Origin of the sequence: Rhizobium acaciae, from assembly GCF_025941625.1 — a bacterium.
GTDB lineage: Bacteria > Pseudomonadota > Alphaproteobacteria > Rhizobiales > Rhizobiaceae > Rhizobium > Rhizobium acaciae.
The window spans coordinates 115343-171550 of record NZ_JAPCZO010000017.1; the positions used below are offsets into that span (position 1 = coordinate 115343).

57 protein-coding genes (2 of these 57 only partly in view) are annotated in these 56208 nt (G+C 60.9%); 25 read left to right on the plus strand and 32 right to left on the minus strand.

The genetic code is table 11. The features are described 5' to 3' along the window. The 7 genes in view from OLZ32_RS25580 to tsaD are tightly spaced (at most 51 nt apart) and all read right to left on the minus strand, a layout consistent with a single transcriptional unit that may run on beyond the window. On the minus strand, window positions 1-676 hold the 5' end (the start) of the coding sequence (locus OLZ32_RS25580; RefSeq protein WP_264423434.1) for a glycoside hydrolase family 3 protein. The gene continues 1004 nt to the left of window position 1, outside the view; 676 of the gene's 1680 nt are visible here — the first part of the coding sequence; it begins with the start codon at window positions 674-676; its stop codon lies beyond the left edge, outside the window. Between the two features lie 51 nt (window positions 677-727). After that, complete coding sequence (locus OLZ32_RS25585; RefSeq protein ID WP_017995409.1) at window positions 728-871, minus strand: hypothetical protein; 144 nt, start codon at window positions 869-871, stop codon at window positions 728-730. Window positions 872-889: 18 nt separating this feature from the next. Continuing rightward, the gene (locus OLZ32_RS25590; RefSeq protein WP_264396359.1) at window positions 890-1537 is read right to left on the minus strand and encodes a class I SAM-dependent methyltransferase; all 648 of its coding nucleotides are present in this window, start codon (window positions 1535-1537) and stop codon (window positions 890-892) included. Beyond that, window positions 1534-1965, minus strand: a complete 432-nt coding sequence (locus OLZ32_RS25595) for an EVE domain-containing protein (RefSeq protein ID WP_003543603.1) — start codon at window positions 1963-1965, stop codon at window positions 1534-1536. The genes OLZ32_RS25590 and OLZ32_RS25595 overlap by 4 nt, the downstream gene beginning before the upstream one ends. A 2-nt stretch (window positions 1966-1967) precedes the next feature. After that, window positions 1968-2261, minus strand: coding sequence for a YciI-like protein (locus OLZ32_RS25600; RefSeq protein ID WP_222403117.1), 294 nt, complete (start codon window positions 2259-2261; stop codon window positions 1968-1970). 9 nt (window positions 2262-2270) lie between these two features. Continuing rightward, the gene (locus OLZ32_RS25605) at window positions 2271-3254 is read right to left on the minus strand and encodes an NAD(P)H-dependent glycerol-3-phosphate dehydrogenase (RefSeq protein WP_264396361.1); all 984 of its coding nucleotides are present in this window, start codon (window positions 3252-3254) and stop codon (window positions 2271-2273) included. Then, on the minus strand, window positions 3251-4372 hold the full coding sequence (gene tsaD, locus OLZ32_RS25610; protein WP_264396362.1) for a tRNA (adenosine(37)-N6)-threonylcarbamoyltransferase complex transferase subunit TsaD: 1122 nt from the start codon (window positions 4370-4372) through the stop codon (window positions 3251-3253). Before tsaD ends, OLZ32_RS25605 begins: the two co-directional genes overlap by 4 nt. A 72-nt stretch (window positions 4373-4444) precedes the next feature. Here tsaD and hemC point away from each other — a divergent pair, with 72 nt between their 5' ends. The 6 genes from hemC to OLZ32_RS25640 all read left to right on the plus strand — a co-directional run bounded on the left by hemC (window position 4445) and on the right by OLZ32_RS25640 (window position 10298). Next, entirely contained in the window at window positions 4445-5374 is a 930-nt protein-coding gene (hemC, locus tag OLZ32_RS25615) for a hydroxymethylbilane synthase (RefSeq protein WP_264396363.1), read from the plus strand. Window positions 5375-5381: 7 nt separating this feature from the next. Beyond that, on the plus strand, window positions 5382-6089 hold the full coding sequence (locus OLZ32_RS25620; protein WP_264396364.1) for a uroporphyrinogen-III synthase: 708 nt from the start codon (window positions 5382-5384) through the stop codon (window positions 6087-6089). 68 nt (window positions 6090-6157) lie between these two features. Then, window positions 6158-7426 (plus strand): COG4223 family protein, encoded by a 1269-nt coding sequence (locus OLZ32_RS25625; protein WP_264423441.1) that lies wholly within the window; start codon window positions 6158-6160, stop codon window positions 7424-7426. Window positions 7427-7430: 4 nt separating this feature from the next. Continuing rightward, on the plus strand, window positions 7431-9053 hold the full coding sequence (locus tag OLZ32_RS25630; RefSeq protein WP_264396366.1) for a heme biosynthesis protein HemY: 1623 nt from the start codon (window positions 7431-7433) through the stop codon (window positions 9051-9053). A gap of 17 nt (window positions 9054-9070) precedes the next feature. Continuing rightward, a complete protein-coding gene (locus tag OLZ32_RS25635; protein WP_017989697.1) occupies window positions 9071-9556 on the plus strand; it encodes a tellurite resistance TerB family protein in 486 nt (161 codons plus the stop codon). Next, the gene (locus OLZ32_RS25640; protein WP_264423443.1) at window positions 9534-10298 is read left to right on the plus strand and encodes a glutamine amidotransferase; all 765 of its coding nucleotides are present in this window, start codon (window positions 9534-9536) and stop codon (window positions 10296-10298) included. The genes OLZ32_RS25635 and OLZ32_RS25640 overlap by 23 nt, the downstream gene beginning before the upstream one ends. A 6-nt stretch (window positions 10299-10304) precedes the next feature. Here OLZ32_RS25640 and OLZ32_RS25645 read toward each other — a convergent pair whose 3' ends face one another. Beyond that, window positions 10305-11555 (minus strand): MFS transporter, encoded by a 1251-nt coding sequence (locus tag OLZ32_RS25645; RefSeq protein WP_003543618.1) that lies wholly within the window; start codon window positions 11553-11555, stop codon window positions 10305-10307. Window positions 11556-11694: 139 nt separating this feature from the next. On the opposite strand from OLZ32_RS25645, the gene OLZ32_RS25650 reads away from it, so the two are divergent. Continuing rightward, window positions 11695-11985: a YggT family protein gene (locus tag OLZ32_RS25650; protein ID WP_003543619.1), complete on the plus strand. Its 291-nt coding sequence runs from the start codon at window positions 11695-11697 to the stop codon at window positions 11983-11985. Continuing rightward, the gene (locus tag OLZ32_RS25655; RefSeq protein ID WP_017989701.1) at window positions 11982-12293 is read left to right on the plus strand and encodes a DUF167 domain-containing protein; all 312 of its coding nucleotides are present in this window, start codon (window positions 11982-11984) and stop codon (window positions 12291-12293) included. The genes OLZ32_RS25650 and OLZ32_RS25655 overlap by 4 nt, the downstream gene beginning before the upstream one ends. Window positions 12294-12297: 4 nt before the next feature. Here OLZ32_RS25655 and ppa read toward each other — a convergent pair whose 3' ends face one another. The 4 genes from ppa to OLZ32_RS25675 form a co-directional block, all read right to left on the minus strand. After that, a complete protein-coding gene (ppa, locus tag OLZ32_RS25660; RefSeq protein WP_003543621.1) occupies window positions 12298-12834 on the minus strand; it encodes an inorganic diphosphatase in 537 nt (178 codons plus the stop codon). A 201-nt stretch (window positions 12835-13035) separates the two neighbouring features. Continuing rightward, on the minus strand, window positions 13036-13542 hold the full coding sequence (locus OLZ32_RS25665) for a GNAT family N-acetyltransferase (RefSeq protein WP_003543622.1): 507 nt from the start codon (window positions 13540-13542) through the stop codon (window positions 13036-13038). A gap of 247 nt (window positions 13543-13789) precedes the next feature. Beyond that, window positions 13790-15610 carry a translational GTPase TypA gene (gene typA / locus OLZ32_RS25670; protein WP_264423446.1) on the minus strand — a complete coding sequence of 607 codons (1821 nt, stop codon included), beginning with the start codon at window positions 15608-15610 and terminating at the stop codon, window positions 13790-13792. Window positions 15611-15767: 157 nt separating this feature from the next. After that, the gene (locus tag OLZ32_RS25675) at window positions 15768-17855 is read right to left on the minus strand and encodes a M3 family metallopeptidase (protein WP_264423448.1); all 2088 of its coding nucleotides are present in this window, start codon (window positions 17853-17855) and stop codon (window positions 15768-15770) included. Between the two features lie 229 nt (window positions 17856-18084). On the opposite strand from OLZ32_RS25675, the gene OLZ32_RS25680 reads away from it, so the two are divergent. Beyond that, on the plus strand, window positions 18085-18516 hold the full coding sequence (locus tag OLZ32_RS25680) for a hypothetical protein (protein ID WP_264423450.1): 432 nt from the start codon (window positions 18085-18087) through the stop codon (window positions 18514-18516). A 101-nt stretch (window positions 18517-18617) separates the two neighbouring features. On the opposite strand, the gene OLZ32_RS25685 is transcribed toward OLZ32_RS25680, so the two are convergent. The 5 genes from OLZ32_RS25685 to OLZ32_RS25705 all read right to left on the minus strand — a co-directional run bounded on the left by OLZ32_RS25685 (window position 18618) and on the right by OLZ32_RS25705 (window position 23377). Continuing rightward, on the minus strand, window positions 18618-19259 hold the full coding sequence (locus OLZ32_RS25685; protein ID WP_264423452.1) for a LysE family translocator: 642 nt from the start codon (window positions 19257-19259) through the stop codon (window positions 18618-18620). A 147-nt stretch (window positions 19260-19406) separates the two neighbouring features. After that, the gene (locus OLZ32_RS25690; protein WP_018243941.1) at window positions 19407-19706 is read right to left on the minus strand and encodes a putative quinol monooxygenase; all 300 of its coding nucleotides are present in this window, start codon (window positions 19704-19706) and stop codon (window positions 19407-19409) included. A gap of 115 nt (window positions 19707-19821) precedes the next feature. Next, entirely contained in the window at window positions 19822-20622 is an 801-nt protein-coding gene (locus tag OLZ32_RS25695; protein WP_018243942.1) for a type 1 glutamine amidotransferase domain-containing protein, read from the minus strand. Between the two features lie 227 nt (window positions 20623-20849). Beyond that, window positions 20850-21605, minus strand: a complete 756-nt coding sequence (locus OLZ32_RS25700; protein ID WP_264423457.1) for an alpha/beta fold hydrolase — start codon at window positions 21603-21605, stop codon at window positions 20850-20852. Window positions 21606-21826: 221 nt separating this feature from the next. Further along, entirely contained in the window at window positions 21827-23377 is a 1551-nt protein-coding gene (locus OLZ32_RS25705; RefSeq protein ID WP_264423459.1) for a helix-turn-helix transcriptional regulator, read from the minus strand. 470 nt (window positions 23378-23847) lie between these two features. Between OLZ32_RS25705 and OLZ32_RS25710 the strand changes: the two genes are divergently transcribed. Further along, the gene (locus tag OLZ32_RS25710; RefSeq protein WP_264423461.1) at window positions 23848-26700 is read left to right on the plus strand and encodes an ATP-binding protein; all 2853 of its coding nucleotides are present in this window, start codon (window positions 23848-23850) and stop codon (window positions 26698-26700) included. Here OLZ32_RS25710 and OLZ32_RS25715 read toward each other — a convergent pair. Beyond that, the gene (locus tag OLZ32_RS25715; protein WP_264423463.1) at window positions 26695-28491 is read right to left on the minus strand and encodes an FAD-dependent oxidoreductase; all 1797 of its coding nucleotides are present in this window, start codon (window positions 28489-28491) and stop codon (window positions 26695-26697) included. The two genes, OLZ32_RS25710 and OLZ32_RS25715, sit on opposite strands and share 6 nt — an antisense overlap. Then, a complete protein-coding gene (locus OLZ32_RS25720; RefSeq protein WP_077988090.1) occupies window positions 28418-28732 on the minus strand; it encodes a UBP-type zinc finger domain-containing protein in 315 nt (104 codons plus the stop codon). Before OLZ32_RS25720 ends, OLZ32_RS25715 begins: the two co-directional genes overlap by 74 nt. 638 nt (window positions 28733-29370) lie before the next feature. Here OLZ32_RS25720 and OLZ32_RS25725 point away from each other — a divergent pair. Both OLZ32_RS25725 and OLZ32_RS25730 read left to right on the plus strand, forming a co-directional pair. Further along, window positions 29371-30111 (plus strand): SDR family oxidoreductase, encoded by a 741-nt coding sequence (locus OLZ32_RS25725; protein WP_018243947.1) that lies wholly within the window; start codon window positions 29371-29373, stop codon window positions 30109-30111. Window positions 30112-30246: 135 nt separating this feature from the next. After that, window positions 30247-31617: an NAD-dependent succinate-semialdehyde dehydrogenase gene (locus tag OLZ32_RS25730; RefSeq protein ID WP_064649674.1), complete on the plus strand. Its 1371-nt coding sequence runs from the start codon at window positions 30247-30249 to the stop codon at window positions 31615-31617. A gap of 443 nt (window positions 31618-32060) precedes the next feature. On the opposite strand, the gene OLZ32_RS25735 is transcribed toward OLZ32_RS25730, so the two are convergent. Then, entirely contained in the window at window positions 32061-33284 is a 1224-nt protein-coding gene (locus OLZ32_RS25735; protein WP_011653876.1) for an argininosuccinate synthase, read from the minus strand. Window positions 33285-33461: 177 nt separating this feature from the next. On the opposite strand from OLZ32_RS25735, the gene OLZ32_RS25740 reads away from it, so the two are divergent. The 3 genes from OLZ32_RS25740 (at window position 33462) to OLZ32_RS25750 (ending at window position 35808) form a co-directional block, all read left to right on the plus strand. Then, window positions 33462-34313, plus strand: a complete 852-nt coding sequence (locus OLZ32_RS25740; protein ID WP_264423470.1) for an SDR family NAD(P)-dependent oxidoreductase — start codon at window positions 33462-33464, stop codon at window positions 34311-34313. 192 nt (window positions 34314-34505) lie between these two features. Next, window positions 34506-35147 (plus strand): LysE family translocator, encoded by a 642-nt coding sequence (locus tag OLZ32_RS25745; protein WP_264423472.1) that lies wholly within the window; start codon window positions 34506-34508, stop codon window positions 35145-35147. A gap of 295 nt (window positions 35148-35442) precedes the next feature. Then, window positions 35443-35808 (plus strand): hypothetical protein, encoded by a 366-nt coding sequence (locus OLZ32_RS25750; RefSeq protein WP_003543633.1) that lies wholly within the window; start codon window positions 35443-35445, stop codon window positions 35806-35808. Window positions 35809-35856: 48 nt separating this feature from the next. On the opposite strand, the gene OLZ32_RS25755 is transcribed toward OLZ32_RS25750, so the two are convergent. The 5 genes from OLZ32_RS25755 to OLZ32_RS25775 form a co-directional block, all read right to left on the minus strand. Beyond that, the gene (locus OLZ32_RS25755; RefSeq protein WP_017995430.1) at window positions 35857-36651 is read right to left on the minus strand and encodes an ABC transporter ATP-binding protein; all 795 of its coding nucleotides are present in this window, start codon (window positions 36649-36651) and stop codon (window positions 35857-35859) included. Next, entirely contained in the window at window positions 36648-37526 is an 879-nt protein-coding gene (locus OLZ32_RS25760; RefSeq protein ID WP_017989717.1) for an ABC transporter permease, read from the minus strand. Before OLZ32_RS25760 ends, OLZ32_RS25755 begins: the two co-directional genes overlap by 4 nt. A gap of 130 nt (window positions 37527-37656) precedes the next feature. After that, window positions 37657-38610 carry an ABC transporter substrate-binding protein gene (locus tag OLZ32_RS25765; protein ID WP_264423474.1) on the minus strand — a complete coding sequence of 318 codons (954 nt, stop codon included), beginning with the start codon at window positions 38608-38610 and terminating at the stop codon, window positions 37657-37659. 93 nt (window positions 38611-38703) lie between these two features. Continuing rightward, the gene (gene rlmN / locus OLZ32_RS25770) at window positions 38704-39933 is read right to left on the minus strand and encodes a 23S rRNA (adenine(2503)-C(2))-methyltransferase RlmN (RefSeq protein ID WP_264423476.1); all 1230 of its coding nucleotides are present in this window, start codon (window positions 39931-39933) and stop codon (window positions 38704-38706) included. A 246-nt stretch (window positions 39934-40179) separates the two neighbouring features. Next, on the minus strand, window positions 40180-40689 hold the full coding sequence (locus tag OLZ32_RS25775) for an invasion associated locus B family protein (protein WP_003543638.1): 510 nt from the start codon (window positions 40687-40689) through the stop codon (window positions 40180-40182). Between the two features lie 335 nt (window positions 40690-41024). On the opposite strand from OLZ32_RS25775, the gene OLZ32_RS25780 reads away from it, so the two are divergent. Further along, a complete protein-coding gene (locus OLZ32_RS25780; protein ID WP_003543640.1) occupies window positions 41025-41585 on the plus strand; it encodes a sigma-70 family RNA polymerase sigma factor in 561 nt (186 codons plus the stop codon). 86 nt (window positions 41586-41671) lie between these two features. Here OLZ32_RS25780 and OLZ32_RS25785 read toward each other — a convergent pair whose 3' ends face one another. Further along, window positions 41672-42064, minus strand: a complete 393-nt coding sequence (locus tag OLZ32_RS25785) for a YkvA family protein (RefSeq protein ID WP_003543641.1) — start codon at window positions 42062-42064, stop codon at window positions 41672-41674. A gap of 79 nt (window positions 42065-42143) precedes the next feature. Further along, complete coding sequence (locus tag OLZ32_RS25790) at window positions 42144-42449, minus strand: 4a-hydroxytetrahydrobiopterin dehydratase (RefSeq protein ID WP_003543642.1); 306 nt, start codon at window positions 42447-42449, stop codon at window positions 42144-42146. Between the two features lie 33 nt (window positions 42450-42482). Here OLZ32_RS25790 and OLZ32_RS25795 point away from each other — a divergent pair, with 33 nt between their 5' ends. Then, window positions 42483-42983: a low molecular weight protein-tyrosine-phosphatase gene (locus OLZ32_RS25795; RefSeq protein WP_003543643.1), complete on the plus strand. Its 501-nt coding sequence runs from the start codon at window positions 42483-42485 to the stop codon at window positions 42981-42983. Here the strand turns inward: OLZ32_RS25795 and thpR are convergent. Continuing rightward, window positions 42890-43483, minus strand: coding sequence for an RNA 2',3'-cyclic phosphodiesterase (gene thpR, locus OLZ32_RS25800; RefSeq protein WP_003543644.1), 594 nt, complete (start codon window positions 43481-43483; stop codon window positions 42890-42892). The two genes, OLZ32_RS25795 and thpR, sit on opposite strands and share 94 nt — an antisense overlap. Before the next feature lie 68 nt (window positions 43484-43551). Beyond that, window positions 43552-44196: an arylesterase gene (locus OLZ32_RS25805; protein WP_017989721.1), complete on the minus strand. Its 645-nt coding sequence runs from the start codon at window positions 44194-44196 to the stop codon at window positions 43552-43554. A 72-nt stretch (window positions 44197-44268) separates the two neighbouring features. Between OLZ32_RS25805 and OLZ32_RS25810 the strand changes: the two genes are divergently transcribed. The 4 genes from OLZ32_RS25810 to OLZ32_RS25825 all read left to right on the plus strand — a co-directional run bounded on the left by OLZ32_RS25810 (window position 44269) and on the right by OLZ32_RS25825 (window position 49093). Beyond that, complete coding sequence (locus OLZ32_RS25810) at window positions 44269-44976, plus strand: ABC transporter ATP-binding protein (RefSeq protein ID WP_003543646.1); 708 nt, start codon at window positions 44269-44271, stop codon at window positions 44974-44976. Further along, a complete protein-coding gene (locus OLZ32_RS25815; RefSeq protein WP_003543647.1) occupies window positions 44973-47516 on the plus strand; it encodes an ABC transporter permease in 2544 nt (847 codons plus the stop codon). The genes OLZ32_RS25810 and OLZ32_RS25815 overlap by 4 nt, the downstream gene beginning before the upstream one ends. A gap of 180 nt (window positions 47517-47696) precedes the next feature. Further along, entirely contained in the window at window positions 47697-48425 is a 729-nt protein-coding gene (locus tag OLZ32_RS25820) for a Bax inhibitor-1/YccA family protein (protein ID WP_003543648.1), read from the plus strand. Between the two features lie 110 nt (window positions 48426-48535). After that, window positions 48536-49093, plus strand: coding sequence for a GNAT family N-acetyltransferase (locus tag OLZ32_RS25825; RefSeq protein ID WP_003543649.1), 558 nt, complete (start codon window positions 48536-48538; stop codon window positions 49091-49093). Between the two features lie 86 nt (window positions 49094-49179). On the opposite strand, the gene OLZ32_RS25830 is transcribed toward OLZ32_RS25825, so the two are convergent. The 3 genes from OLZ32_RS25830 to acnA all read right to left on the minus strand — a co-directional run bounded on the left by OLZ32_RS25830 (window position 49180) and on the right by acnA (window position 53731). Further along, window positions 49180-49581, minus strand: coding sequence for a DUF2794 domain-containing protein (locus OLZ32_RS25830; RefSeq protein ID WP_017989725.1), 402 nt, complete (start codon window positions 49579-49581; stop codon window positions 49180-49182). 370 nt (window positions 49582-49951) lie between these two features. Beyond that, window positions 49952-50692: a DUF1223 domain-containing protein gene (locus OLZ32_RS25835; protein WP_003543652.1), complete on the minus strand. Its 741-nt coding sequence runs from the start codon at window positions 50690-50692 to the stop codon at window positions 49952-49954. 348 nt (window positions 50693-51040) lie between these two features. Beyond that, window positions 51041-53731: an aconitate hydratase AcnA gene (gene acnA / locus OLZ32_RS25840; protein ID WP_264423480.1), complete on the minus strand. Its 2691-nt coding sequence runs from the start codon at window positions 53729-53731 to the stop codon at window positions 51041-51043. A 262-nt stretch (window positions 53732-53993) separates the two neighbouring features. Here acnA and ccmA point away from each other — a divergent pair, with 262 nt between their 5' ends. The 4 genes in view from ccmA to ccmD are tightly spaced (at most 52 nt apart) and all read left to right on the plus strand, a layout consistent with a single transcriptional unit that may run on beyond the window. Beyond that, window positions 53994-54638: a heme ABC exporter ATP-binding protein CcmA gene (gene ccmA, locus OLZ32_RS25845; RefSeq protein ID WP_264423482.1), complete on the plus strand. Its 645-nt coding sequence runs from the start codon at window positions 53994-53996 to the stop codon at window positions 54636-54638. A 52-nt stretch (window positions 54639-54690) separates the two neighbouring features. Beyond that, the gene (ccmB, locus tag OLZ32_RS25850; RefSeq protein ID WP_264423483.1) at window positions 54691-55350 is read left to right on the plus strand and encodes a heme exporter protein CcmB; all 660 of its coding nucleotides are present in this window, start codon (window positions 54691-54693) and stop codon (window positions 55348-55350) included. A 48-nt stretch (window positions 55351-55398) separates the two neighbouring features. After that, window positions 55399-56160 (plus strand): heme ABC transporter permease, encoded by a 762-nt coding sequence (locus tag OLZ32_RS25855; protein ID WP_003543656.1) that lies wholly within the window; start codon window positions 55399-55401, stop codon window positions 56158-56160. 2 nt (window positions 56161-56162) lie between these two features. Beyond that, window positions 56163-56208, plus strand: partial view of a heme exporter protein CcmD gene (ccmD, locus tag OLZ32_RS25860; RefSeq protein ID WP_164048477.1) — the start only. It continues 134 nt past the right edge of the window; 46 of the gene's 180 nt are visible here — the first part of the coding sequence; the start codon lies at window positions 56163-56165; its stop codon lies off the right edge, out of view.

The window sequence follows — 56208 nt, forward strand, 5'->3', positions numbered from 1 at the left end:
TTCCATAGAGCCGACCGAAGGTTTCCTTCCACTCGTCCATGGAAAACGGATTGGTCGTCGTAACGAGGTGCTGATCGCGGTCGTCATATCCCTCGCCCGGCCAGTGCTTTGCGGTGGCGGCAACGCCATTTCGTTGGAGACCGTGAACATGGGCAACCGCGTGCCGCTCAATCTTGTTGACATCGGAGCCGTATGAGCGCGTACCGACAATCGGCGATCGGAACGCGTTATTTATATCGATGACTGGCGTGAAGGACCAGCGCACGCCCATCGCGCGGCCCTCGCGTGCCAGGATTTCCGAGCTTTTCTCGGTCGCCTGAACGTCATCGACGGCGGCAAGGCCAAGTTGGCCCAGCACCGGAGTGCCGAAAGCGAAGGAATGACGGCTGCCTTCAAGGTCTGCGCTGATGATGGGCGGGACTTTGCTCTTGGCCACGAGGTCAGAGATGACCCGCCGCTCGAGCTCGAGGTCAGCCGTGAAGAAGCGGGTTACGCCGCCCGGCCTTAGTGAAGCAATGCGCTTGAAATCCTCCTCATCCGTCCCGATCATGATCAAGGTGAAGAGTTGGCCGATCTTGTCATCGAGATCGAGCGAGGCATAGACATCGCGGATCCAGGATATCGCAGCGTCGTCGAGGTTGAACGGCGCTTTGCGAAGCTCGTCGTAGATCGTCATAAGTTCCCCCGTTGATCAACGCTCTGCGGATAGCCCGTGTGAATATGCACGCTATCCCGTCATAAGCCAGCGCGGTGATGTCAGGTTAAGTTCGTCGGGAACATTTTGGATATCGAGGGTCGGCTTGAGCAGTCGCTTGAGCAGCGGGCGGCGAAGCGACGGCCGCTTTAGTTCCCCCTGAATGGCCTGGGACATCAGGCTCTCATTTTTGATCTAGGAAGCGAAGCGCCACACCGTCGTCTTTTTGATTTCGCTGTCCTCCAGCGCCCGCGTTACCGGCACTTCATAAACCGCGCAGAATTCCAGCCGATCTCTCGGCAGGTAGCTGCGTCCGGGATCGCCGACCAGCACCCGCTTCCCGTCGGCCGCGAGCTTGGCGAACCAGGGAACGAGCGCATCGGCGAAAGCGCGGTCGTAGAAGACGTCGCCGGCAAGCACGATATCCGCATCGACGGCCTGCCCGATCAGATCGGCGCCGGTAAATCCGAGTGAAACGTGATTGGCCTCGGCATTCAGCCGGACTGCCGTCTCCGCCCAGGGATCGATATCGCTAGCCATGACCTCCCGGGCACCGGCCATCACAGCCGCAATGCCGACAAGGCCGGAACCGCTGGCGAAATCAAGCACGCGCTTGCCGCGCACCGCTTCCGGATGATCGAGAACGTAGCGCGCCAGTCCCTGGCCGCCCGCCCAGGCAAAAGCCCAGAAGGGCGGCGGCAGGCCGATCGTCTCCAGCTCCTCCTCCGTCTTCAGCCAGAGTTCATGCGCCTCACTCGACAGATAGAGCGAAATCTCCGGCACATGCGGTGGCGGCATCAGGCTGGTGTTGGCGCGGATAAAAGCTTGCGGATCAGTCTTCAACGCGGCGGATTGTCCAATCCACCCATCCGGCAGACTTCGAGATATTCCTCCTCGGTCACCGGCTGCACCGAAAGCCGCATCGAGGTGACGAGCGCCATCTTGGCGAGCTTCTCGCTCGCCTTGACATCCTTCAGCGTCACCGGCTTCGGCACGTCCATGACGGCGCGGATATCGACGCAATCCCACTTCGGATCGCCCTTGGCGGAAGAATCGGGATGCGACAGGGCGCAGACTTCGACGATGCCGACGATCTCCAGCCCGTCATTGGAATGATAGAAGAACCCTTTGTCGCCGATCTGCATCGCCCGCATGTTGTTGCGCGCCAGATAGTTGCGGACGCCGGTCCATTCCGTGCCCTTTTCGCCGGCAGCCTTCTGCTGCTCCCAGGACCAGGAGGCGGGTTCGGATTTATAGAGCCAGTGCGCCATGCTCACGCCTCCGGTTTGTTGAAGACCCAGTTATAGGCCTTGACGTCGACGCTTTCGAATAGTCCGGCCTTGGCATAGGGATCGGCGTCGGCAAGCGCACGCGCCGCCTCTTTCGATTCCGCTTCGACGATGATCAGGCTGCCGCAGGGCTTGCCGTCGTCATCGAGAAACGGGCCGGCGATCTTCAGCGTGCCCTCGGCATTCAGCTTGTTCAGATGCTCGATATGCGTCGGACGCGTATCCAGGCGCACGTTCAGATGTCCCGGTTTGTCCTTGCAGAGAAGGGCGAAAAGCATGTCTGTCTCCTATTCGGTGGTGATCGGACGCGTCATCAGTTGCTCTATCGCCTCTGATATATCGAGCCTGCCGTCGATGATGGCGGAAACGGCATCGGTGATCGGCATGCGGACCTTCAATTCCGCCGCAAGCCGCGAGGCGACGGAGGCGGCAAACGCGCCTTCCACCAGCGCACCCTGCAGGGGATCGGTCTTTTCGCCGCGCCCGAGTGCGATGCCGAAGCGCAGGTTTCGCGATTGATGGCTCGTAGCCGTCAGCACCAGATCGCCGAGGCCGGAAAGCCCGCGCACCGTATCCGCCTGCCCGCCCTTGGCGACGACGAAACGCGACATCTCGGCAAGACCGCGTGCAATCAGCGCTGCACGCGCGGACTCACCGATGCCACGGCCTTCGACGATGCCGCAGGCGATCGCCAGCACATTCTTCAGCGCGCCGCCGAGCTGCACGCCGATCCGGTCGTTGGAGGCGTAGAGCCGGAAGGTCCGGCCTGATATGGCCTGAGCGAGCCGCTCCGCGGTCTCCATGTCAGCTGCCGCAATCGCCATCGCCGTCGGCAGGCCCTTGGCGATATCGGCGGCAAAGCCCGGACCGGAAAGCACAGCGATCGGATGGTCCGGCAGTTCCCGTTCCAGCATGTCGGTCAGAAGATTGCCTGTCGTCCGTTCGATACCCTTGGCACAGGTAACGACGGCAGCATCCCTGGAAAGATAGGGTCCGTATTGCCGCGCCGCATCGGCCTGCGCCTGCGACGGCATCGCAAAAAGCACGATGGAGGCACCAGTGATTGCATCCGCCTCGGCGGAAAATTCCAGCGTATCGGGCAGCAGAATGCCGGGCAGCACCGCATCGTGCAGCCGTTCGGCCTTCAGATCGGCAATCAGCGACGGATCACGCCCGACGAGTGTCACGGCGCTGCGGCCGGCAAGCGCGATGACGGCGGCAAGCGCCGTGCCGAAAGCCCCCGATCCGACGACGGCGATGGTTTCGCTCATGCCTTGGCTCCTCGTTTTCCGAAACCGATCAGCGTTTCCGCATTGGAATCGAGCGGCCAGCGCGAGCGCGGCTGTACGTCGAGCGCATCCGGCGCGGCGCCGGTCGCCATCCGCTCCAGTCCCGCCCAGGCGATCATCACGGCATTATCGGTGCAGAGCCTGAGCGGCGGTGCGACGAAGCGGAAGCCGTTCTTGTCGCACAACGCCTGCAGCGTGCCGCGCAGTTCGAGATTGGCGGCGACACCGCCGGCAACGACGAGCGCCGGCTTTTCGCCAGTCGCTGGGCCTGTAGCAGGGAATGTCGCCGGAAATTCCGTCTTGAACCGCTGCAGGCCGCGGCCGATACGGTCCTTCAGCGTCCGCGAAACCGCCTTCTGGAACGAGGCGCAGATATCCGCCACATCCTGATCGCTGAGCGGCGCGATATCCTGCGCCGCCTGCCGCACCGCCGTCTTCAGGCCGGAGAAAGAGAAGTCGAGCCTTGCCTCGCCGACCAGCGGCCGCGGAAAGTCGAAGCGATCGGGATTGCCGGCCTGCGCCATCCGCTCCACCGCCGGGCCGCCGGGATAGGGCAGGCCGAGCAGCTTTGCCGTCTTGTCGAAGGCTTCGCCGAGCGCATCGTCGATTGTCGTGCCCCAGCGTTCGTACTGCCCGACACCACGCACCAGGATGAGCTGGGTATGACCGCCGGAGACAAGCAGCATCAGATAGGGAAAGGAAAGCCCGTCCGTCAGCCGCGCCGTCAGCGCATGGCCTTCGAGATGGTTGATCGCATAGAGCGGCTTGCCGGCGGCTCTGGCGATCGCCTTGCCGGTCATCAGCCCCACCAGCAGCCCGCCGATCAGCCCCGGCCCCGAAGTGGCGGCGATGGCGTCGACATCGTTGAGCGACACATTGGCGCGCTTCAGCGCTTCCTCGATCAGCTCGTCCAACGCTTCGACATGGGCGCGTGCGGCGATCTCTGGCACCACGCCGCCATAGGCGCTATGCTCGTCGAGCTGGGAAAGCACCACGTCCGACAGCACGTTGGAATGCCCCTCCGCATCGCGCTCGACGACCGCGGCGGCGGTCTCGTCGCAGCTCGTTTCGATTCCAAGGATGCGCAGAAAGGGAACCATGAAGCCTGTTCGTTGATTGCGATGGGATGGAAACCCGTTTACGAGAACTCCGGTAACAACGGAATAGAACGGATGCAAACAAAACCTTTCCGGATCGGCACGCGGGGCAGCCCGCTGGCGCTTGCCCAGGCGCATGAGGCCCGCGACAGGCTGATGGCGGCGCATCATCTGCCCGAGGAGATGTTCGAGATCGTCGTGCTGACGACCAAGGGCGACCGCATCACCGACCGGTCGCTGGCCGAGATCGGCGGCAAGGGCCTGTTCACCGAAGAGCTCGAACAGAAGCTTGCCGCCGGCGAACTCGATTTCGCCGTGCATTCCGCCAAGGACATGGCGACGAAGCTGCCCGAGGGGCTTTATCTCTCCGCCTACCTGCCGCGTGAGGATATCCGCGACGCCGTCATCGGCCGCACCGCACGCAAACTGATCGACCTGCCGCATGGCGCTACCGTCGGTTCATCCTCGCTCCGCCGCCAGGCGCTGATCCGCCGCATGCGGCCGGATATCAACGTCGTCACCTTCCGCGGCCTGGTCGAAACGCGCCTGCGCAAGCTCGAAGAGGGCGAGGTGGATGCGACCCTGCTGGCGCTTGCCGGCCTGAAACGCCTCGGCAAGGTCGACGTACTGACCGATATCCTCGACCCCGACACCTTCCCGCCGGCGCCGGCGCAGGGAGCGATCTGCATCGAAAGCCGCATCGGCGATGCCAGGATCGACGATCTGCTGGCGCCGGTCAACGATATCACGACCTTCGACACCGTCTCCTGCGAACGCGCCTTCCTCGCCGCACTCGACGGCTCCTGCCGCACGCCGATCGGCGGTTATGCCGTCTGCGAAGGCGACCTGATCCGGTTCTCCGGCCTCATCATCACCCCCGACGGCCGCAGCCAGCATGCGGTGACGACCGACGGCCACCGCCGCGATGCGGCAGCACTCGGCACTCGCGCCGGCCAAGACGTGCGCGCCAGGGCCGGCAGCGCCTTTTTCGACGACTGGCACTGAAGCGGCCATGCGTGTGCTCGTCACTCGACCTGCGCATTCGGCGACGAGAACCGCACAACGTCTGCGCGATATGGGCCACGAGCCGCTGCTGCTGCCGCTGCGTCAGCCGCTGCACGACAGCGATGCCGCCGCGGACGCGCTTGCAACCACCAGCGGCGCAATCGCGGTGACCAGCGCCGAAGCCATCAGGGTCCTTTCCGCGCTCGGCGAGCAACTTCATCCGCATCTTGCCCGTCCGCTTTTTGCGGTCGGCGAAACGACGGCGGAAGAGGCACGCAGCCTGGGCTTCCGATCGGTCGCCTCATCCCAGGGCAACGGCGGCGATCTCGCCGATCTCGTCGCGGCGCGGGGCGCCGACGGGTTGCTCTATCTTGCCGGCTGGCCCCGCGCCGAAACTTTCGAATCAGGTTTGCGCGAACTCGGCATCCGCTTTTCCGTCGCCGAATGCTATCGCATGCAGCCGATCGTTCCCGGCTCGGCCGAGATCGAAGCGATTTTCTCAAGGTCTGGCCCTGACGCCATTCTCTTTTATTCCCGGCAGACGGCCGAGGATTTCTTTCGCGTGCGGGAACTGCGATCCGCTGTGCCGGAACACAGCGAAATCCGCCTTTTCTGCCTCAGCGAGGCGGTGGCGGAGGGCGTTCCGGCGGCACTCCGAAAAAACGTAGTGATTTCGCCGATGCCGGATGAGAAAAGCCTTTTGTCGCTCCTTTGAAGGCTCTAACCGCCCAAATTTGATCTAACCTCTTCCCTTAACTGGCATCACTGTCTAGTTTCGTTGCAATGCAGGATAAAGAGGACCTCATGGTATCGGGAAACCCGCCACGCCATTCGAAGAGCGCCGACGAACCGGTCACGATCGACCTCGATGCACAGGAATTCGCCGCTGCAGCCGATACCGAAAAACCGGTAGACAATGAAACCGGCGATGCCGACAGCACTACCGCCGATGTCGGCCTGGCGCCCGAAACCGAGACTGCGTCGCATGCCGAACATGAAGAGAAGCCTGTGATGGATGCGCCGGAGGAGGAACCGGCAGCTCCAGAACCTTCCTTCACCCCTCCTCCTGAACAGCCCGCGCCGAAGAGCGCCGGCACCTCCGGCCTGATTGCCGCCGGCATCTTCGGCGGCCTCGTGGCGCTGCTTGGCGCCGGCGCCATCCAGTATGCGGGTTACCTCCCAGGCTCCTCCGCGCCGCAGACAACCTCGCCGGAGACTGCCAATCTTTCCGGCGAGATCGACGGCCTGAAACAGGCCGTCGCCAACCTTGCAGCCAATCCGGCGAGTGCGGATGACGGCGAGCTTGAGAAACGAGTCGCTGCGCTGGAAACGGCTGCAAAGGTCCCCGCAGTCGCCGCACCGGCCGATTCTGCTAACGTCGAGGCACTCAACCAGAAGATTGCAGAACTGACCGGTCAGGTCGACCAGTTGCGCTCGACGCTTGCCCAGTCTTCCGAGCAGCAAACGACGGACGGCGCCGATATCGCCAAGCGCCTCGAGGAGGCCGAAAAGAAGCTGAACGAGCCGCGCGAGGACGTCGCCGTTGCCCGGGCGATCGCCGCTGCCGCCCTGAAGGCGGCGATCGATCGTGGTGGCCCGTTCCTGGCCGAACTCGACACCTTCGCCGGCGTCGCGCCCGACGATCCAGCCGTCGCCGACCTCCGAGCCTTCGCCGAGACCGGCATTCCCTCACGCGCCGAACTGGTGGGCGAGGTTCCCGATGTCGCCACCGCGATCGTCGAAGCCGTCAACCAGCCGGATCCGAACCAGAGCTGGTCGGACCGGCTGATGTCGAGCGCCAAATCGCTGGTGAGCGTCCGTCCCGTCGGCAATATCGAGGGCGAAAGCGTCGAAGCCATTGCCGCCCGCATGGAGGAGAAGGTGAAGAGCGGCGACCTCCCCGGCGCCTCCGCCGAATGGAATAACCTGCCCGCTTCCGGCAAACAGGCGTCCGCCGCTTTCAAGCAATCGCTCGAAGCACGCATCCGCGTCGAGGAACTGGTCGGCGGGGCGCTGTCGAAAGCGGTCTCGGGCACCGGCAAGGAGGGATGAGACCATGCTGATCCGCCTTGTCGTCTTCGCCCTCTTCGTGTTGCTTCTCGCCTATGGCTTCTCCTGGCTCGCCGATCGTCCCGGCGACCTCTCGCTGATCTGGGAGGGCCAGATCTACCAGACGAAGCTGATCGTCGCCGCCAGCGCGATCATCGCTCTCATTGCCGCCGTGATGATCGCCTGGTGGTTCGTCCGCCTGGTCTGGACATCGCCGCATTCGGTGACGCGTTATTTCCGCGCCCGCAAGCGGGACCGCGGTTATCAGGCGCTGTCGACCGGCCTGATCGCCGCCGGCGCCGGCAATGCGCTGCTTGCCCGCAAGATGGCCGCCCGCTCGCGCGGCCTGATCCGGGCCGATCAGGAACCACTGATCAACCTGCTCGAGGCCCAGGCCGCCCTGATTGAAGGCCGCCATGATGAGGCGCGCGCCAAGTTCGAGGCCATGGCCAACGATCCGGAGACGCGCGAACTCGGTCTGCGTGGCCTCTATCTGGAAGCCCGCCGTCTCGGGGCCAACGAGGCCGCCCGCCAATATGCCGAAAAGGCCGCCGACAACGCGCCCTATCTGCCTTGGGCCGCACAGGCGACGCTCGAATATCGCAGCCAGGCCGGCCGCTGGGATGATGCGATTCGCCTGCTCGAACAGCAAAGGGCCGCCCGTGTCGTCGAAAAGGCCGAAGCCAACCGTTTGCACGCCGTCCTCCTGACAGCGCGGGCCGGCGAGAAGCTGGAAAGCAACCCAACGGGCGCCCGCGACGACGCCCTGCAGGCGCTGAAGCTTGCCGCCGATTTCATTCCGGCGGCCCTCATTGCCGCAAAGGCGCTGTTTCGCGAAGGCGGCGTGCGCAAGGCCGCCTCGATCCTCGAACAGGCATGGAAATCAGCACCTCATCCTGAGATCGGCCAAGCCTATGTGAGGGCCCGCAGCGGCGATTCCACGCTCGACCGGCTGAAGCGCGCCGAGCGGCTGGAAGGGCAGCGCCCGAACAACGTCGAATCCCTTCTCGTCGTCGCCCAGGCAGCCCTCGACGCGCAGGAATTCGCCAAGGCTCGCGCCAAGGCGGAAGCAGCGGCGCGCATGCAGCCGCGCGAAGCCGCCTACCTGCTGCTGGCCGACATCGAAGAAGCCGAGACCGGAGACCAGGGCCGCGTGCGCCATTGGCTGGCCCAGGCGCTCAAGGCGCCGCGCGACCCGGCCTGGGTGGCAGACGGCTTCGTATCCGACAAGTGGCTGCCGGTATCGCCGGTGACGGGCCGTCTGGACGCCTTCGAATGGAAGGCGCCCTTCGGCCAGATCGAGGGTGCGCTCGAAGACGGTTCGGCGCCGGCCTCGATCGAAACAGCTTTGAAGACATTGCCGCCGCTGCGTGACGTCAGGCCGGAAAGCCCGGTCAACGACCATCGCATCATCGAGCTGGAACGCGCCGCGACGATTGCCGAGGCTGTGCGCCCCACGCCGGCACCAGCACCGACATCGGCAAAACCGAAACCCGCCGAACCGGCCGTGAGCGATAAAGCGCCGGCGTCAAGCGAGGCAAAACCTTTCTTTGGCGGACTGCCGGATGATCCCGGTGTTCGCGATCCCAGGGTGGAACCGGAACCCAAGACACGGCTCCGCCTTTTTTGAAATGGAACGAAAACCGTATGTTCGAACGCTTTCAGGCATTCTTCCAGAATCTCACCGCCGACCACCCGAAGAAGGGTTTTGCCCCTGATGATCCGCGCATCGCAGTGGCAGCGCTCTGCATGCAGGTCATGGAGGCCGACGGCCAGATCAAAGCCAGCGAGAAGAAACGGCTGCGCAAGCTCCTGAAGGAGCAGTATGCGCTCGACGGCAAGCAGCTCGATGCTCTGATGGCCGCCGGCCTCGAGGCCGAAAGCTCCGCCGTCGACTATTATCGATTTACCGCCGACCTGAAACGTCATCTCAATACCGAGCAACGCCTCGAACTGATCGGCGTCCTCTGGGACATCGTCTATGCCGATGGCGAACGCAGCGAGATGGAAGACCATGTGATCTGGCGTATCGCCGATCTGCTCGGCGTCTCCTCGCGCGAGCGCATCCAGAAGCGGCAGGAGGCCGCCGCCAGGGTGACAGACGTCCAGGTTGCGCAAGATGATACCGACTGAGCAAAACCCGAACCGCGACGGCCGCCCGATCCTCATCGTCCTGCATCAGGAACGGTCGAGCCCCGGCCGCGTCGGCGAATTGCTCGTCGAAAAGGGCTACCGCCTCGATATCCGCCGCCCGGTTCTGGGCCAGCCGCTTCCGACAACACTTGAAGACCATGCTGGCGCCGTCGTCTTCGGCGGGCCGATGAGCGCCAATGATCCCGATGACTTCGTCAAGAAGGAGATCGACTGGATCAACGTTCCGCTCCGGGAAAAGCGCCCCTACCTCGGCATCTGCCTCGGCGCGCAGATGCTGGTGCATCATCTCGGTGGCAAGGTGCAGCCGAATGCCGATGGCTCGACCGAGATCGGCTGGTATCCGCTGCACCCGACCGAGAAGGGCCGCCTGCTGATGCACTGGCCGAGGATGGTCTATCATTTCCACCGCGAGGGCTTCGAACTGCCGCGCGGCGCCGACCTGCTGGCCGAAGGCGATGCCTATCCGAACCAGGCCTTCCGCTACGAGGACAACGCCTGGGGGCTGCAGTTCCATGCCGAACTGACCCGGGTGATGATGCATCGCTGGGTCGTGCATGGTGCCCATCGCTTCATCCTGCCGAACGCCCAGCAGGGCCGCGAACATCTCGAAGGCCGCATGCTGTTCGACGCGCCGCTGAAAGCCTGGCTGACCGAATTTCTCGACATCGTCTTCGAGGGAAAGACGGCGAAGGCGGCGTCCTCTATCGCTCTTCGCGCGTAGCCTTCCTCAAATCGATTCCGACGATGCGCTGGGCGCGTCGAGCGTATCGATCCCACGCAGTTTGGGGAAACTCGACGCCCAGATCACCGCCACGACAAGCGTCCCGATCCCGCCGATGACGACCGCCGGCACCGCGCCGAAGAGCGCTGCCATCGTGCCCGCCCTGAATTCGCCAAGCTCGTTCGAAGCGCCGACGAAGACCATGTTGACCGCATTGACGCGGCCGCGCAACTGATCCGGCGTCCAGAGCGCAATCAGGCTCTCGCGCACATAGACCGACACCATGTCGGCCGCTCCCATCAGCGCCAGCGCCGCGATCGAGACCTCTGTGTTGGTCGATACGCCGAAGATGATCGTTCCGATGCCGAACAGGGCGACGCCGATGAACATGTAGATGCCGGCGCGATGTCTGAGCGGATAGGCGGCAAGGAAAATCGCCATGACGATGGCGCCAAGTCCCGGTGCGGCGCGCAGCAGACCGAGGCCCCAGGGACCGAGGGTGAGGATATCGCGCGCAAAAATCGGCATCAGCGCCGTGGCCCCGCCGAGCAGCACGGCGAAGAGATCGAGCGAGATCGCCCCGAGCACCACCTTTTCGGCGCGGATGAAACTGAAGCCGCCGAGGATCATCGCCCAGCTCTTGGTCTCGCCCGTCGTCTTCTGCACCGGTTTCGGGATCATATAGAGAAGGGCCGCACCGAGCACGGAAAAGATCACCGCCACCGTATAGGCAGTCGGCGCACTGACACCGTAGAGCAGGCCACCGAGCACCGGGCCGGTGATTGCCGCGAGCTGCCAGGACGACGAATTCCAGGCGATCGCATTGGAGAGCGCCTCCTCCGGCACGAGATTGGGCGCCAACGACTGCACTGCCGGCGACATGAAGGCGCGCTCGATGCCGAAGATCAAAAGCACCGCGAAGACAGGCAGCGGCGTAAAGCTTCCCATCAAAGTCATGACAAGCAGTGCCAGCGTGCAGAGCGCGCTCACCAGCGAGCAGAGGGCGGCGATCGCCCGGCGATTGTACCGGTCGGCCACCGAACCGGTGACGAGGATGAGCAGCAGCGACGGCAGGAACTGTACGAGACCGATCAAGCCGAGATAGATCGCGCTGCCCGTCTGGTCGTACATCTGCCAGCCGACCGCGACGCTGACGATCTGCTGCGAGAAGGAAAGCAGGAAGCGCGCGAAGAAGAATCGCGTGTAGGACGAATGCCGGAACGCGGCAAAACGGTCTCCGGTGGGCGAAAACGACATGGAGGTTTTCCGAGGAGACGGGCGCCGGAAGAGCTGCAAAGCCGCCCGTTAAACATGATTCACCGTGCGTTTCCACACGGCACTTGCCCGTTTAGTCGCCAATGTCTACATGTCTGTCAACAACGAATTGGAGACGATGATGTTTGCGCTTTTTCAAACCATTGATTTGGCTTTGAATATTTACACCTGGATCCTGATTGCCAGTGCCATTTTTTCCTGGCTCTATGCTTTCAATGTTATCAATTCCAGCAATCAGTTCGTCAATTCGGTCGGCACATTCCTCTATAATGTCACCGAACCGGTGCTGAAGCCGATCCGCAGCCGGCTGCCGAACCTTGGCGGCATCGACATTTCGCCGATTATCCTGCTGCTGATCATCTTCTTCCTGCGCACCCTGCTTTGGACCACGCTGTACCCGCTGGTCGCTTGAGCCGTCCCTGGAGCCTTTTCGGTGACCATCTTCGCCTCGCCGTCCGGCTGACGCCGAATGGCGGGCGTGATGCTCTCGACGGCGTTGAGGCCGACGGGGAGGGTGAAGCTTTCCTGAAGGCACGCGTCACTGCCGTGCCCGAGAAAGGCAAGGCCAACAAGGCGCTCATCCTTTTGATCGCAAAATCCCTGCGCATTCCCAAATCCAGCGTCAGCCTCGTCTCGGGTGAGACCGCGCGCAAAAAAATCCTCCGGATCGACGGCGATCCGGAGGATTTGGTAAAAAAGCTCGAGATATTTTTAGGCTGAACAATCAGCCTTTCGTGTTCTTGGCGCGCTCGACGGCTTCGAGGATGAGTTCGCCGGCTTCCTTGGAATCGCCCCAGCCGAAGATCTTTACCCACTTGCCGGGTTCCAGATCCTTGTAGTGCTCGAAGAAATGCTCGATCTGCTTCAGCGTGATCTCGGGAAGATCGGTGTAGTCCTTCACCTTCTCATAGCGCAGCGTCAGCTTCGGCGACGGCACGGCGATGATCTTCTCGTCCTTGCCGGAATTGTCTTCCATCTTCAGGACGCCGATCGGGCGCACATTGATGACGCAGCCGGGAACCAGCGGGCGGGTGCTGGCGATCAGCACGTCGATCGGGTCGCCGTCTTCCGACAGCGTGTGCGGCACGAAACCATAATTGCCCGGATAGGTCATCGGCGTATAGAGGAAACGGTCGACCACCAGCGTGCCGGCTTCCTTGTCCATCTCATACTTGATGGGATGACCGCCGACCGGAACCTCGACGATAACGTTGACGTCTTCAGGTGGATTATTACCGATTGCAATGGCGTCTATGCGCATAAGAAACTCCCGCGAGGTTGAATGTGCTGGCAGCCAGATAATCAGTTTCATGTGGCAACGCAACATCGCGCAGCGCCAATGCTTGACTGCACCGACCCACATTCACATCAAAAATTTCTAATAGGAGATAGGCGAACGCCGACTCCAACGCCGCGCGTCTTTTCAGACGCCAAAGGACGTTGCGGCACTTTGAATGGCCGTTCAGCTCCAGATGAAGCCGATCTTCTTCAATTGCCTGTGGTCGAAACTTTCCATGCCTTCGCAGAAATCGACGCCGCCATGATTGCGGTAGAAGTGGCTGGCGGTCTCGTTATCCTCGAGGCACCAGACGACCAGCCCGTTGCAGCCGAGCGACTTCAAGAGCCGGCGCGCCTCGCCGAACAGCATCCTGCCAAGACCGATGCCCTGATACTCAGGCCGAAGATAAAGCTCGTAAATCTCGCCTTCCTGCGGCAGAGCGCGGGCGCGGTTGAGGCCGAGCGTCGCATAGCCGGCGACTGTCCCGGCAACATCGAGAACCAGCAGCGTCGCCGGTCCGCGCGTCGCCTTGCGCCACCAGCTTTCGCCGCGCCGCTCGATCATCTGCGTCAGTGCGCGATGCGGAATGATGCCCGCATAGGTGTGTTGCCAGGCAAGCCTGTGTGTTTCCGATATGGCTCGGGCATCTTGCGGCTCGGCCCGCCGGACATCGATCGACAACGTCTTCATAACGTTTACTCTGGTCCCGCCGAGGGCAATTAACCATATGCGCAGGGGCATTGTGATCGATTGCCCACAGACTTGATATGTGGACGACGATCAAAAGTTAACGCTTTTTTAACGATTGTCACAAGATGGAATCGACGCGGCGCACAATAAAAAACCCCGGCGCGAAGGCCGGGGTTTTGAAGGATTTCTCTCCAGCGCCGCGCCTCTTTTCGAGAGACCCAAGACGCTGAAGCACTTTGAATGGCGCTCAGAGCGCCGCCTTCGTCTTTTCGAAACGCTTGCGATCGTTTGCGTCGAGATACATCTTGCGCAGACGAATATTCTTCGGTGTCACTTCCATCAGCTCGTCATCCTGGATCCAGGAGAGCGCGCGATCAAGCGTCATGCGGATCGGCGGCGTCAGCTTCACGGCTTCGTCCTTGCCGGCGGCGCGGATGTTGGTGAGCTGCTTGCCCTTCAGGACGTTGACTTCAAGGTCGTTGTCGCGCGAATGGATGCCGATGATCATGCCGGCATAGACCTTTTCGCCCGGCTCGATGATCATCGGGCCGCGATCTTCCAGGTTGAACATCGCATAGGCGACGGCTTCGCCGGGAGCGTTGGCGAGCAGCACGCCGTTGACGCGGCCACCGATCACACCCTTGTAGGGCTGGTAGTCGTGGAACAGGCGGTTCATGATCGCCGTGCCGCGCGTATCCGTCAGCAGCTCCGACTGGTAGCCGATCAGGCCACGGGTCGGCGCGTAGAAACGCAGGCGGAGACGGTTGCCGCCCGACGGACGCAACTCGACCATTTCGGCCTTGCGCTCGGACATCTTCTGCACGACGACACCGGAATGTTCTTCGTCGACGTCGACGACGACTTCTTCGACCGGCTCAAGAAGCTGGCCGTTTTCATCCTTGTGCATCACGACGCGCGGACGCGACACGGCAAGCTCGAAGCCTTCGCGACGCATGGTTTCGATGAGAACGGCGAGCTGAAGTTCGCCGCGGCCGGACACGTAGAACGAATCCTTGCCTTCGGCTTCTTCGATCTTCAGGGCGACGTTGCCTTCCGCTTCCTTGAAGAGACGGTCGCGGATGACGCGGCTCGTCACCTTGTCGCCTTCGGTGCCCGCCAGCGGGCTATCGTTGACGATGAAGGACATGGTGACTGTCGGCGGATCGATCGGCTGCGCCGGCAGCGGTATTGTGATCGAAGGATCGCAGAAGGTGTCGGCGACCGTGCCCTTGGAAAGGCCGGCAATCGCGATAATATCGCCCTGATGCGCTTCGTCGATTGCCGTGCGCTCGATGCCGCGGAAGGCGAGGATCTTGGAAATACGGCCGGTTTCGATCGTCTTTCCGTCTGCGTGGAGAACCTTCACGGCCTGGTTCGGCTTGATGGAACCCGAATTGATACGACCGGTGATGATGCGGCCGAGGAAGGGGTTGGCCTCGAGGATCGTGCCGATCATCGTGAACGGACCTTCGTGGACGGTCGGCTCCGGAACATGCTTGAGCACCAGGTCGAGAAGCGGCGTAAGACCCTGATCCTTCGGACCTTCCGGATTGACGTTCATCCAGCCGTCGCGGCCCGAACCGTAGAGGATCGGGAAGTCGAGCTGCTCGTCGGTCGCGTCGAGGTTTGCAAAGAGGTCGAAGACTTCGTTGATGACTTCTTCGTGGCGGCCATCCGGACGGTCGATCTTGTTGATCGCGACGATTGGGCGAAGACCGACCTTCAGCGCCTTGCCGACCACGAACTTGGTCTGCGGCATCGGGCCTTCGGACGCATCGACGAGAACGATCGCGCCATCCACCATCGAGAGAATGCGCTCGACTTCACCGCCGAAGTCGGCGTGGCCGGGGGTGTCGACGATGTTGATGCGGACACCCTTCCATTCCACCGAGGTCGCCTTGGCGAGAATGGTGATGCCGCGTTCCTTTTCGAGATCGTTCGAGTCCATCACGCGTTCAGCGACACGCTGATTTTCGCGGAACGAGCCGGACTGCTTGAGAAGCTCATCCACCAGGGTCGTTTTGCCATGGTCAACGTGCGCGATGATCGCGATATTGCGAAGTGCCATATGTGAAATCTCTGAGGCTGGGGCGCACGCTCTAGAGGGCGCGCCTATTAGTTTGGGGCGTCCATACAGTTTTTTTTGCGTTTGCGAAAGGGGGGAACGCGCAAAAGCTGCGGCAAGGCTGTCGCCCCGCCGCATCATCGCGTGTCATCAAATTGTCTTAGGCGTCGCTGCCTGTCAATTCCTCGAAGGTCGAAAGTCCCTTTTTGACAAGCATCGCATCCGGGCTCGGCAGCTTGCCGCGGAAGGCCTTGTAGGCGTCTTCCGGATCGACCGAACCGCCGACGGAATAGATATTATCCTTGAGTTTGCGCGCCATCTCGCCGTTGAAGGCGTCTCCCGTCTCCTCGAAGGCGGCAAAGGCGTCGGCGTCGAGAACCTCCGACCACATGTAGGAGTAATAGCCGGCCGAATATCCGCCGGAGAAGATGTGCTGGAAGTGCGGCGTCGCATGGCGCATGACGATCGACTTCGGCATACCGATCTCGGCCAGCACCTCGCCCTGCACCGCCATCGGGTCTTCGACGGTCGTTCTGGTGTGAAACGCCATGTCGACCAGCGCCGACGAGGTGAACTCGACGGTATTGAAGCCGGCATTGAAGGTGCGCGCTGCCAGCACCTTGTCGAGCAGGGCCTGCGGCATCGGCTCGCCGGTTTCGACATGCACGGCATAGCACTTCAGGATAGCGGGCACGGTCAGCCAGTGCTCGTAGAGCTGCGACGGCAGCTCGACGAAATCGCGCGAAACGCCGGTGCCCGCAACCGAGGGATAGGTGACGTTCGAAAGCATGCCGTGCAGCGCATGGCCGAATTCGTGGAACAGCGTGCGGGCATCATCGAGCGACAGCAGCGCCGGCTTGCCTTCCGCCGGCTTGGCGAAGTTGCAGACATTATAGATGATCGGCAATTCGCCGTGGCGGCCGTTCTTCAGCTCCAGCCTGTGCTGCGATTGCAGCGAGCTCATCCAGGCGCCTGATCGTTTCGAGCTGCGGGCGAAATAATCGCCGAGGAAGAGCGCGACGAGCTTGTCCTCGCGGTCCCTGATTTCGAACACCCTGACGTCAGGGTGATAGGCGGCCACACCCTTCTTCTCGACGGCCCGGATGCCGAACAGCCGGCCGGCCACGTCGAAGCAGGCTTCGATGATCTTCTCGAGCTGCAGATAAGGCTTGAGCTCGGCCTCGGAGAAATCGAACTTCCGTGCGCGGATCTTTTCGGCATAGTGGCGCCAGTCCCAAGGCATTACCTCGTGGTTCCGGCCTTCCTCGGCGATCAGTGCCGCAATATCGATCTCCTCCTCGCCGGCGCGTTTCACCGCCCGCGCCCAGACAGCCCTCAGCAGGCCATTCACCGCATCCGCCGTCTTCGCCATCGTGTTGTCGAGCTTCAGCTCGGCGAAATTGCCGTAGCCAAGCAGCGTCGCCACCTGATGGCGGAGCGCCAGCGTTTCCTTGATGACGGCGCGGTTGTCCGTCTCCCCTTCATTTTCGCCGCGCGCCACCCACGCCTTGAAAGCCTGCTCGCGCAGATCGCGGCGCTCCGAGAAGGTGAGGAAGGGCTCGATGATCGAGCGTGACAGCGTCACCGCATATTTGCCCTCCTCGCCGCGTTCGCGCGCTGCTGCCGCCATCGCGTCGCGAAGGAATTCCGGCAGGCCCTCGAGCTCGGCGCTGTCAGAAAGGACCAGCGCCCATGCCTTTTCGTCGGCCAGCACGTTCTGGCCGAATTGCGTCCCGAGGCCGGCAAGCTTTTCATTGATCGCCGCAAGTTTTTCCTGCTCGGCCTTTTCAAGCTTGGCGCCCGATTTGACGAAGCCTTTCCAGTGGCGTTCCAGCACGCGTGTCTGTTCGAGCGTCAGCCCGAGCGTCTCGCGGCCCTCCCAGAGCGTGTCGATGCGGGCAAAAAGCGCGGCATTCATCCCGATCTTCGAATAATGGCGCGACATCTTCGGCGAAATCTCCCGCTCCAGCGCCTGGATCACATCATTTGTATGCGCGCCCGCCTTGTTCCAGAACAGCGACGAGACACGTGACAGTGCGTCACCGGCAATCTCCAGCGCCACGACCGTATTGTCGAATGTCGGCGCATCGCCGTTTCCGGCAATCTCGTCGATCTCCCTTTCATGTGCGGCAAGTGCGGCTTCGAAGGCAGCAGCGAAATCGCCGTCGTTCAAGGCATCGAAACGCGGCAGACCGTGAAGACCGTCCCAGGTCACCAGCGCCGGATTGAAATCATGTGGAGAAGACATCGGAGAATTCCTTTTTGGCATGCAAGTGAATCGGCAATATAGGAGAGCGGCCATAGAATTGGTATGTTGCCGGGAGAGACCTTTTGCCTCGCCTGGCAAATCTGGCGGGCGCCTGTCAAATTTGGTGGACAACAATTGATACGTAAAAATTAACCAATCGTTAACGATTGACGCGAATCACGCGCAAGCGCTAGTTTCCAGGTGATCTTCTTGTAAGGGGACATGCGCCATGGAAATTTTTTCTGTGCGGTCTTCTCAGAGTTTGCTTTTTAAAAACAATCCTAATAACGCAAAAAGTTCGAAGACCTCTGATATTCAAATCGAGACCAGAGCTCCCGCCCCGGCCTCGTTCCAGATCCAAGACGATGGCGGCGAAGGCCCGGATTTCACCGCGGTCAGCCCTGGAGAACTGCGCAATTACGCACGCCAGGGTTTCGACAGCGGCCTGATCGATCAGAACACCTACGCCGCGATCTCCGAACCGCTGCCGATGCATGCGATCGATCCGCTCGGCAACATCATCGATCTCTCCAGCGTCACCGACGGCACCAGCTTCAATTTCCTCGATTACTACCAGAACCAGCTGCAGATCGCCATGTCGATCGGCGATCCCAATGAGGTCCAGACGCTGAAATCGATCGTCAGCTTCCTGAATGCCTGACCGCACGCATGTCGCCCAAAAGTGCGCAGCGGTTTTGGGCGACATGCATAAATCCAAGAGCAAGCGCGTCGCAGTTTTACGTTTGGCGCGACGCGCTTTAATCAGGCCTTGCGCCAGCCGAGCAGGCCGGGCGTTGCGTGCCAGAGCGCCTGAGCGGCAAATCCCATGAAAAGCACGCCGGAGCAGCGCACGATCAATCGCTCATGGGCGCGATAGAAGCGCCGCACCGTACCGGCGCCGATGATGCCGATCAGGATGACGTCGGCCGTCACGAAACCCACGAACGACACGACGAGCAGCACCGGCAACGCCTCGAAATCGAGCGCGCCGGCCGAGCCAGCAACGAGTGCGGTGAAGGTGGCGAGCGCCACCGGATAACCCTTCGGATTGGTGACGCCGAAGATCAGACCGCGGCGAAACGGCCGCTCGACCACCACCAGCGCCTGCCCCTCCGCTTTCGGCTTGGCATTGACGGCGCTCCAGCCGATCCAGGCGAGGTAGAAACCACAGGCAAGGCCGAGCAGGTCGAAGACGAAGGTTCCGATCGTCTTTGCGCCGACGATCGCGATCAGCGCCAGCGACGACCAGATAAGATCCCCGACCAGATGCCCCATCATGAAGAAGGCGCCGGCCTTGCGCCCCTGCCCGGCACCGATGCCGAGCAGCTGCAGGAAGGCGGGGCCTGGAATGAGCACGTAAAAGAGCGCCGCCAGGAAGGCGCCGAAGAGCAAAGACTGCGTCATGGAAATGCTCCGGAGGATGATGACCGCAGACTAAGCGATCACGGCCATCCGTCAAGGGTGGTGCACTGCCATGAAGAGTGGGATCAGGTAGCAAACGCTACCTGAGGCGGCTTTCGGCCCGCGGCGGTGCTGTCGTGTTGCTGGGAACTATCCGACCTCTACCGCCTCCAGCACCCAGGCCGTTCTCTCTGCCAGTTCGGGAATCTTGGCCAGATAGGCTTGATAATGGGGTGTCATGCGATGCACCTCGACGGCGGCGGCGTCCAGATAGAGTTCATCGAGCACGTATCGCTCGCCATGCGCCCGGTCGCACCAGACATCCCAGCGCAGATTGCCGGGTTCGGCCCGGCAAAGCGGTGCCATGCCAACAAGCAGTGCTCGTAACTCGACGGCCTTGCCGAGATGAGCTGTCAGGATGGCTGTGATCTTGGTCGGCGACTGTGTCATACAGAACGCTCCTGCTGGAATGCACGAGGTAACTTGCTTGGGCGGACGAGACGTTGCGGGCCGGGGTAACAGCATGGAAGGCACGCCATCACCTTCCATGCCGTGTTCCATCAGATCACGCCGAAACCGTCACCCGGTTGAGGGCCTCGACCAGTTTCGCCGCAAGAGGATGATCCGATCGCGGATTTTGGCCTGTGATCAGCTCGCGGTCCTCTATCACATGGGGGGAGAAGTCGACCGGGTTCGTCGTGACGTCGCCACCCGCCATGCGCAATGCGTCTGGCATGTTGAAATAGAGCTTGCCATGAAGGACCTGTTCTTCGATCGGTTTCTCCTCACTGGCGGAGAACACCGTCATCTTATAACCGGCATACTGCCAGCCCCTGGCGAGTTCAGACGCTTCGGAAACATCGCCTGCAATCAGGGCAGCCCGATATTCCTTTGCGTGCGGCAGTGCGGCAAGCGAGGCGATCGGCCCGTGGCAAAGAAAGGCCGTGGGCTTCCGGCGAGCATGAAAGCGGCGGAGGATCTCGCCGAGATCGGCATCCTGCATAAGATCGACGGCCGGTGCCTGACCGCCGGGTACGAAGACGCCGGCATAACCATCGATCCCGTCTTCGATGACTGATCTCAATGTCCTGATATCGTTCATCGCCCGATGGTCGTCGAAGAAGGCGCGCCCGCGCTTGTGAGCAGCTTCGTCGCCGTCAAAATGCTGTGCCGCGTCCGACACGGGATCGATGTGCGGCTTGGTGCCGTCGGGCGTTGCCAACACGATCTCGTATCCGGCGGCAACAAGAGCCATGGCTGGCACCACGGTTTCGTTGAGATATTGGCCGGTTGGGCCAGTTCCACCGCCCTGAATTTCAATCCGGGTGGCATTCGACCCAACGACAAGAACGTTACCCTTGCTCATAGAATCCTCCTTATTTGATGTGGTTAATTGGTGCCGTACGGCGGATGGTCACGATGGTAGAGCCCTTCAGGGATGTCTGCAGGCCACCTTGGCTCCGCCTTCCGTAAGCATCCATTTCGCTTCGAAGCGTAAGGCTATAACGAGGGGTGGCATCGTCTTATTCGCCTCTGTCGATCCGGATTTCAGTTGTTTCGCCCAAGCGAAAGAGGCGTGCTCGCCCTTGCCACCTATTGGGCCGCCTTCACGATGAGATCCGCTACCTCCTCGGGATGGGAGAGCATCGCCACGTGGCCGGAAGGTACTTCGATCATCTCCGCCTTTGCAGATTTCACCTGATCCCTTTGCATCTGGGGAGCGATGATCTGGTCCTGCGTCGCCACGACCATGAAAGACGGTTTGTCACGCCAGGCGGCATGGCTGACGGGCATGGTGGTGGCACGCACATGGAAACGTCCCTGCACGACGGCAACGAGCCTCTGCTCGTCCGGGGAGAGGCCGGCCGCGAAGTACCTGGAAATGCCGTCATCGCTTATCTTCAGATACCCATCCTCGTCCTTGACGAATGTCTTCCGGCTTTCCTGGTCAGGGTATTTGGAGGCGACATCGACCAGCGATTGACCGGCATCAGGCGCGTAGGCGGCAACGTAGACCAGGGATTTCACCTTCTGGTCATCACCCGCTTCCGTGATGACTACGCCGCCCCACGAGTGACCGACGAGTACGATGGGTTCTTCGGCATCGCGGATCGCGCGCTTGGTGAAGGCCACGTCGCTCTCCAGGGACTCCAATGGATTTTGGACGGCGACAACTTTCAATCCGGCCTTTTCCAGAAGAGGGATGACTTTCTGCCAGGACGATCCGTCGGCGAAAGCGCCGTGAACAAGGACAACGGTCTTGGCTTTGAGATCCGCAGCGACCGCGGCGGGATATGTGCTTGCGAACGCCACTAGGGCGCTGAAGATAAGTCCAAGGTTTCGGGACATGCGAGTTCTCCGATCATTGATCTCGATGGCGACACGGGGAATAATCGACCAACCCAGCCTCGGACGCATATTAATTGTGGTTAAATCCTGCGATTTTGCCGCGCTTAGTCGCGTGTTGGACTATTCGGGCTTTTTCTTTCGGATCCTTCGCCTATCGGGAACTGTCGAAGCCTGCGGCAGTCGTCCGTCACCGCCACAAACCCCGGAATTGCAAGGACGGCCTAAGACGCCCGGAGCTGCATCGTCTGTCCGCCATCCGAAGAGACAGCCATGCTTGCGCGGCACTGTTGAGGCGCTTGAACATGGTACAAAGACTGGCGTTGTTCGATGGGTGCGCGCTCCCCGGAGGCAAGGAGCTTGAACGCCGCATAGGCTTTAGCGATGCCCGATAGCTTGAGGTGCGCAGGTCCTGTTCCCGGATGAAGTGAGAGGAGGGACTTGTCGATAAGATTGCCGATCGATTTGATGATATCTGCCTGCTCGAAGTCATCATCTTCCACGACCGCGAGGGCAGCCTCAACGGAGAACTCGCCCGGGAATACCGACAGTCGCCTGAATACCCGTTGATCCATGTCGGATAAAAGAGCGTAACTCCAATCCATCATCGCTTCTGCGGTTTGGTGGCGTGGGTTGGCGTATCGGCTGCCCCTCCATCGCAAGGAGAGCTGGTTGTCCAACAGCTCCGCGACCCGATCTAGGCCGTAGGGGGCCATGCGGCTCGCCACAAGTTCTATCGCCAGCGGATTGCCGTCCAATCTCCGGCAAATAGCCGCTATTGCCGCTGCTTCCTCGTCGCCTAACGACTCCAGATAGCCGCCATCGACCGCACGTTCCACGAAAAGTTGAATCGCAGGCCAAAGTAGCGCCTGAGCGGCAGTCAAACGCCCTGTAGGCGGAGGAACACCAAGTGGCCGGAGAAGATATACGGCCTCGCCGGGCAAACGGAACGCTTCTCGGCTCGTGGCGAGAATATGCACACTGGCGGTACGCCTGAGCACCGAACTCACGATATCGGCCACGGTGTCAATAACGTGTTCGCAGTTGTCAAGGATTACGAGGGTGCCTCGTGGAGACAACTGACCGATGATGTCGCCGATGGCATCGCCTGCTGAAAAGGGGATCTCCAGAGCCGAGGCTACCGCTTCCAAGACGGCCGTTTCATCATCGATGATGCCGAGATCGACAAAACACGCATGATCAAACATGTGGAGGGCGTGCGCCACCAAGATGGCCAGAGTCGTCTTGCCGACCCCTCCTGCACCCACAACGGTCACGAACCGGCGCTCAGCCACCATCTGCGAAAGCTTGGAAATATTCTCGTCTCGGCCGATAGGGTGGCTCAAACGAGGCGGAAAAGAGGTATTCGTTGCGCCGTCAGATCCATTGCAGCAAGCCTGATCGCAGCTCAAGGGCGCATACCTGTCCTCCGGCTCGGACGCCTCTTCCCATATGACGGGGGCGACGAAGCTGTAGCCGCGGCCCACCACGCTGACGATATAGCGATTACCGTTTTCGCCACAGCCGATTTCGCGCCTCAGATGCGTCATTTGCACTCTTATGTTGGAGGCTTCGACGTGGAGACCGGGCCATGCGAATGCCATGAGCTCCCCGTGAGAGAGAACCCGTCCATGATTTTGAACGAGAGCGGCAAGGACGTCGAAGGCGCGGCTGCCTATCGCAAGCAGATCGTCGCCTCGCCGGAGAACTCTTGCAGCCGGATTCAAGCGATATGGTCCGAACCCGAAATAGCCGTTCCCAGCGTGAGTTTCCATATTGGTTCCCCTCAATGGTTTTGCACTCGTAGGGCAGTTAATCCATATATATTCAGCTTCAATATTATGAGAGTTCGCTCCCAATGGGAGGTAAAATCCGGTAAATATTGGCGTGGAATGGTTTGCCGCGGCAGAAACTTCGCGCCGGCGGTCCGAGACTTTACAGGCTGTAAGCAGTTATGCGCGACGGAGGCACTGACCAGCAGACCTGTGCGGCGACGTTGTTTATTGATTTGAAGATCCAAGCATCGGGTGTTCCGTCGAGGAAAGACTGAACGGCGAGCGGTGGGCGCGGCCCTTAAAAATGAGGCAACTGGGGTCAGTTCGTCCGACAGGCCCACAGGCGGGAGGCAGACCCTCCCGTGTTCGTTCGCTTAGAGTGATGTTGAGATTGCCGCGTCCACCCGCGCGATAGTGACATTGATATCATTCTTGCGCCGGGTCGATCATCGGCACGCTAAGAGGAACACATGGTACCGACGGAACCGGATGATGTGGTGGCATTTGGTCCCTTTCGCCTTTACGGGGAGCATCGCCGTTTGTTTTGCGGTGCCGAAGAGGTTCAGCTTGGCGGTCGGGCAATGGAGATGCTCGTGACCTTGGCCCGGAAGAAGGGTGAGTTGGTATATAAGGAGGAGCTGTACAATGCCGCGTGGCCCGGCATCTTTGTCCATGAAGCCAATCTGAAAGTGACGATCGCTTCGCTTAGGCGGGCATTAAGGGAATACACTCCCACAGAAGACTATATCAGGACGTTCGTAGGCCGTGGCTACCGGCTGACCGATCAGGTCATTACCGGAGAAATCCCAAAAATTGCGGATCTTCCCGTTGTGGCAAACACCCGATTTCCCGAATTGGCCACGGTTATCGGACGGGATGCCGAAATCGCTGAATTGCGAGCTAGGATTGCCGCCAACCGGCTGACGACGATCGTTGGCCCTGGGGGCATCGGCAAGACAACGGTTGCAGTCGCCACAGTGCAACTGCTCGAAGACGAAGAGGGAGATCTCATCACCTTCATAGATTTCTCCCGAGTGGCCGGCGAGGAATTCGTCATCCCTTCAGTTGCGGCTGCGCTGGGCATCAGTTCAGGTAGCCAGGATCGCCTCGACGCGATCTCATCCATCCTCGCTCGAAGGAAGACCTTGCTGTTGCTGGACACGTGCGAGCATGTGCTCAATGCCGTTGCCCATCTCTGCGACGTCATTGTGGCAAACACAAGTGATGTGAGGATTCTGGCGACGAGCCGCCAGGCTCTCCGCGCGAAGCGAGAAGAGGTCTTCTGGCTTGCTCCTCTGGAAGTTCCGCCGCCTGACCATATCCATACAACCGAACAAGTCCTCCGTTATTCCGCACCACAACTTCTCGTCGAACGAGCGTCAGAGAAAGGGAAATACAAGACGGAGGATGGGGATGCATCTGCCGTTGCCGAGATCTGCAGGCGGCTAGACGGATCGCCTCTCGCTATAGAACTTATCTCATCCCGGCTCGGAAGCCGAAGTGCTGCTGACGTCCTCGAAGAACTTGACGATCGTTTCGCCACACTGGTCGGACGTGACGAGGAGGGACCGCTTCGTCAACAGACTCTGCTTGCGACAATGCAGTGGAGCTACGCACTCCTTACGAAGAGCGAGGCAGCCGTGTTGCGTGCCATCTCGATCTTCATGGGCACGTTCGATATGGATGAGGTTGTTTGCATCGTTGTCCACCATGGTTTGGATCCAACGGTCGTCTTTGATGCCATTGCCGGCCTGCGCGCCAAGTCGATGCTGAGCGTCGAACAGATGACAGGTGGTATGCGATACCGGCTTCTCGACAGTACTCGAGCATTCGCAGGCAATCTGCTGGAAGCCGCGGGGGAACTGACCGCTGTGTCTCAGGCCCACGCCCGACTTGTGCTGGACATCTTCACTCGTGCGAATGCCGACCAGGCAAGACTTCCGACGCGGCAGTGGCATATCGCCTACGCCAGTCGTGCGGACGATTTGCGCAGGGCCATCGGCTGGGCACTCTTTCTTCGCGCCGATCCGCTGCTTGGCATGCAGTTGGTGGCATCGGGATTGCCACTGTGGCATGAGTTGTCGTTGAGCGAAGAGGCCCGCAGCAACTGCGAACAGGCGCTCGTCGAGTTCGATCGGACTGGCTGCAGAGACACAACCCTGAAGCTCAAGCTGGTCGTCGGGCTCGCCGCAGTGAGCAGCTACATATCAGCCAATGCGGAGAAGGCTATCAAGATCTTTGAAACAGCAATTCAGCTATCACGTCAGATCGGCGATAGTCGGGCCGAGTGCCAAGCCTTAGGCGCCCTGGCGAGATATCGGCTCCTGCCTGGCCACCAGACCGAAGCCCGGAAGACTCTCAGAGAATTGAAAGGGCTCGCCATGCGCTCCAATAATCGGGCGGCGCAGTGGGAGCATGAGCATCTTTGTACGGAATGGGAAATCATACGTTGCGAGTACCGGCCGGCGATTGCACGGTTGGAGAAATTGCGTCTGGAGTTGCAAAATGCCGCCGATGGCACGGTTTCTCGCTTCGACCTTGATCCAAGGATCAGGACGGATACTATATTGGCCGCACTCTATTGGCTTGGATCGCGCAGGCCTGGGACTGGTTTGAATAGAGTTCAAGCTGCAGCGAGGGAGGCTTTGGAAGCCCGTCATGGATGGACGCTTATTTATTGCTACACTCACGGGGTGCTTTTCGTGCTGTGCGAATGTCAGGAGCATGCTCTAACCAGGGAATATGCCGCGCTACTAAAGGATACGATCTTCCGTCACGGCATGCCGGCATGGATTCCGGTCGCAAGCTGCTACATTGAAGCGCTCGACGCGCTTTCAGGCGTTCGAAAGGACCCGGATGGACTAATGTCAGCGTTCGATGAGCTCCGCACGGGCCTCAAGCAGATCGGACGTCATGTTTATTATGCGCTTTTGATAAGAGCCCTCTATGCGAACGGGCACATGGATGAAGGCGTACGGATTCTCGACTATTTGTTTGAAGTGGGACCGCAACGTTCGATGGTGCCCGAGCTGCTACGTCTTAGGGCTGTCAAAGAACGATCGGTCGGCCGCGACGAAGAAGCACTTTCCACCTTGCGAGGATCTTTGACAGTGGCGGAGGAAAATGGAGCATGGGCGTGGCAAATTCGCTGCGCAACTGATCTTGCTGCCCTGCTTAGAGACCGATTGCAGATCGATGAGGCCAAGAGCGTTCTCGAGCCAGTGTATGGCCAGTTCATCGATGGGTTCGATACTCCGGACTTGCAGAGAGCCCGAAACCTTATGACGGAGCTGCAGGATCTTGGACGACTTCCGGGCTCATAGCGAGTTGCCAGACGCATCCTCAAACGCCACCGATCGGCCCGCGGTTTTGCGGCTCACCGGATTGCTCGCCAGCCAGCCGTGGATCGAGTGGACCACGACTGATCCTTCGCCGACGCTGGAGGCAACGCGCTTGATGGATTTGGCTCGGACGTCGCCGACCGCGAATATGCCCGGGACGCTGGTCGCATAGGGCGAACCGTTCGGTGCGCCGTCGTGATCGTAGCCAGTCAGGATGAAACCCCGATCATCGCGTTCGACGCAACCGAAGAGCCAGTCCGTGTTCGGGACAGCCCCGATCATCAGAAAGAGGTTCGATATCGTATGTTCGGACTCTTCCTTCCCGGGTTGTCCCCATCGCACCGATGAAAGGTAGCCTTCACCGGCAAGCGAGGTGATTTCGCTGCGGGTATGTAGGGTAATCCGCGGGGAATGCATGATGCGACCGACAAGATAGTCCGACATAGCGTCCGAAAGTCCGTCACCCCGGACGAGCAGATGCACATGACGCGCCTTTGCCGACAGGAAGATCGCGGCCTGCCCGGCAGAGTTTCCACCGCCTACCACCACGGCTTCCGTGCCATCGCAAAGCTGCGCCTCGATCGACGTCGCCGCATAGTGAATTCCCTTCCCCTCGAAGCGTTGGGACTCGGGAATATCCAGTCTTCGGTAGCGAGCGCCGGTCGCGACAACGACAGATCGGCCAAACACCATATTGCCACCTTCCAAGTGCACCCCAAACGGATAGCAAGTGCAATCGAGACGCCACGCCGCCTCGGCGACGGCGAAACGTGCGCCGAACTTCTGAGCCTGTATTTGCGCTCGCCGGGCGAGATCCTGTCCCGAAATACCCATTGGAAATCCGAGATAGTTCTCGATGCGCGAACTCGTGCCCGCCTGTCCGCCAGGCCCAACCGCCTCTATGACCAGCGTGTTCAGCCCTTCGGATGCGGCGTAGACCGCCGCCGCGAGACCGGATGGCCCGGCACCCACGATAACCACGTCATATGCAGGCGAAGAGCTCAGCCGCTCCGTGATCCCGAGAGCCTCAGCAAGATCATGGTTGGTCGGCTGAGTGAGTACCCTGACGCCGTTGAGAACAACGATCGGCAGGCTATCGGTGTCGGCATGGAATGTCTCCATTGCAGCCCGTGCATCGTGGTCGACGTCAGTGTCGAGGCAGCGATAGGGATAGCCGTTCCTTTCCAGGAAAGTCTGAATGCGGACCGTATTTCCGGAGCGGCAACTGCCCACGATCACAGTGCCGCCCTCGGCGAATTCCAGAAGTCTGGCGCGCCTCAGTATAAGCGCACGCAAAATGATCTCTCCGATGTCCGGCTCGGCGTTCACCAGCCTGAGAAGCGATACGCGGGAAAGGCGGATGACAGACGTGGAAGCCGTGGTTTGCGCGCATACCAGAACCGCCCGTCCGCTTAGATGATGCAACTCTCCAGTGAATTGATTGTCCTGGTGCGTGGCGACAATCGCGTGGCCCCCGTGTCCGTCGCTTTCGAACACGTCGACTGACCCGTTCAGAATGATGAAGAAATCGACCTCCCGATCACCGACTTCATACAAGTATTCACCGCCGTCGAATTGATCCCTCCGTCCGAACGGGGCAATGCGTGCCATCATCTCGGGCGTGAGGCGAGGAAGCGCCTCGCCAGGTATCTCCCTTAGTTCGGCGGAAATCGGGCTATTGGCTGTGCTGAAGTCACCGCTATAGGCCATCACAAAACCTCGGAATCGGCCCGCGCCGCGGCGTTTGATCGGGAAGCACGACGAACTCTTCATCGACGTAGCACCAGCCCCATCCCTCCGGCGGATCGTAGCCTTCGATGATCGGATGGGCCGTGGCGAAATAATGCGCGGTCGCATGTCTACCTGGCGAGTTGTCACAGCATCCGACATGCCCGCAAGACCGGCACAGCCGCAAATGTACCCATGCCATGCCGGATGCCAAGCATTCCTCACATCCCAGAGATTGAGGAACGACATTTGAAATGCCCAGCCGATGATTGCAGGACTGTGACATCTTTTCTCCTAACGACATCCGGCGACTTACTTTCGGTCATCGCCGAGTCATCCAACGGGGAATGCTCGACGAAAGCCTACCTGCGTCCGCCTGCGGCAGCCCGTTAAACAGCGCTTATCATCGTGAAATACTGGGAAACGGCGAAACTGCCGCTGGCCATATACGGAGGACGTTCGCGAAAACAACGGGCCGGCCGGTCGCCTTCAACCTGCATAGTCACAGATAACGGTCGGCAAGTGATCAAAACCGAAGGACCTTTCATCAGCCACGAAGGAATTTGCTAATTCGAGCAAGGGCGCTGAGATGCCAGATTTCGCGCACATTCACCCCATTTAGCGCGCACCGCCGCGAGCAGATGTTAACCTGCATCCACTCCAAACGACGGGAACGCATCGCCCGGACGCTCCGGCTTGCCGCCCGTGAACATGGAAAGTCCGGCAGGACGGCGCGCTGATCGGCAGCGTCATCATCTTCGACGGCGCGCTCCCCGTCGTCCGCGCACGGCGGTTGATTAGGTGCCGTGGGAGCAAGCGCTGGATCGGTGGAGCAGGACATCGCTGTCGCCGAGGCCGCCATATCCGCCGTCGACCTCAATTCAGCAGATACGCATTTCGCCACTCAGGAAAGGAGCAAACAAGATGACGACCAATATCGAAGGAAAAGTCGTGTTGATCACCGGTGGCGGCACGGGCCTGGGCGCGGAGACCGCCCAGATGCTCGCCTCGAAGGGGGCGAAGGTCGCGATCGCCGCGCGTCGGCGGGGCAAACTCGACGAAGTAACCTCCAGGATTTCCTTCTCCGGCGGCAAGGCGAAAGGCTATGAGCTGGATGTGGCAGACAAGAACCAGTTCAAATCGGTCGTGGACGCGGTTGTATCCGATTTCGGGAAGCTGGATGTCCTGATCAACAATGCCGGGCTGATGCCCATCCGTCCCATGGTGGAAGTGAACACGGAAGAATGGGACGCGATGATCGACGTAAACCTCAGAGGCAGCCTGTATGGTATCGCCGCGGTTCTTCCGATGTTCATCAAACAGGAAGCGGGCCACATCATCAACATCAGCTCCGTCGCGGGGGTCAAGGTCTTCGCGCCGGGTGGCACGGTCTACTCCGGCACCAAGTTCGCCGTCCGGGCCATCTCGGAGGGGTTGCGCCAGGAGGTCGGAAGCAAGATCAGGGTGACCTCGATCGAGCCCGGCGCCGTCGAGAGCGATCTCAAGCACACGACCAGCGGCACATCGCAGGGCACGGTCATGGAATTCTACAAGTCGGCGATCCCCGCCAGTTCCGTCGCCAGGGCGATCACCTTCGCCATCGAGCAACCCGCCGATGTGGACATCAACGAGATCGTGCTGCGTCCGACGGCGCAGGAATTCTGATCGGCGGATCGAATCCACCGCTGCCGCGACTCTGACGATCCAGACCCCCGAACCGGGTCGCGGTGTGCGTGAACGCGCGTCTCAAGGTTCAAAGACCGGTCGTTTCCGACCCCGATATAGAAAGGAGAATATGACATGGCCTATCAGAGCGTAAATCCGGCGACCGGCAAGGTCCTTAAGACATTCGACAATCACAGCGACGCGGAAATCGAACGCGCGCTCGCCTCGGCGCATTCCCTCTACAAGTCGCCGTGGTGCAAGGGCGGCAGGGCTCCCCGGCTCAAGGTCCTGAGCCGGTTTGCCGAATTGGCGAACGAGCGCGTTGAAGACCTGGCACGCATTCTCACCCTGGAAATGGGCAAGCGCATCAACGAAGCGCGCACGGAGGTGCGCATCATCGCCGATATCGCAAACTACTATGCCGACAACGCGGAAACCTTTCTCGCCCGCGAGAAGGTTGAGACATCGAAGGGCGATGCATGGCTGGAGTATCATCCGATCGGTGTCGTCGTCGCCGTCGAGCCCTGGAACTTCCCCTTCTACCAGTTGATCCGCGTGGCCGGACCGAATCTGGCGATCGGCAATCCCGTGCTCGCGAAACATGCCAGTATGGTCCCACAGGCCGCCGTCGCCTTCGAAGAGCTGCTGGCCGAAGCGGGTGCGCCGGAGGGCGCCTGGACGAATATCTTCGCGACGGGTGACCAGATCTCCAGGCTCATCGCCGATGACCGGGTCCAGGGCGTGGCTCTCACCGGTTCCGAGGGTGCGGGCAGCATCGTCGCGGCCAACGCCGGCAAGAACCTGAAGAAGTCCGTGATGGAGCTCGGCGGAAGCGATGTCTTCGTCGTTCTCGACGATGCCGACATCGACAAGGCGGCCGTCGTCGGCGTCGAGGCCAGGCTCCGCGGATGCGGTCAGGTCTGCAATGGCGCGAAGCGCTTCCTCATCCACGAGAAGGTCGCCGACGAATTCGTGAAGAAGCTCGCTGAGAAATTCACCAACACCAAGATCGGCGACCCCATGGATGAAACGGTCGGATTGGGGCCGATGTCGTCGATCGGGGCACGAGACGACATCGCCGGGCAGGTCCAGCGCGCTGTCAAGGCCGGGGCCAAGGTCCTGGTCGGCGGGGAGGTGATCGAGGGGCCGGGTGCGTACTACAAGCCGACCATCCTGACCAATGTGTCTCGGGACAATCCCGCTTATTTCGAGGAGTTTTTCGGTCCAGTGGCGCAGGTTCATGTCATCAAGGACGATGAGGATGTCGTCAGGATCGCGAACGATTCGAACTTCGGGCTTTCCGGGGCTATTTTCACTGCAAACGTCGAGCGCGCCAAGTCCCTCGCTTCGCAGGTCGAGACCGGCTCCGTATGGATCAACACATCCTCCTTCACCGGGCCGGAACTTCCGTTCGGCGGGGTCAAGAGATCCGGCTATGGTCGCGAGCTCGCAGGCGCGGGTATTAAGGAACTGGTAAACCAGAAGATGGTGCTCGTCGCGCATTGATCGGCCTCCGAAGCCGGGCGCATCACATTGAGAGCTACCGGTGCCACGATGGGCCGCAGCCGAACGGCCCATTTTGTTTTAGTGCCGAGGGGAGGACTAACATACTGAACCATATAGTTCAGTGTTTAACCTGATCGCGCAGGAAGCGCAAGCGTCCCGAACTTTCCGTGCCGTAGACCGGTCATCCGAGGTCATGCGCCGCGGCGGCGGCAGCAAAATCGTCTGCTGCGGGGCAAAAGCGGACCTTCGAGCTCCTGATGAACCAATGTCAGCTGTCGGCCCCGTAGCGGTCGTCTATCCAAGCCGAGCCGATGTCCGTTATTGATGCGATCCAGCCATCCAGGACGCTCTACGATTTTGGTGCCGTTTGCCACCTCACTCCACGAAAAAGCCCGCGCGGCGATGCCGGCGGGCTCATATCCGGTTCGAAGGTCGAACCGTGATTATTTCACGAGGTTGCGCTTGGCGAGCGTGCGCAGGCGCAGCGCATTGAGCTTGATGAAGCCGGCCGCATCCTTCTGGTCGTAGGCGCCCTGATCGTCCTCGAAAGTGACGAGCTTGTCGGAATAGAGCGACTTGTCGCTTTCGCGGCCGATGACCATAACATTGCCCTTGTAGAGCTTCAGCGTCACTTCGCCTTCGACATGCTCCTGGCTCTTGTCGATCAACGCCTGCAGCATCTCACGCTCCGGCGAGAACCAGAAGCCGTAATAGATCAGCTCGGCGTAACGCGGCATGATGTCGTCCTTGAGATGGGCGGCACCACGGTCGAGCGTGATCGATTCGATGGCGCGATGCGCCGTAAGCAGGATCGTGCCGCCGGGTGTCTCGTAGACGCCGCGCGACTTCATGCCGACGAAACGGTTCTCGACGAGGTCGAGACGGCCGATGCCGTTGTCGCGGCCGTAATTGTTGAGCGCAGCCAAGAGTGTCGCTGGGCTCATGCGCACGCCGTTGATCGAAACCGCATCACCCTTTTCGAAGCCGACCTTGATGGTCGTTGCCTTGTCGGGTGCAGCTTCAGGCGAAATGGTGCGCATATGCACATATTCAGGCGCCTCCTGGGAGGGGTCCTCGAGAACCTTGCCTTCGGAAGAGGAATGCAGAAGGTTGGCGTCGACCGAGAACGGCGCCTCGCCCATCTTGTCCTTGGCAACAGGGATCTGATGCTGTTCGGCAAAGGCCAGCAGATCGGTGCGGCTCTTGAACGCCCAGTCGCGCCACGGCGCGATGATCTTGATGTCGGGGTTCAGCGCATAGGCGGACAGTTCGAAACGGACCTGGTCGTTGCCCTTGCCGGTTGCGCCATGGGCGATCGCATCGGCACCGGTCTTCTTGGCGATATCGATCAGATGCTTGGAAATCAGGGGCCGGGCGATCGAAGTGCCGAGCAGATAGACGCCCTCGTAGACGGCATTGGCACGGAACATCGGGAAGACGAAATCGCGCACGAATTCCTCGCGCACATCCTCGATGTAGATCTCCTTGATGCCGAGCATCTCGGCCTTCTTACGCGCCGGCTCCAGCTCTTCGCCCTGGCCGAGATCGGCGGTGAAGGTGACGACTTCGGCGCCGAGCTCCGTCTGCAGCCACTTCAGGATGATCGAGGTGTCGAGGCCGCCGGAATAGGCGAGAACGACTTTCTTCACGTCTTTGTATGATGCCATGATGATGAGGTCCGTTGCATAAAAGGCCGGCGAAACCCGGTGTCGCGGCACTTTTAGCGAGATTGGCGCGTGACGCAAGACCAAGTGCGACAGTGATGGTGCCGATAGCGTTTGACAGGGCGAAAGCGGAGCCCATATTCGCCAACGTCCGCAAATGCTCGAGGAGAGGTTGCCCCCGTGACGAATATTCAAGACATTTTCAAGAAATCCAATGTTGCCGTCATCACTGGCGGCGCCTCCGGCATCGGTCTTGCCGCGGCGAAATATTTCGCCGGACGCGGCTTGAGCGTCGCCATTGCCGATCTTGGCGGCGATCGGCTGGCCGACGCCGCCAATGAACTCAAGGCCATTGCCGGCGAGGAAAATGTGATGGCGGTCGAGACCGACGTCGCCAGCAGAGACTCGCTGGAAGCGCTCGAGCGCGCAGTGCTCCAGCGTTTCGGCCGTGTGCACGTGCTGATGAACAATGCCGGCATCGGCCCGGAAACCTCGATCTTCAGCCCGCAGGCGAACTGGGACAATATCTTCGCCGTCAACCTGATGGGCGTGATCAACGGCACGCGCACCTTCGGCCCGAAGATGCTGTCGCATGGCGAGCCGGGCCTGATCATCAACACCGGCTCCAAGCAGGGCATCACCACGCCGCCCGGCAACCCCGCCTACAATATCTCCAAATCAGGCGTGAAAGTCTTCACCGAAGCATTGCAGCACGAGCTTCGCAACACCCAAGGCGGAAAGATCTCCGCCCATCTTCTGATCCCAGGCTTCGTGTTCACCGGCCTCACCAAGGGCGACCGCGCCGAAAAACCGGCCGCCGCCTGGACCGCCGAGCAGACGGTCGATTTCATGGTCGAGAGCCTCGAACGCGGCGATTTCTATATCCTCTGCCCCGACAATGACGTCGCGCGTCCGGTCGACGAGCGCCGCATGCTTTGGGCGGCCGGCGATATCATCGAGAACCGGCCGCCGCTGTCGCGCTGGCACAAGGACTACGCCGACAAGTTCAAGGCGTTCCTCGAACAGAAGTAATCGGCGCCAGAGCATGATGCCGAAAAGTGTGCGCGGTTTTCGGATGACATCATGCTCTACTTCTTTGACGTGGATTCGAATGATCTTAGGCCTTGTCGGCCTAAAATCATTCGAATCTAGAAGGTTTGATTGGTAATTTTCCGAAAGCCGGGTAAGAGATCCCCAGATCCTTTCCGGCTTTCAGAGTGTGTCATGGATTTCCTGCCCAGCCTGCCGACCCTTCTCGCCTTTGCCGCCGCGACGCTGCTGCTCGCGGCAACCCCAGGCCCCGATATGACGCTGTCGATCAGCCGCGCGCTGGCCCAGGGCAAGAAGGCAGCGCTCTTCGTTGTCGTCGGCACCAGCCTCGGCATCGTCGTCCACACCATGCTGGTCGCTTTTGGCATTTCGGCGCTGATCACCGCCTCGCCGACCGCCTTCCTGATCCTGAAGACCGGCGGTGCCGCCTATCTGCTCTGGCTGGCGGTGCAGGCGATCCGCTTCGGTTCGAAGCTCACCGTCGCCAAGGTCGAGGAGCAGAAGGGCACGGCGCTTTCGAACATCTCGTCGGGCTTCTGGGTCAATCTTCTGAACCCCAAGGTCATCATCTTCTTCATGACCTTCCTGCCGCAATTCGTCAGCGCCGGCGATCCGGCCGTCACCCAAAAGCTGCTTTTCCTCGGCTTCTGCTTCATCCTGATCGGCATGCCGGTCAACGCCAGCGTCGTCTTTGCCGCCGACTGGCTGGCCTCATGGCTGCAGAACAACAGGAAAGTGCTGCGCGGCATGGATTACACCTTCGCCGGCGTCTTCTCGGTCTTCGCTGCGAAGATCCTGCTCACCCAGGCGAGATAGCCGCGGTTGCGCAGCAATCCCGCGGTTGCGCAGCAATCCGCCCGCGGTCGGTTGATCGATCCGCCCGCGGTCGTGAAACGATCCACCGCCAACGACACCAATATTCGCGAGACGCCACGCCGGAGCAGGCAGTGACCGCGAATTTTGTCGTCTTCTAAAATTATTCCATGCCTTTCGCGCGATTACTTGTGATCAACATATGATCGTAAGTCGGCAATTGTGGCTAGGCCACGCCACCTTCGCTGCCCACCTATCCTTTACGGCTCACGAAGAGCTGCCTTGAAAGGATAAGTCCATGTTTACGTTTCGCAATACCATAACAGCAGGAGTTGTTGCGCTGACGTTTGCCGCCACCTCCCTTACAGCGACAACACCTGCCTTGGCTCACGGCGGCGGAGGCCATGGCGGTGGCGGCTTCTCGCGGGACGGCGGCCACTTCGGCGGTGGCGCGCATATGGGCGGCGGCAATTTCGCCGATCGCGGCTTCGGTGCGCATCATTTCGCCGGAGCCGGCCATTTTGGCGGACACCGCGACGGCCGTTTCGCCTTCCATGATAGAAATCGTCTGTTCTTCGGCGATGACGACTATGACCCGGAACAGTGCCAGCCGGAATGGCTCAACCAGTACGGCCATCGCGTGCTGGTGGAAGTCTGCTCTTGATGACGGTCCCACAGGCCTCTGAGGAATCGTGAAACGATCAGCTGCCCGCTAACCGATCAGCAACGCATCGTCATCCAGCGTCTGGCCGCGCATCTTGCGGAACATTGCGATCAGATCCTCGACCTGCAACGTCTTGCGGCTGTCGCCGGCGACATCGAGCACGATCTCACCGCCATGCAGCATCACCGTCCGGTGGCCATAATCGAGCGCCTGGCGCATCGAATGCGTCACCATCAGCGTCGTCAGCTTGCGCTCGGAAACGATCTTCTGGGTCAGGCCCATGATGAATTCCGCCATGCCGGGGTCAAGCGCCGCTGTATGTTCGTCGAGCAGCAGCACCTCCGAGCCCGCCAGCGTCGCCATGACGAGCGAGACCGCCTGGCGCTGGCCGCCGGAGAGCAGGTCCATGCGGTCCTTCATGCGGTTCTCCAGCCCGAGATTGAGCTCGGCGATCCTCGCGCGAAAATGGTCGCGCCGTTTTGCGCCAAGCGCCGAAACGAGCCCGCGCCGTTCGCCGCGCCGCGCCGCAAGCGCCAGGTTCTCCTCGATCGACAAGGCACCGCAGCTTCCGGTCAGCGGGTCCTGGAAGACACGGGCGACCAGCCCGGCGCGCGCCGCCGTCGTCTTGCGCGTCACGTCGGCACTGCCGATCAGCACCTGCCCCTCGCTGGCCAGCACATCGCCGGCGAGCACGCCGAGCAGCGTCGATTTGCCGGCGCCGTTCGAGCCGATGACGGTGACGAAGGAGCCTTCCTCGATCGTCAGGCTGACACCCGAGAGCGCCTGCTTCTGCAGCGGCGTGCCGCGCCCGAAAACGACCTTGATGTTCTTGAGGTTGATCACGACGCGGCACCTCCGCGCAAACGGGGAAGGATGAGCGCCACGGTCACCAGCACGGCCGTGACGAAATTGAGGTCGGATGCCTGCAGGCCGATGACGTCGCTCGAAAGCGCCAGCTGGATCGCGATGCGATAGAGGATCGAGCCGAGCACGCATCCAACAAGCGCGATTAACAGACCACGCCGCCCGAGCAGCGTCTCGCCGATGATGACGGCAGCCAGACCGACGACGATCGTGCCGACGCCCGAGGTGACGTCGGCAAAGCCGTTCGTCTGGGCAAACAGCGCGCCGCCGAGCGCCACCAGCGCATTGGAAATCGCCATGCCGAGATAGATCTGCCGGCTGGTATCGACGCCCTGGGCCCGCGCCATCCTTGCATTGGCGCCGGTCGCCCGCATTGCCAGCCCGGCATCGCTTTCCAGGAAACGCCAGACCAGGATGAGCGCGATGACGACCAGTACACCCACGAAGAGCGGCCGCACGTAGAAATCGCGAAGGCCATGGCCGAAGAACGGGCTGATCATCGTGTCGGCATTGATGAGGGCGACATTGGGTTTGCCCATTACGCGCAGATTGACGGAAAACAGTGCGATCATCGTCAGGATCGAGGCGAGCAAATTGAGGATCTTGAAGCGCACGTTGAGCAGCGCCGTCACCATGCCCGCGGCGGCACCGGCCGCCATGGCGATCAGCGCTGCAAGCCAGGCATTGACGCCGGCAATGATCAGGACGGCCGTCACCGCCGCGCCAAGCGGAAAGGAGCCATCGACCGTCAGGTCGGGGAAGTCGAGAACTCGAAAGGCGAGATAGACGCCGAGAGCGACGAAGGAATAGACCAGTCCGAGTTCGACGGCCCCCCAGAATGCGATTTGGCTCAAGGCTTCCGCCCCTCTTCTGTCCGTTTCCGCTCCGCGCCCTGCGTGAAGCATCAGGCTTTTAATACCATCAGCCGCCCCCGTGTGGAACGGGAGCGGCTGCAAACTCGATCAGCGACGGCAGTCGCCTTGTTTATTCGATGACTTTGGTAGCGCGGGAAAGCACGCTCTGCGGCAGGGTGACGCCCATCTTCTCGGCCGCCGCCTTGTTGACGACGAGATCGCTGCCGGCGGCAGTCTTGACTGCTATGTCGCCCGGGTTCTCGCCCTTCAGCACGCGCACGACGATCTCGCCGGTCTGCTTGCCGACATCATAATAGTTGAAGCCGAGGGCAGCGATCGAGCCACGCGAAACCGAATCCGTATCGGCGGTAAAGAGCGGCAGCTTGCTCTCCTCGGCAACGGCGACAGCGCCTTCAAGCGCGGAGATGATCGTGTTGTCGGTCGGAATGTAGATCGCATCGGCGCGGCCGACGAGCGCACGCGCCGCACCCTGGACCTCGGCCGATTTGGTGGCGGCCGATTCGACCACCTTCAGGCCAGCCTTTTCGGCTTCAACCTTCAACACAGCGAGCAGCGAAACGGAATTCGCCTCGCCGGAATTGTAGAGATAGCCGATAGCTTTCACATCGGGCAGGATTTCCTTGATCAGCGCCAGGTGCTCGGCGACCGGCGACATATCGGAGAGGCCGGTGACATTGCCGCCGGGCTTGTCCATGTTCTTGACGAGCTGGGCGCCGAGCGGATCGGACACGGCCGTGAAGACGACAGGAATGTCGCGCGTCGAGGAGACGACGGCCTGGGCCGAGGGCGTCGAGATCGGCACGATGACATTAGGCTCGTCGCCGGCGAACTGGCGGGCAATCTGGGCCGCCGTCGCCGGATTGCCCTGCGCCGACTCGAACACGAATTTCAGGTTCTCGCCTTCCTTGTAGCCGGCGGCCGCCAGCGCATCGAGAACGCCCTTGCGCGCCGCATCCAGCGCCGGATGTTCGACGATCGCCGTCACCGCGACGGTGACGTCATCAGCCTTTGCGGGTAGGGAAAGGGCCAAAGTGGCGGCAAGAGCGAGTAAAATCGGGCGCATGGGGATCCTCCTGAATGATTTTGGGGGCACTTTTAGGAAAAGCGCCCCCTGAAATCAATCGCGGAGAATTGTAGCGAGGATCAAACTTGCTGATCAGTCGTCGGCGCCGTGATTGGCGATCATCATCGCCTCGAAGGCCAGACGTTCGGTCTTGCGCATGCGTTCGGATTCCGATTTCAGCTGGCCGCAGGCGGCAAGGATGTCGCGGCCGCGCGGCGTGCGGATCGGCGAGGCATAGCCCGCCGAATTGATGAAATCGGCGAACTTCTCGATCTGCTCCCAGTCCGAACACTGGTAATTGGTGCCGGGCCAGGGATTGAACGGAATGAGGTTGATCTTTGCCGGCACGCCCTTCAGGAGCTTGATCAGCCCCTTGGCGTCTTCCAGGCTGTCGTTGACATCCTTCAGCATCACATATTCGAAGGTGATGCGTCGCGCGTTCGAAAGACCAGGATAGGACCGGCAGGCCTCGATCAGCTCCTTCAGCGGATACTTCTTGTTGATCGGCACCAGAAGGTCGCGCAGATCGTCGCGCACCGCATGCAGCGAAATCGCCAGCATGACGCCGATCTCCTCGCCGGTGCGGAAGATCTCCGGCACGACGCCGGAGGTGGAAAGTGTCACGCGTCGCCTGGACAGCGACAGGCCGTCACCATCCGTTGCGATCAGCAATGCCTGCTTGACGGCATCGAAGTTATAAAGCGGCTCACCCATGCCCATCATGACGATGTTGCTGACCTTGCGCCCCTCGGCAGGCATGATCGTACCCTGCGGCGCTTCACGGTCCGGGAAGTCCCCAAGCCGGTCGCGGGCAAGCAGCAGTTGCGAAAGAATTTCCTCCGCCGTCAGATTGCGCACCAGACGCTGCGTCCCGGTATGACAGAAGGAACAGGTGAGCGTGCAGCCGACTTGGCTGGAGATACAGAGCGTGCCGCGGCCCTCTTCCGGAATGTAGACGGCCTCGATCTCGACGGGACGCCCGGCGCCGCGTGGGGGAAAGCGCAGCAGCCACTTGCGCGTGCCGTCGTTGGAGACCTGCTCCTCGACGATCTCGGGACGTGCGATGGTGAAATGCTGCTTCAGCATCTCCCGCATGTCCTTGGCGACATTCGTCATATGGTCGAAGTCGGAGACCCCGCGCACATAGATCCAGTTCCAGAGCTGCGAAACGCGCATCTTGATCTGCTTCTCGGCCACACCCTTTTCCCGGAGTGCAGCCCCCATCTCCTCGCGCGACAGCCCGATCAGGGACGGCTTCTCGACGCCGGAAGCAGAGCGGGGCGCCTGAGGCGTGATGACATCAATCGCATCCATGACGGACATAGGCATTCATCCCGAATTCGAACACGTAGCCGCCGCGCAAACCCTGCGAACTTCAGGGCTAAGCCGGAAGACTGGCGGGTGCATGACGGCACATTGGCAGAAATTGAATGGCGGAACGGCGACGGATATCGCGATCTGTCCGCTGTTGCGCGGCCTTTAGCATCATTTTGCCCGCGCGTCACTATAGATGGAAACGACAAGAGCCGGCGCAAGGCCGGCCCTCGAAGCTCTGAGAACAAAAAAAGCTTACTTGCAGGTTTCGATCTGCTTCAGCGCAGCCGAGATACCTGAGAGCGAATAGCTGTAGGAGGTGCCGGTGCCCTTGCGCGAAACGGCATTGACCGTCATCGAATGACCGGTCTTCATCGCGGCGACGAGGGCCGGCTCCTGCGCCGCGTTCTCGACCCATCCGGCCTTGTCCTTGGTGAACATCACGAAGGTCTTGTTGTCGATGACGACGTTGATCTTCGAATTTTCCTTGACCGTGTAGCCCATCATCGCCTGCGGCTCGTAGGAGATGTTCTGGCCCGGACGCTGGGAGACGATGAAGAAATTGTCGCCGTGGTCGACGCTTGCCGGCTGCTTTGCCGTCGGAACGGACAGCACGTAGCAGACGGTGCTGCTGCCCGACTTGTAGGAGTAGGCGCCCCATGCCTGGAACTGCTGGATGCGGTTCGGCGCGGCCTGTTGCGCTGTCGCAACTCCGGCCATAACAAGGGTGAGTGCGAGAGCGGATACGATACTTTTTACAAACATGGATTCCTGCCGGTTCTTGCGATTCAAGGCCCGAAGCGATCATAGCGGGCGCCGCATAATCACGATCTGCTTTATTTTGACTTAATTCAGGTTACCAAATGGTCAACAATAGCTGCGATTTGTATCTGCCTGTGTCATTTCAGCTCGGGTGTCAATTTCGTCCCTTTAACGGTATCGGCCGCGACACCGTGCCCCAATGGCACTGGCCGTGCGTTCGGCTGAATTTAAGACACAAAGATTCAGGCAAGAGTTTGACCTTTCCCAAATCCGTTGTACCTCAGTAAGACTTGGAAATCCGGGACGAAATTATTGTCGCAGGGGGCTGGTGAGGAGATATGGATGCCGAGGAAAGACAGCGTTTCGCTGCCCTCGCGAAGGCCGTCGCGGACGATCGCGACCAGCAGGCCTTTTCCATCCTGTTCGACTATTTCGCACCCCGCCTGAAAGCCTGGCTGATGCGCCAGAGGATGACATCAGGCGAGGCCGAGGAACTGGTTCAGGAGGTCATGATCGTGCTCTGGCACAAGGCAGACCTCTACGATGCCAAGCGATCTTCCCTCTCGACCTGGCTTTTCCGCATTGCCCGCAATCGCCGCATCGACATGCAACGCCGCGCCAATACCCGCATCTTCGACGAGACCGATCCGGCCCTGCAGCCGCCGGCCGATATCGGCGCGGAAGAAATCATCGCCAATGACGATCGCGACGCCAAGATACGCGCCGCCGTCGGCCAATTGCCGGAGGAACAGCGCGACATGCTGCGTGCCGCCTTCTTCCTGGGTCAATCGCATTCGGAGATCGCCGAAGCGACCGGGCTGCCGCTCGGCACGGTGAAGTCACGTATCCGGCTTGCCTTCGGCAAGCTCCGCAAGGTGCTGGAACGCGAAATCGCCTGATGCAATGTCGCCCGAAAGGACGCAGCGCTTTGGGGATGACACACGCATGAAACAAGCGGTCGCATCCCGGTTGGACGCGACATGCGTTAAATCGTCTTCATCGCTTCTTCCGGCCGATCGGCGAGAACGCGGTCGGCCGCTTCGTAGTGGCCCGGCCGGATGTGGCCGCGCACCATGGCAAAGGCCGCCGAGAGCACGGCGATGTCGTCGGAAAAGCCGATGACGGCGAAAATATCCGGGATCATGTCGACCGGCATGACGAAATAGGCGAGTGCCGCAAGCAGCACGCCGCGCACCTTGGTCGGCGTCTGCGGATCGAGCGCGCAATAGAAACCGGCGACGACATCGCGCGAGAACGGGATCTGCCGCACCGCCCGCCGGAACGTCGGCCAGAATTTCTGCCTTACGGTCTTCTCGCGCCGGCTCTGGGTGTCCTCGTCGCCCGGCAACAGGATTTCCCCGAATTTGACCTCGTCCATCCCTGCATCCCTTTTGTCCATGCGAACATATGGTGATGGTGCCCAGTCTTTCAATCGGCCCCTTTCAATCGGCCCGCTTTCAAACAACACCGCGTGCTGCAGCCTTCTCCATGGCTTTGGCGAGCTTGAAATCCAGTTCCGTCAGCCCGCCGGCATCATGCGTGTTCAGCGTCACATCCACCCTGGAATAGACGTTGAACCATTCGGGATGGTGGTTGAGCTTCTCGGCCGCAAGCGCTGCCTGCGTCATGAAGCCGAAAGCCTCAACGAAATTTGCAAACTTGAACGTCTTCGATATCGACGAACCCGCATCATTGAGCGCCCAGCCCGAAAGCTCGGTCAGTTGCGCCTCAACCGCCGTCCGTTCCAGTCTTTCCATTTTCATGCCATGCTCCTCTTCTCTGTCGACAGGTTACCGATGAAACGCATCAGCATCCTCTTCGTTTGCATGGGCAATATATGCCGTTCTCCGCTCGCCGAGGGAATTTTTGGCCATCTCGTCGCCGCGGCGGGGTTGACCGGCGGTTTTATGATCGATTCCGCCGGCACTGGCGGCTGGCATGAAGGTGAGCCGCCCGACCGGCGTTCGATAGCCACCGCGAAAAGCCACGGCATCGACATATCGGGACAGCGCGCCCGGCGCATTCAGCCGAGGGATTTCAGGGATTTCGATCTGATTCTCGCCATGGACCGCGACAACCTGGCGGCGCTCGAAAAGAGCGCGCCGCATGGGGCGAATATCCATCTGTTCGGTGATTCTGCGCTGGGAACCGGAGAGGATATCACCGATCCCTATTATGGCGGCCCTGATGGTTTCGAGCTGGTCTACACCAGGCTCTTGACCGGCTGCTGCAGGCTGCTCGAAACGCTGGGCGTCGAGCGTGCCTCGTGCAGCGGGAACACTTCCTCAGTGAGGTAAGGCCCTCCACCAACCGATTCGCGCGACGAAAGCAGCACGAAGCGCGGTGCGGTGAAGGTTGCGGTATGGAAGTTGCCGCGCCCCGCCAGATATTGCACGACATCGTCGAGCCGCGAGGATTTGAGCCGCGCCAGCGTCACATGCGGCATGAATTTGCGGGGATCCGGCGGCAGGCCGATGCGCTGGCAGATGCGCTCGATCTCGCCCTGCAGGGCATACATTTCAGGCGATTGCGAGACGCCGGCCCAAACCGAATGCGGTTTCTTCGAGCCGAACGAACCGATGCCTTCAAGCCGGAACTGGAATTCCGGCCGGTCGATCCGGTCGAGGCGTTCAACGATTTCATCGGCCGTCCGGCCATCGACATCACCGATGAAGCGCAGGGTGATGTGGTAATTCTCCACATCGATCCATCGTGCTCCGGGGAGGCCACCGCGCAGCAATGAAAGACTCATCGCCGCATTACGCGGAATTTCGAGGGCGGTAAACAGTCTCGGCATCACGAGCACTCCCCGAATCTTTTGCAGGTGCTCACACGGAATCACGCAATCAACAACCGCGCAAGCCCCTATTTCTTCACAGAAGAAATCGTTTCGACGAAATTTGTGACAGCAGGCTCCATCTTCTCGACCATGACATCGACACCTCTCGTATTCGGATGCATGCCGTCATCGAGCTTCAACCCCGCCTCCAGCGCGACGCCGTCGAGGAAGAAGGCATAGAGGGGAAGCCCATGTTTTTCCGAAAGTTTCTGGTAGATCGGATTGAACCGTGCGGCATAATCCGCCCCCATGTTCGGCGGCGCCATCATGCCGGCGAGCAGCACGGCAATCCCACGCGCCTTTAGCCGGGTAATCATCTGATCGAGATTCTTCTCGCTTTCTTCCGGCGGGATACCGCGCAGCGCATCATTGGCGCCAAGCTCGAGAATGACCCCATCGGTGCCGTCGGGTACCGACCAGTCGATGCGCGCAAGACCGCCTGCCGTCGTGTCTCCGGAAACCCCAGCATTGGCGATGGTGACGTCGAGGCCCTTCGCCTTCAAGGCAGCCTGCAGCTTTTCCGGAAAGCCGTCGCCGGGCGGCAACTGATAACCCGCCATCAAACTATCCCCAAAACCGACGAGATTGATCGTCCGGGCATTGGCTGCAGTGGCAAAGATCAGCGAGACGGCGATGACGGTGAATTGAAGGGCGGCAACTTTAAATCTCATCCTGGTTTCCCTAGATTGGCGAGGTGCCGTTATGCGGCCTTTCGATTACCGACTTATATAGGGCGATTTCTGTTGGCAAAAACCATTATCGAGTTGAAGGGCGCCGATCTGACCCTTGGCAGCGCAGCCGCCTCCGTCCATGTGCTGAAGGGCATCGATCTCGATATCGCGGCCGGCGAATCCGTCGGCATCGTCGGCCCTTCCGGTTCCGGCAAATCCACCCTGCTGATGGTGCTTGCCGGGCTGGAAAAGCTCGATAGCGGCGAGATCAACATCAATGACACGCCGCTCCATAGCCTCACCGAGGACCAAGTCGCCGATTTCCGCGGCCGCAACATCGGCATCGTCTTCCAGTCCTTCCACTTGATCGCCAACATGACGGCGCTGGAAAACGTCGCCGTGCCGCTCGAACTCGCCAATGTCGGCAACGCCTTTGAGATCGCTCATCGCGAGCTGAAATCGGTCGGCCTCGGCGAACGGCTGAACCACTATCCCGGTCAGCTTTCCGGCGGTGAACAGCAGCGCGTGGCGATCGCCAGGGCGCTCGCCCCCTCGCCCGCCCTGCTGATCGCCGACGAGCCGACCGGTAATCTCGATACCGAGACCGGCCGCCAGATCGCCGACCTTCTGTTCTCCAAGCAGGATGAACGCGGCATGACCCTGCTACTCGTCACCCACGACGTCTCGCTTGCAAACCGATGCTCACGCCAGATTCGCGTCCGCTCCGGCCGGATCGAAGGCGACAGCGCCGCCCGCCGCAGCGAAGCGGCGATCGCATGAGGATCATCACCCCACGCGTCTCGCTCGCTTTTCGCCTGGCGCTGCGCGAGCTGCGCGGCGGCATCCGTGGCTTCTACATCTTCCTTGCCTGCATCGCGCTCGGCACCGGCGCCATCGCCGCCGTCAACTCCGTTTCGCAGTCGATCACCGATACGATCGCCTCGCAGGGGCAGGAACTGCTGGCCGGCGACGTCCGCTTCGAACTCAACAACCGCGAAGCCACGCCTCAGGAAGTCGGTTTCCTCGAAGGCCTTGGCACCGTTTCGGTGTCAACAGGCCTGCGCTCGATGGCCCGCAAGCCCGACGGTTCCGATCAAGCGCTGGTCGAGGTCAAGGCCGTCGACGACGCCTACCCGCTCTACGGCAAGTTCGTGGCCGAGCCGGACTATCCGCTTGCAGCACTGCTTTCGGGCCAAAGCGGCACCTATGGCGCGGTCGCAGCGCCCCTGCTTCTCGATCGGCTCGGGCTTGCGGTCGGCGACGAATTGCTGCTCGGCAACGTCAAGCTCAGCATCACCGGCACGGTGAAAACCGAGCCGGATGCACTGTCGGAAGGTTTTGGCTTTGCGCCGCGTCTGCTTGTCAGCCGCCAGGCGCTCCAGGCCTCCGGGCTGATCCAGACCGGAAGCCTGGTCGAACATGCCTATAAGATCCGGCTGGACGACAAGGGCGCGATGTCGGGCATCCAGGCGCGCGCCTCCAAGGAGTTTCCCTCCGCCGGCTGGGCAATCCGCACCAGCGACCGCGCCGCGCCCTCGCTCACCGAAAACATCACCCGTTTCTCGCAGTTCCTGACGCTGGTCGGCCTCACCGCGCTGATCGTCGGTGGCGTCGGCGTCGCCAATGCCGTGCGTGCCTTCCTCGATTCCAAACGCACCACCATCGCCACCTTCAAATGTCTCGGTGCCCCGGCGCAGGTTGTCGTTCTGATCTATCTGTTCCAGATCGCCATCATCGCTCTCGGCGGCATCCTGATCGGCCTTATCATCGGCGCCCTGTCGCCGATGCTTGCCGCGCAGTTCCTGGCGCAATTCCTGCCGGTCTCGACCGTGCCGACCCTCTATCCCGGCGCCCTGCTGCTGGCGACACTCTTCGGCATCCTGACCACGCTCGCCTTTGCCATCCTGCCGCTTGGCCACGCTCGCGAAGTGCCGGCGACCGCGCTGTTCCGCGAGCAGGGCTTCGAGGCCCGCCACCTGCCCTCCTGGCCCTACATCCTGCTTGCCGCCCTGTTCATGGCCGCCCTTGCCGGGCTTGCCATTCTCACTGCCTATGACCGCTTTATCGCCGTCGTCTTCGTCGGCGCAATCGTCTTCGCCTTCGTCGTCCTGCGCCTCGTCGCCGCGCTGATCGCCTGGCTCGCGCGCCGCAGCCCGCGCGTCAATTCGCCGGCGCTGCGGCTTGCGATCGGCAACATCCACCGCCCCGGCGCATTGACCCCCTCGGTCGTGCTCTCGCTCGGCCTTGGCCTGGCATTGCTGGTGACGCTGACCCTGATCGACGGAAACCTGCGCCGGCAGTTGACTGGCCGCATGAACGAGGGTGCGCCGAACTTCTTCTTCGTCGATATCCAGAGCGCCGAGGTCGGCGCCTTCCGCAATCTCGTCCAGGGCCAAGCGCCGCAGGGCAAGCTCGTCGAAGTGCCGATGCTGCGCGGCCGGATCATCGCCTTCAACGGCGAGGACGTCACCAAGATGAACGTGCCGGCGGCCGGCCGCTGGGTGCTGAACGGCGATCGCGGCATCACCTATGCCGAAACCTTGCCTGAGAACGCCGCCCTCACCGAAGGCAAATGGTGGGACAAGGATTACAGCGGCGAGCCGCTTGTCTCTTTCTCGTCGGAAGAGGCGCATGAGCTCGGCCTCAAGCTCGGCGATAAAGTCACCGTCAACGTGCTCGGCCGCAACATCACGGCGAAGATCGCCAATCTGCGCCGCGTCGAGTGGGAATCACTGTCGATCAATTTCGTCATGGTCTTCTCGCCGAATACCTTCCGCGGCGCCCCGCATGCGTGGCTGGCGACGCTGACCGATCCCTCTTCGACACCGGCCGAAGATGCGGCGATCCTGAAATCCGTCACCAACACCTATCCGACGATAACAAGTGTGCGCGTCAAGGACGCGATCGATATCGTCAACCAGCTGGTCGCACAGCTGGCGACCGCGATCCGCGCCGCAGCCTCGGTCGCTCTCATCGCCTCGATCCTCGTCCTTGCCGGCGCGCTTGCCGCCGGAAACCGGGCGCGCACCCACGACGCGGTGGTGCTGAAGACGCTCGGTGCCACGCGCGCGATGCTGATCCGCGCCTTCAGCTACGAATATCTGATCCTCGGGCTTGCGACCGCGATCTTCGCGCTGATCGCCGGCAGCGTCGCCGCCTGGTTCATCGTCGCCCGCATCATGCGCCTGCCCTCGACGTTTCTGCCCGACGTGGCGGGACTGACGCTCGTCACAGCACTCGTCCTCACCGTCGGCATCGGCCTTATCGGCACCTGGCGCATCCTCGGACAGAAGGCGGCCCCCGTTTTGCGCGAGCTTTGACCGGGCAGCGGCACCCAAACCCTTCACCTTACGGCGATTTAACCGACCGAGCCTTTGCAAGCCTCTTGTTTGCAAAGGGCGAAAGCCTCATATTATCCGCAGGCATGCTGGAGCTCCGCAGCGGCGCCCGGGTCGAAAACCCCGACACCGTATTTCCATCGGAGCTTGTAAGAGGAAACTATGGCTGATCTTCGTAACTATCAAAGCCGCGCTCAGACCGGCGAGATGATTGATCAAGGCCTGCGCGCTTATATGCTCAAGGTCTACAACCTGATGGCGCTGGGTCTGGCGATCACCGGTGTGGCCGCATATCTGTCGTTCCAACTCGCCTTCGCCAATGGCGAACTAACCGCTTTCGGCCAGGCGATCTATGTGAGCCCGCTGAAGTGGGTGGTCATTCTGGCGCCGCTGGCTCTGGTGTTCTTCCTGAGCTTCCGGATCAATAGCATGACGGTGGTGGCCGCCCAGACGACCTTTGCGGTCTACGCCGCGCTCGTCGGCCTGTCGCTCTCGTCGATCTTCCTGATCTATACGGGTCAGAGCGTCGTCCAGACCTTCTTCGTCACCGCCGCCTCCTTCGGCGCGCTATCGCTTTACGGCTACACGACGAAGCGTGACCTGTCGGCGATAGGCTCGTTCCTGATCATGGGTCTGTTCGGCCTGATCATCGCCTCGATCGTCAACATCTTCCTGGCGTCGTCTGCCGTGCAGTTCGCGATCTCGGTGCTCGGCGTGCTGATCTTCGCAGGCCTCACCGCCTACGATACGCAGCGGATCAAGGAATTGTACCTGGAAGCCGATGACGTCGCCGTCGCCGGCCGCAAGGCGATCATGGGTGCGCTGACGCTCTATCTCGACTTCATCAACCTCTTCATGTTCCTGCTGCAGTTCATGGGCAACCGTAAATAAGCAGGACCGACTGGGATCGAAAAGGCGGCTTCAGCCGCCTTTTTTGTTGCGTAGGCTTTCACGGAATGGTTTTAGAAAGCCCTTGCCGCCCTTATGGATATGCTGCTGAAATGTCCTTCCTCCTGCGCGATGCCACGCAAGCCCATATTCCCGCCATTGCCGATATCTATCGCGAATCCGTCCTGAACGGCGTCGCGAGCTATGAGATCGTGCCGCCCTCCGAGGCTGAGATGGCGCAACGTTTTTCGGCGATCGTCGGCCAGCAATATCCCTATATAGCAGCCATCGGCATGGACGGGACGCTTCTCGGCTACGCCTATGCCTCGGCCTTCCGCACGCGTCCTGCCTATCGCTGGCTGGTCGAGGATTCGATTTATCTGGCGCCGCAAGCCCGCGGCCGCGGCATCGGCAAGGCGCTGCTCGCCGAACTGATCATCCGCTGCACCACCCTCGGCTTTCGTCAGATGGCAGCCGTCATCGGCGGCGCCAGCCCTGCCTCGATCGCGCTTCATCGCACGGCCGGCTTCGAGGAGGTTGGTCTGATGAAGGGCACCGGCTACAAGCACGGCCGCTGGCTGGATACGATGTTCATGCAGCGCGCCCTTGGCGAAGGCATGAGCACCGATCCGGACCCGTCCGTCTATCCCGGCGCGCTGTTTAACGGCTGATATGGCTTAATGCATGTCGCCCAAAAGTGTGCAACGGCTTTGGGATAACGACATACATAAAACAAAGACTTAAAGCGCGACGCGCTTTAATTGTCGACGAGCTTCAGGGCCTTGTCGAAGACCTTCAGCACCTGGTTCAGTTCGTGACCGCGCTTCAGGATCGTCCCGTTGCCGCTGATCACGGAGTAGGCGCCCTGCTTGGCGGCGAGCTTAGGATTTTTCTCGATGCGGAAGAGCGGTATTTCGCCGGAACGCTTGAAAACGGAAAAGACCGCCCTGTCCTTCAGGTGATCGATGGCGTAGTCGCGCCATTCACCATCACCGACCATCCGGCCGTAGATCCAGAGGATCGCGTCCAGTTCGCGCCGGTGGAAGGTCACCGGAAGCGGGTCCTTGCTTTGTTTGTATTCCCTGAGATCGACGACGACTGAGGAACTGTGGTCGACGGAACGGCTTTCGCCGTGTCGCAAATCCGGCTGATCTGTCATCAGTCTCACAAGGCCTCCACATGTGACAGGAGAGTGACAGTTTGCCCGAGCCGCCGCAAATTGCAAGAGCGCCAGCCGTCACATTCCGCCGCACGTCTGTCGCGCAAGGTCGCTGTAGCACTTTGAGTCAGTGCATCGTGCCTTGCGAAAGTTGGGTTCGATTTTCGGAAAGCATGACGCACTGGACAGGGCAACGCTTTCTCCGCAGCGCCGCATTTCAGTCAAAACAGCGCCTCATTTGCAGGAGATTTATGAATTCCAGTTTGGCGCCAGCGCGCCAAAGGGCCCGGCGGAGCGTATCGACCTTAACCCCAGCCCCGAATACGCTCGGCCGGGCCGCCCCAGCACTTCATCCGCAACCGGATGAATCTCAGATATTTTTGCCAGCCATCACCACGGTCGCGCCAAGGATCGCAGCCGGATCGCCGTCTGCGGTCGCCGATTGCAGCAGGATGGCGCAGCCCTCGAGCTGCGGCCGCTGCAGGACGCTGGCCGGCAGCGTCAGACTGGTCGCCTTGCCGTCCCACATGCCGACGGTTTCGACATTGGTGACGCTGTGCAGATAGGAGATCTTCTGGCCGCTGTTCTCGCCTTTTTCGACATCGATCGTCTTTTCCTTGTCGAAATAGACCATCACGACATTGGCTTTGCCCTGTCCCGCGCCGATCTTGATCTCCAGCTCGTCGCCGCGCATCGCGGCACTGATCGGAACGGTCAGCCCGTTGCCTTCGCTGCTATAGGTGTCGATCTTGCTGTTGATGCCATTCAGATCGGCGCCGGCCAGATGGTCGCGTCCATTGACGATGGCCTGCGGCGTGTAGACGTTGCTGCGGCCCATCGTCTTGGCATAGCCATACTGCCGCTCGGTGTTTTCCTTGGAGCTCAGCGTATCGGCCCAACCGAGATAGTTCCAGTAATCGACATGATAGGCGAGCGCGATAACATCGCCCTGGTTCACCAGCTTGCGGAAAGCAGCATCAGCGGGAGGACAGGAGGAGCAGCCCTGCGACGTGAAGAGTTCGACGACACCTTTCGGCGTGCCGTCTTCGGCCTGTAGCGGGCCTGAGAGAACAACACCGGCGATCAGCGGAATCAAAAAACGGGGGGACATTCACCTGCACCTCTTTTTCAGCGCCGACGGCATGTTTGAACCGGGGCCCTGACATATGAACGTACGAATAATCCTTCCGGGTCCAAACGAAAAGTCACGAACGGGTGAGACGTAGCTCGACGGGAACTTGCATAAAACAAATCATCGTGAGCCCGTCCAAATACTGTCGTCGCACCAAAGAAAAGCCGCCGGAGATTGCTTTCCGGCGGCTATTATCAAATAAGTCTCCTAGATCCGGATGATTTTAGGCCGACCCGGCCTAAAATCTGAATCCGGATCTACATCAAAGAAGAAGAGCATGATGTCGTCCGAAAACCGCTCACACTTTTCGGCATCATGCTCTGAAAATCAGGCAGCGAGATCGCGCAGAACCGTCTGCAGGATGCCGCCATTGTTGAGGTAGACCACCTCGTCGAGCGTATCGACGCGCGACAGCAGCGGAACCTCCTTCACGGTGCCGTCGCCATAGGTAATCCTGGCGATCTTCTTCTCGCGCGGCTTGATCTTTTCCAGACCTTCGATGGTGACGAGTTCGTCGCCCTTGAGGCCGAGGCTCTGCCAGGTCGTGCCCTCTTCGAAGACGAAGGGGATGATGCCCATGCCGACCAGGTTCGAACGATGAATGCGCTCGAAGGACTGGGCGACCACCGCCTTGACGCCGAGCAGGTTGGTGCCCTTGGCAGCCCAGTCGCGCGAGGAGCCGTTGCCATATTCGACACCGGCGAAGATGACGAGCGGCACGCCTTCCTGCTTGTACTGCATCGCGGCGTCGTAGATCGAAGTCTCTTCCTTCGACGGGTAATGGATGGTGTAGCCACCTTCCTTGCCGTTCGGGCCGAGCATGTGGTTGCGGATGCGGATATTGGCGAAGGTGCCGCGCATCATCACTTCATGATTGCCGCGGCGCGTGCCGTACTGGTTGAAGTCGGCAACGGCAACGTCATGGTCGATGAGGTAGGCGCCGGCCGGCGATGCCGCCTTGATCGAACCGGCAGGCGAGATGTGGTCGGTGGTGATCTTGTCGCCGAACAGGCCGAGAACGCGGGCGCCCTTGATGTCGGAGACGCCGGTGCCCTTTTTGCCCATGCCGACGAAGTAGGGCGGGTTCTGCACATAGGTCGAATTGTCGTCCCAGGCATAGGTCTGGCCCGGCGGGACCTGGACGGCCTGCCAGTTGACGTCGCCCTTGAAGACATCGGCATATTTGCTTTCGTAGAGTTCGCGGGTCACGTATTTCAGGATGAATTCCTGGACTTCCTTCGAGGTCGGCCAGATGTCCTTGAGATAAACAGGATTGCCGCTCTGGTCCTCGCCGATCGGCTCCTTGGTCAGATCCATCTGCACCGTGCCGGCAAGCGCATAAGCGACGACGAGCGGCGGAGATGCAAGGTAGTTCGCCTGCACGTCGGGCGAGATGCGGCCTTCGAAGTTACGGTTGCCGGAGAGAACGCCGGAAACGATAAGGCCCTTGTCGTTGATCGTCTTCGAGATCGGTGCCGGCAATGGGCCGGAATTGCCGATGCAGGTGGTGCAGCCGAAGCCGACGAGGTTGAAGCCAAGCTTGTCGAGGTCGGCCTGCAGGCCCGACTTGGCGAGATATTCGCCGACGACTTGGCTTCCAGGTGCCAGCGAGGTCTTCACCCACGGCTTCGTCTTCAGGCCCTTGGCAACGGCGTTGCGGGCAAGAAGGCCGGCGGCGATCAACACTGACGGGTTGGAGGTGTTGGTGCACGACGTGATGGCCGCGATCGCCACGTCGCCATGGCCGAGATCGAAATCCGTGCCTTCGACGGCATAGCGGTTCGAAAGCTGGCCGGGCTTCTTGTAATCCGTGTCCATGGAGCCGGCAAAACCGGTCGCGATGTTCTCAAGCGAAATGCGGCCTTCCGGACGCTTCGGGCCGGCCATCGACGGCACGACGTCGCTAAGATCGAGTTCCAGCGTATCGGTGAAGACGAGCTCGGAGCCGTCGCCCTCACGCCACATGCCTTGCGCCTTCGAATAGGCTTCGACGAGCGCGATCCGGTCATGCGTGCGGCCGGACATGGTGAGGTAATTGATGGTTTCGCCGTCGACCGGGAAGAAGCCGCAGGTGGCGCCATATTCCGGGCCCATGTTGCCGATCGTCGCGCGGTCGGCGAGCGGCATGTTGTCCATACCGGGGCCGAAGAATTCGACGAACTTCGAAACGACGCCCTTCTTGCGCAGCATCTGCACGACGGTGAGAACGAGGTCGGTCGCCGTGACGCCTTCCTTGAGCTTGCCGGTCAGCTTGAAGCCGATGACTTCGGGCAGCAGCATCGAGACCGGCTGGCCGAGCATCGCAGCTTCCGCTTCGATACCGCCCACACCCCAGCCGAGAACGCCGAGACCGTTGATCATCGTCGTGTGGCTGTCGGTGCCGACGCAGGTATCGGGATAGGCGATCGTCTCGCCGTCCTCTTCCTTGGTCCAGACGGTCTGGCCGAGATATTCGAGATTGACCTGATGACAGATGCCGGTGCCGGGAGGCACGACGCGGAAATTCTTGAAGGCCTGCTGGCCCCACTTCAGGAAACGGTAACGCTCGCCGTTGCGCTGGTATTCCAGCTCGACGTTGCGGGCGAAGGCCTGCGGTGTGCCGAATTCGTCGACGATGACGGAGTGGTCGATGACGAGATCGACGGGAACGAGCGGGTTGATCTTCTCGGGATCGCCGCCGAGCGACACCATCGCGTCGCGCATCGCGGCAAGATCGACGACGGCGGGAACGCCGGTGAAGTCCTGCATCAGCACGCGCGCCGGGCGATAGGCGATTTCGTTTTCGACCGCACCCCTATTGTTCAGCCATTCGGCAACGGCCAGGATGTGCTCCTTGGTGACCGACTGGCCGTCTTCGAAGCGCAGCAGGTTTTCGAGCAGCACCTTCATCGAATAGGGAAGCTTCGACACGCCGGCCAGACCGTTTGCCTCAGCCTTGGGCAGGCTGTAATAGACATAGTCCTTCCCGTTGACGGAAAGCGTGGAACGACAATTGAAACTGTCAAGAGATTTAGACACGAGATACCCCGTTTCTGATAGCCAACACAGTCGTGCGAACGCCTATGCACTTAATGCACATCAGGATGCGGGTACGGCCATTTCCGCTGTCCGCACGTGGAACAGACGCTCCAAGTTCGGCGCAAGGATGAAATTCACGCCGACCGCTGGCGTGGTTGCAGGTCTTATAGATAATTTCCTAAAAACTTGCCATACCCGAGCACAGTCAAAATCGGACATTTTTTGACCCCGCCGCAAGCCGAAACCAGGAAAGAGCCGACGCATGCATCTCACCGCCGAAAATCTGGCTGCAAGGCGCGGTGAGGATCTCATTTTCGTTAACATTTCCTTTCACTTGGCAGCCGGCGAGGCGCTTGTGCTCACGGGAAAAAATGGATCGGGAAAGTCCACTTTGCTGCGTGTCGTCGCCGGCCTCCTCAGGCCGGAAAAAGGCACTGTCATATTTCACGACGAAGAGAGCCCGGGAGGCAGGCTCGCCGGGGAAGTCAGCCACTACCTTGGCCACCGAAATGCGATGAAGAATGAACTTACGGTTGCAGAAAACCTCGATTTCTGGCGCACCTTTCTCGGCAATACAGGCTCCGCCGCTCTTTCCGTGGAGGACGCCACTGACGCCGTCGGCCTTTCCGGCATCACCCACCTTCCCTTCGGTTATCTCTCCGCCGGCCAACAGCGCCGGATAGCCTTCGCCAAACTGCTGGTCAGCCACCGCGCCGTCTGGATCCTCGACGAACCGACCGCCGCACTCGATGCCAGCGCCGACCGGCTGTTTACCGATTTGATCACGGCGCACCTGGAAAAGGGCGGCATCGTGCTGGCGGCAACCCATCAGCCACTCGGGCTGAAGAATACGCAGGAATTGAAGATGACAGGCTTTGCCGGCGTGGATCATGGGGTATGGGGTTGATGTTTCTCGAGGTCGCTACCCCGTCCACCACACATAAAGAGAGCCGCCGCGCATGACTGCCCTCTTCCTGCGAGACCTGAAGCTCTCGATTCGCGCCGGCGGCGGTGCGCTGATCGGCGTGCTGTTCTTCCTGACCATCGTCGCCGTCATTCCCTTCGGCGTCGGTCCCGATCTCAAACTGCTGTCGCGCATCGGCCCCGCCATCGTCTGGATCGGCGCCCTGCTTGCCGCCCTTCTCGGCCTCGACCGCCTGTTCCAGGCCGAGCGCGACGACGGATCGCTCGACTTGATGCTGATACAGGAAACGCCGCTCGTCCTCACCGTGCTGGTCAAATGCCTTGCCCATTGGGCGGCCACCAGCCTGCCGCTGGTTATCGCCTCGCCGCTGCTCGGCCTCTTCATGAACATGGACGAGACGGCGATCGGCGCGACCATGCTGACGCTGCTCGTCGGCTCGCCCGCCATCACCTTCATCGGCGCCGTCGGTGCTGCCGTTGCCGTGGCGCTGCCCCGCGGCGGCCTGCTGGTCTCGATCCTCGTGCTGCCGCTGACCATTCCGGTGCTGATCTTCGGCGTCAGCGCCACCTATGCCGCAGTCGAGGATCCCGCCCCCTTCCTGCCGCCCTTCCTGATCCTCATTGCCCTGACACTCTTCTTCGCGGTCATCGGCCCGGCAGCCGCCGCCCTGGCGCTGCGAAACACAGCGGATTGATGGGCCATTCGATTGCGGGAAAAGCCGGATCAAGGTAAGGAAGCGATCATGAGTGAAACGAGCCTTGCCATCAGCAAATTCAGTGACCTCGCCAACCCGACGCGGTTTCTGGCGCTGGCGGCGCGCGCCATTCCGTGGCTGGCCTGCATCACCGCTCTCTGTTTCGCGGTCGGCCTCTATCTGAGCTTCGCCACCGAAGGCGATTACCAGCAGGGCGAGACCGTACGCATCATGTATGTGCACGTGCCCTCGGCCTGGCTTTCGATGATGTGCTATACGATCATGAGCCTCTCGGCGATCGGTACGCTGGTCTGGCGGCATCCGCTGGCCGATGTCTCCGCCAAGGCTGCAGCCCCGCTCGGCGCCGCCTTTACCCTGCTTGCCCTCGTCACCGGTTCGCTCTGGGGCAAGCCGATGTGGGGCACCTGGTGGGTCTGGGATGCGCGGCTGACCTCCGTCTTCGTTCTCTTCCTGATGTATCTCGGGCTGATTGCGCTCGGCCGCGCCATCGACGATCCGTCGAAGGCCGCGCGCGTCACCGCCGTGCTCATCCTCGTCGGCTTCGTCAACATCCCGATCATCAAATTCTCGGTCGAGTGGTGGAACACGCTGCACCAGTCGGCAAGCGTGCTGCGCCTCGACGGCCCGGCGATCGATCCGGAATTCCTGCGGCCGCTCTTCGTCATGGCGATCGCCTTCACCCTGCTCTTCTTCACGCTGCACATCATGGCGATGAGGAACGAGATCTGGCGCCGCCGCATTGCCGCCCAGCGCCGTCTTGCCGCCCGCATGGCGAGCCGGGAGGGTTAATCGTGACGCATGCCTTCTACGTCTACGCTTCCTATGGCTTTGCAGCCC

Bases quoted from the DNA above. Each gene is read 5' to 3' on its own strand.
- OLZ32_RS25585 (WP_017995409.1), bottom strand. From the start codon at position 871: ATGTCCCAGGCCATTCAGGGGGAACTAAAGCGGCCGTCGCTTCGCCGC.
- OLZ32_RS25595 (WP_003543603.1), bottom strand. From the start codon at position 1,965: ATGGCGCACTGGCTCTATAAATCCGAACCCGCCTCCTGGTCCTGGGAG.
- OLZ32_RS25600 (WP_222403117.1), bottom strand. From the start codon at position 2,261: ATGCTTTTCGCCCTTCTCTGCAAGGACAAACCGGGACATCTGAACGTG.
- OLZ32_RS25605 (WP_264396361.1), bottom strand. From the start codon at position 3,254: ATGAGCGAAACCATCGCCGTCGTCGGATCGGGGGCTTTCGGCACGGCG.
- tsaD (WP_264396362.1), bottom strand. From the start codon at position 4,372: ATGGTTCCCTTTCTGCGCATCCTTGGAATCGAAACGAGCTGCGACGAG.
- hemC (WP_264396363.1), top strand. From the start codon at position 4,445: ATGCAAACAAAACCTTTCCGGATCGGCACGCGGGGCAGCCCGCTGGCG.
- OLZ32_RS25620 (WP_264396364.1), top strand. From the start codon at position 5,382: ATGCGTGTGCTCGTCACTCGACCTGCGCATTCGGCGACGAGAACCGCA.
- OLZ32_RS25625 (WP_264423441.1), top strand. From the start codon at position 6,158: ATGCAGGATAAAGAGGACCTCATGGTATCGGGAAACCCGCCACGCCAT.
- OLZ32_RS25630 (WP_264396366.1), top strand. From the start codon at position 7,431: ATGCTGATCCGCCTTGTCGTCTTCGCCCTCTTCGTGTTGCTTCTCGCC.
- OLZ32_RS25635 (WP_017989697.1), top strand. From the start codon at position 9,071: ATGTTCGAACGCTTTCAGGCATTCTTCCAGAATCTCACCGCCGACCAC.
- OLZ32_RS25645 (WP_003543618.1), bottom strand. From the start codon at position 11,555: ATGTCGTTTTCGCCCACCGGAGACCGTTTTGCCGCGTTCCGGCATTCG.
- OLZ32_RS25650 (WP_003543619.1), top strand. From the start codon at position 11,695: ATGTTTGCGCTTTTTCAAACCATTGATTTGGCTTTGAATATTTACACC.
- ppa (WP_003543621.1), bottom strand. From the start codon at position 12,834: ATGCGCATAGACGCCATTGCAATCGGTAATAATCCACCTGAAGACGTC.
- OLZ32_RS25665 (WP_003543622.1), bottom strand. From the start codon at position 13,542: ATGAAGACGTTGTCGATCGATGTCCGGCGGGCCGAGCCGCAAGATGCC.
- typA (WP_264423446.1), bottom strand. From the start codon at position 15,610: ATGGCACTTCGCAATATCGCGATCATCGCGCACGTTGACCATGGCAAA.
- OLZ32_RS25675 (WP_264423448.1), bottom strand. From the start codon at position 17,855: ATGTCTTCTCCACATGATTTCAATCCGGCGCTGGTGACCTGGGACGGT.
- OLZ32_RS25680 (WP_264423450.1), top strand. From the start codon at position 18,085: ATGGAAATTTTTTCTGTGCGGTCTTCTCAGAGTTTGCTTTTTAAAAAC.
- OLZ32_RS25685 (WP_264423452.1), bottom strand. From the start codon at position 19,259: ATGACGCAGTCTTTGCTCTTCGGCGCCTTCCTGGCGGCGCTCTTTTAC.
- OLZ32_RS25690 (WP_018243941.1), bottom strand. From the start codon at position 19,706: ATGACACAGTCGCCGACCAAGATCACAGCCATCCTGACAGCTCATCTC.
- OLZ32_RS25695 (WP_018243942.1), bottom strand. From the start codon at position 20,622: ATGAGCAAGGGTAACGTTCTTGTCGTTGGGTCGAATGCCACCCGGATT.
- OLZ32_RS25700 (WP_264423457.1), bottom strand. From the start codon at position 21,605: ATGTCCCGAAACCTTGGACTTATCTTCAGCGCCCTAGTGGCGTTCGCA.
- OLZ32_RS25705 (WP_264423459.1), bottom strand. From the start codon at position 23,377: ATGGAAACTCACGCTGGGAACGGCTATTTCGGGTTCGGACCATATCGC.
- OLZ32_RS25710 (WP_264423461.1), top strand. From the start codon at position 23,848: ATGGTACCGACGGAACCGGATGATGTGGTGGCATTTGGTCCCTTTCGC.
- OLZ32_RS25715 (WP_264423463.1), bottom strand. From the start codon at position 28,491: ATGAAGAGTTCGTCGTGCTTCCCGATCAAACGCCGCGGCGCGGGCCGA.
- OLZ32_RS25720 (WP_077988090.1), bottom strand. From the start codon at position 28,732: ATGTCACAGTCCTGCAATCATCGGCTGGGCATTTCAAATGTCGTTCCT.
- OLZ32_RS25725 (WP_018243947.1), top strand. From the start codon at position 29,371: ATGACGACCAATATCGAAGGAAAAGTCGTGTTGATCACCGGTGGCGGC.
- OLZ32_RS25730 (WP_064649674.1), top strand. From the start codon at position 30,247: ATGGCCTATCAGAGCGTAAATCCGGCGACCGGCAAGGTCCTTAAGACA.
- OLZ32_RS25735 (WP_011653876.1), bottom strand. From the start codon at position 33,284: ATGGCATCATACAAAGACGTGAAGAAAGTCGTTCTCGCCTATTCCGGC.
- OLZ32_RS25745 (WP_264423472.1), top strand. From the start codon at position 34,506: ATGGATTTCCTGCCCAGCCTGCCGACCCTTCTCGCCTTTGCCGCCGCG.
- OLZ32_RS25750 (WP_003543633.1), top strand. From the start codon at position 35,443: ATGTTTACGTTTCGCAATACCATAACAGCAGGAGTTGTTGCGCTGACG.
- OLZ32_RS25765 (WP_264423474.1), bottom strand. From the start codon at position 38,610: ATGCGCCCGATTTTACTCGCTCTTGCCGCCACTTTGGCCCTTTCCCTA.
- rlmN (WP_264423476.1), bottom strand. From the start codon at position 39,933: ATGTCCGTCATGGATGCGATTGATGTCATCACGCCTCAGGCGCCCCGC.
- OLZ32_RS25775 (WP_003543638.1), bottom strand. From the start codon at position 40,689: ATGTTTGTAAAAAGTATCGTATCCGCTCTCGCACTCACCCTTGTTATG.
- OLZ32_RS25780 (WP_003543640.1), top strand. From the start codon at position 41,025: ATGGATGCCGAGGAAAGACAGCGTTTCGCTGCCCTCGCGAAGGCCGTC.
- OLZ32_RS25785 (WP_003543641.1), bottom strand. From the start codon at position 42,064: ATGGACGAGGTCAAATTCGGGGAAATCCTGTTGCCGGGCGACGAGGAC.
- OLZ32_RS25790 (WP_003543642.1), bottom strand. From the start codon at position 42,449: ATGAAAATGGAAAGACTGGAACGGACGGCGGTTGAGGCGCAACTGACC.
- OLZ32_RS25795 (WP_003543643.1), top strand. From the start codon at position 42,483: ATGAAACGCATCAGCATCCTCTTCGTTTGCATGGGCAATATATGCCGT.
- thpR (WP_003543644.1), bottom strand. From the start codon at position 43,483: ATGCCGAGACTGTTTACCGCCCTCGAAATTCCGCGTAATGCGGCGATG.
- OLZ32_RS25805 (WP_017989721.1), bottom strand. From the start codon at position 44,196: ATGAGATTTAAAGTTGCCGCCCTTCAATTCACCGTCATCGCCGTCTCG.
- OLZ32_RS25815 (WP_003543647.1), top strand. From the start codon at position 44,973: ATGAGGATCATCACCCCACGCGTCTCGCTCGCTTTTCGCCTGGCGCTG.
- OLZ32_RS25820 (WP_003543648.1), top strand. From the start codon at position 47,697: ATGGCTGATCTTCGTAACTATCAAAGCCGCGCTCAGACCGGCGAGATG.
- OLZ32_RS25825 (WP_003543649.1), top strand. From the start codon at position 48,536: ATGTCCTTCCTCCTGCGCGATGCCACGCAAGCCCATATTCCCGCCATT.
- OLZ32_RS25830 (WP_017989725.1), bottom strand. From the start codon at position 49,581: ATGACAGATCAGCCGGATTTGCGACACGGCGAAAGCCGTTCCGTCGAC.
- OLZ32_RS25835 (WP_003543652.1), bottom strand. From the start codon at position 50,692: ATGTCCCCCCGTTTTTTGATTCCGCTGATCGCCGGTGTTGTTCTCTCA.
- ccmA (WP_264423482.1), top strand. From the start codon at position 53,994: ATGCATCTCACCGCCGAAAATCTGGCTGCAAGGCGCGGTGAGGATCTC.
- ccmB (WP_264423483.1), top strand. From the start codon at position 54,691: ATGACTGCCCTCTTCCTGCGAGACCTGAAGCTCTCGATTCGCGCCGGC.
- OLZ32_RS25855 (WP_003543656.1), top strand. From the start codon at position 55,399: ATGAGTGAAACGAGCCTTGCCATCAGCAAATTCAGTGACCTCGCCAAC.